Origin of the sequence: Chitinophaga sp. (assembly GCF_019236475.1) — a bacterium.
Lineage (GTDB): Bacteria > Bacteroidota > Bacteroidia > Chitinophagales > Chitinophagaceae > Chitinophaga.
In genome coordinates this window covers 749730-807400 of sequence record NZ_JAFAIX010000013.1, presented here as the reverse complement: position 1 = coordinate 807400, position 57671 = coordinate 749730, and the positions used below count along the sequence as shown (strand labels likewise).

Below are 57671 nucleotides of genomic sequence, written 5' to 3'. Positions count from 1 at the left end.
ACGCGTATGGTGGTTGTTATTTTTACCGTCGGATGATAAATCGCTCTATCTCCAGCAGATAGAAAATCTTTTCAATGCGGCGGAAATGAATGAACTGGCCGCACTATACAGCGCGCTGCCACTGCTGGCATACCCCGATGAATGGATTGCCCGCACCGCAGAAGGAATTCGCTCCAATATCGGCCCTGTACAAGAGGCCATCATGGTACAGAATCCTTACCCAGCCAAATGGCTGCCAGAACCTGCATGGAACCAATTAGTAATGAAAGCGATCTTCACGGATAAACCATTGCAAACTATTCAAGGTCTCCGCGAACGCGCCAATCAGGCCCTCGCCAATATCATCACCGATTTTGCGCACGAACGTCAAGCTGCCGGCAGAACAGTGAATCTCCTGCAATGGCAACTCCTAGAGAATTTCATCAACGATGCCAACTTCCAGGATATAACACGTCTCTGGCATTCAGCTTACAATGTGGAGAAAGAAGCAGCAGCACTCGTATGCTACCATAGCCAGTATCAGCCGGCAAAAGCCCTCCTGGCAACAGCCCCGGAACTCCTGTCGGATATAAACCAAGGCAACATCTCCTGGGATACCATCTCCACAAAAATCAATTTATTATAACAACGATATTCCTATTCAAAAAATATTAATCTATGTGTGGCATTCATGATTTAACAGAACAGGATCTGCAACCTTTAACCCATTCTCCTGCCTGGCTTGATAAAATTAAAGGCATGCGATTTTTTGATCCGCATATTCATATGACTTCCCGTACCACGGATGACTATCAAGCTTTGGCGGATGCCGGCGTAGTTGCTATTATCGAACCTGCATTCTGGCTCGGACAACCACGCACTGGTGTGGATTCTTTCCGCGACTATTACAGTAGCCTCGTTGGTTGGGAGCGTTTTAGGTCTTCCCAATTCGGTATCAAACACTACTGCACTATCGGGCTGAATTCCAAAGAAGCTAACAACGAAAAACTGGCGGAAGCGGTCATGGAAATACTCCCGCAGTTTATCTACAAAGAAGGTGTAGTAGGCGTAGGTGAAATCGGTTTCGACGACCAAACTCCTCTGGAAGAAAAATATTATCGCGCACAACTGGAACTCGCTAAGGAAGCAGGTTTACCGGTTCAAATCCATACGCCTCACCGCGATAAAAAACAAGGAACCCGCCGTAGCATGGATATCGCCATTGAACATGGCCTAGACCCTCATATGATTATCGTAGATCATAATAATGAGGAAACCGTAAAAGAAGTGCTAGACCGCGGTTTCTGGGCTGCTTTCACTATTTATCCTTTTACCAAAATGGGCAATGAAAGAATGGTGGAAATTGTCAAACAATATGGCAGTGAAAGAATTATGGTGAACTCTGCCGCGGATTGGGGCATTAGCGATCCCCTTGCTGTTCCTAAAACAGCGGCGTTGATGCACGAAAGTGGTATTGACTCGAATGACATTCATTTGGTAACTTACATGAATGCACTTAAGGCCTTCGCTCAAAGTGGACAAATTAACGAAGCCGATTTCGGAATTGTGGTTGATCAAAGCGAGAAGTTCAACGGCAGTACTGTATTGCGCGGCGGACAACAACCAAGACATAACAAAAATACAACCATCATCCGGTAGGCCCTATACACGAGTATTGGCCCAAAACCATGAAAACCTGTTAATGAGGTGAGTTATATTGCTAGTAAATTGATAGGATATCTACGCCTGATGCGCCCGGCCAATATTATCACTGCTATCGCTGATGTGCTGGCAGGGGTGGCCATCTCAGGCTATTTCCTGAACGAGACTACAGGTACTATTACGCTGGATTTTATTCTCCCCGTAATATGTCTGTGCCTCGCTGCCGCCGGTCTTTATGGCGGTGGGGTCGTTTTTAATGATGTTTTTGATGCGGAGCTGGATTATGTGGAACGGCCTGAACGCCCTATTCCCAGCGGCGTGATATCCGCTACCCAGGCCATTATCCTGGGGGCATACCTGCTCCTCGTAGGCGTGCTCGGCGCCTTTTCTGTAGGACACCTAACCGGTTCTACCGGTTGGCTCGCCATAGCAATTTCCCTTTCCGCACTCATCTACAACAAATGGGGGAAACACCGCTCCTGGGGCCCGCTGAATATGGGCCTCTGCAGAGGCTTAAACCTATTGCTGGGTATCAGCATAGTACCAGATGCCCTGGCACACTACTGGTGGATGGGAATTATTCCTGTTATCTACATCGCAGCTATCACCAATATCAGTAGGGGAGAAGTACATGGCGGAAACGTGAAAAGCCTGAAAGTAAGCGCAGCCGGCTATGCGTTAGTATATATCGCGATGATTATACTAGCCATCCTCCAAGAACGCTTATGGGTGGCACTGCCATTTATTTTGCTCTTCATCATCATGATCAACAGACCATTGATCCGAGCTATCAAAGATCCTTCCGGACCTAATATCGGAAAAGCTGTAAAAGGTGGCATCATTGCACTGATTGTAATGAATGCTGCATGGGTGGCTGCTTTTGGACAAATGCCATTCGCAGTGGCGGTACTGCTATTACTACCTGTATCTATTGGACTGGGCAAACTATTTGCCGTAACATAAAAGATGAGGAGTATCAAAAACGCTCCTGTCTGAATAAAATCAAAAAAATGGAATTGACGCAGTCAATTCCATTTTTTTGATTCCTACTCTGCAAGGCCCCTTCTCATGGCCTCTTTGACCAAACCTGCTGTATTCTTTACCGCTAATTTCTGCGCAATTTTCAACCGATGTGTTTCCACCGTCCGCAAACTGATGAATAGTTTATCTGCAATCTCCTGGTTGGAAAATTCATCTGCAATCAATGTCAAAATCTGTTCTTCCCTTTTCGTGAGCAGTCCATCATTGTATGCACGCTTTCTACCCATGAGCATTTCCTGCAACGCCAGTTGCTGTAATTGCTCATCGAAATACTGCCGACCAGCAGCTACCGTTTTAATAGCCGCCACCAATGCTTCCTGGTCGGCGCTTTTCAGCAGAAAACCGCTGGCGCCACTACGTATCATCTGCCTGACGTAATAGGATTCAGAAACATCACTCAGCACAATGATCTTAATAGCGGGATATAAACTTTTTATCTGACGACATACAACTACACTATCAGCCCCACTCAACCTAATATCCAATAACAATACATCGGCACAATCCATATGCAGCGCGTCCAAGAGCGTTGCTACAGATGTACAAGTATGCAGTATTTGTATGTGTTGTTCTGGAGCCAGCATGGCTTTGATCCCGTTCAGTATCATAGGATGGCCGTCTGCAATTGCTAGTTTAATTTGCATCTTCACAAATTTTTATTCAATTCTCTTTATGTCAGCGAATGCGCTTCACTGACGTTAAATGCAATACAGGCCATCGTTCCACGTCCCGTATTGATATCAATTTCCAGGTTTCCATTTAATGCCTTTATCCTGTGATGCAGGTGCTTCAAGGCAACATCATGTTGTAATGCCGGTTGATGCTGAAACCCAATACCATTATCTTCTAATGTAATGGTCACTTGCTTCGGATGCTCTGAAAGCTGTACCAGTGCAGCACTTGCGCGAGAATGCCGAACAATATTATTAATCAGCTCCTGCGCAATACGATAAACACTCAACTCAAAGCCAGCTTTATATCGCTTCATCTCACCCTGATGGCAATACGTAATCTGTAGCTTAGGGGCGTGACTTACATTTCGACAATAAAATCCAAGGGCTTCCGAAAGTCCCATCCTGGAAAGGATTTCAGGCTTCAACTGATCGGCTGTCTTCCCAACTTCCTCCACTGCGCTATCCAATAATTGCAGGACATGTTGAAAAGGCGCTGCTGTTTGCAATAAAGTATCTTCCTGTTGGAGTTTGTTGACATCTTTTTTTACTGCCGACAACAGTCCCCCGACCTTCTCTTGCAATTCTTTGGATAACCGTATCCGTTCTAATTCTTCGCCCTTTAGCATTGCTGCTTGCATATGTATGGTCCGTTCTGCATCCATGATTTGCAAGATCTTTCGTCGCTGCCATGTTCGCTCTCTGCGCCAACGCGCATATACATAAGTCATCAGCAACGCTAGTAGCAGCAATAAAACACCTAATCCAATTCTTTGCTGCAATTGCAAGGCATGTTGTAATTGCCCTATTTGCCGAGCCGCACGCGCTTTTTCCTCCTTTTGAGTCGCATCTTGCAATGCGATCAACTGTAACCTGCTGCGGGTGGTATTGCCAGCCAGGGAATCATGAAGCTCCTCCTGGATGGTCTGCAATCGCGCACTCCAAATAGCGGTCTGCATGCTATCTGCTTGAAATGGGGCCAACTGCAAGGCTTTGCCATAATATGTGGCTGCTGCTTCGTAATTGCCCACCTGGAGATATTCTTCACCCAAATTGGCATTACAATACATGCTACCACTGGTATCCCGCAGATATCCATAAAGCTTATCCGCCTGGTGTAAGAGGAATAAAGCGGCTACATAATCACCCCGAACATCAAGCCAGTAGCGATAGTACCCCGGAAAATCTGCGATGCCCTTATAGTACCCCAATTGGATACTAAGGTTAAGCCCTTCCCGCATGAACTTTCCGGCTGCGGTCATGTTGTCCGGTACTAATGCCGCCCCCAATTGGTAAAGCGTCTGTACCTTCTCCATGCAGGGAGGTAGCTGTCTTACACGTTGATATAGGCTGTCCTGCTGCACATTTATTTGTGCAGTGCCGGCAATACTCACCGCCAGCCCAGTTAGCAGCAGGAACAGTTTTCCGTACATAACGCGAATAATTGGTTATGATATCATGATAATTTGCGTGTGTTTCGCAGCTATCGCAATGCAACAAGAGTGCAGGAAGAACATCAATCGTTACAGGGTTAACTCCTTGGGGCACTTGTAGTCACGCACAAACAATATTAATACCAATGCCTGCAAGTAAAATTACAGGGACATAAAGATCGCCATTTTCTCCCGATTTTCATAAATAAATACCCATTTTTTTCATTCCTCTCTCCGGAGCGCAGACATTTACCGGCAGTCACTTTCCGATAGGAAGAAATACGGAATTTTTGTACATTTAATCGATTACTAACGGAAAGAATGCAAGCGATTAGCCATGGAATATTTACTGCAGAATTTTGATGTCAACTTTAACTACCAGGTTCACTTTACCACTCACCTCTTTGACCCGGCAAATGAATGTTTGCGTAATTACCTGCACCATCAGGCAGTTACCGCATACAAAAAGAAATTACTGGTCATTCTAGACCAGGGGATGGCGGATCAGCATCCCGGCCTCGCCGGTCAGATAGTAGCCTACCTCCGCACAGTGGATGGCTTTGAGCTCGCCCCGGAAATACTCACCATCGCAGGTGGAGAAGCGGTAAAGAATGACCTCGCCCTCTTTCTCAGTCTGGTAAATGCAATCGACAAATACAAGATAGACAGACACTCTTTCGTCGTTGGCATCGGAGGTGGCTCCCTGCTGGATCTAGTAGGATTCGTAGCCGCTATCTCCCATCGCGGCGTGAAACATATTCGTATCCCCAGTACCGTGCTCTCACAAAATGATTCCGGTATAGGGGTGAAAAATGGTATCAACTTCAACGGCAAAAAGAATTTCCTCGGCGCCTTCGCACCGCCACAAGCCGTTTTCAACGATAGCCATTTCCTCACTACACTTCATCCCCGCGATTGGAATTCAGGTATGGTAGAAGCGGTGAAAGTAGCCCTAATTAAAGACGTGGACTTCTTTAACTGGATAGATGAACACGCTACAGCCCTCAGCGAGCGCCAGATGGAACCTATGCAGGAACTCATCTATCGCTGCGCTGCCCTTCATATGCAACATATCGGCAACGGCGGAGACCCATTCGAAAGTGGCTCTTCCCGTCCGCTCGACTTCGGCCACTGGAGCGCACATAAATTGGAACAACTGACCAATTTCGCACTCCGCCATGGAGAAGCTGTATCCATCGGCGTGGCGGTAGATAGCGCCTACTCTTACCTGCTGGGCTGGATCTCAGAAAAAGATATGCACCGGGTTATCCAGGTGCTGAAAACATTGCAATTGCCCGTATGGCATCCGCTGATGGAACAACAGAACGGCGATCCTTCTCCAGTGATCGCAGGACTGGAAGAATTCCGCGAACACCTCGGCGGCCAACTCACCATTACCCTGCTCCGAGCCCTCGGACAAGGGGAAGAGGTGCACGAAATGCACACCGATAAACTCTATCAGGCTGTCGCCATCTGTAAAGCATTGCAATAAGCAAAACGAAAAATCATGCAAACACCATATGGACAGCTCAGTTATTGTTCCAATATCCATCCCGGCGAATCCTGGACAGATCATTTTCAACAATTACAACTGCATGTCCCTGTTATTAAACAGCAGGTAAGTCCGCACCAACCCTTTGGAATAGGGCTACGACTAGCCAATACCGCCAGCCTAGAACTGGCAAAGGAAGAACCATTGACAGCATTCCGACAATGGCTGCAAGAAAATGATTGCTACGTGTTTACCATGAACGGCTTTCCTTATGGCAGCTTTCATGATACGGTAGTGAAAGATCAGGTACACGCGCCCGATTGGACTTCTCCAGATAGAGTGGCTTATACTATTCGCTTATTCCGCATCCTGGCGGCGTTGCTGCCGGAAGGCATGGAAGGTAGTATCTCCACATCTCCACTCAGTTATAAATATTGGTGCAATCGATGTGAAGAAGAAAAAAACTCTGTTACCGAAAGTGCCACATTGAACATACTGCTGATAGTAGAACAACTGGTGAAAATTCATCGCGGAGGTGGCCCATTGATGCACCTGGATATAGAACCCGAACCAGATGGACTACTAGAAAATTCAGCGGAATATATCGACTGGTTCAGACATACCCTGATGCCTGCTGGTATTCCATTTCTCCAGGATAAATTCCGAGTAGATGAAGCCACCGCGGTCGCCTGGTTGAAAAACCATATCCGCCTGTGCTACGATGTCTGCCACTTCGCACTAGTGTATGAAAATCCAACAGACGTACTCCGCCAAATGGAAGCTTATGGACTGAAAACAGGAAAGATCCAAATCAGCGCTGCATTAAAATCAGCCATGCCAACAGATACGGATAAGCGAAAAATCGTCTTAGATGCTTTTCGTCAATTTGAGGAACCGGTATACTTGCATCAGGTCATCGCGCAAACAGCCAGTGGTAGCCTGATTCATTATCCCGATCTTCCGCAAGCACTGGCAGATGGCTATAACCAGGAGGTAAATCAGTGGAGATCCCATTTCCATGTACCAGTCTTTCTAGACAGATATGAAGTGCTGGAGTCCACCCAGTCCGATATCCTGGATGTGCTGCAATTACAGCGGCAACAACCGTTTGCTCCTCATCTGGAGGTGGAAACATACACCTGGGATGTACTGCCATCGGGCTTGAAACAGGAAATCGCAGCTTCTGTCTCCAGGGAGTTACAATGGGTAAAACAAGTGTTGGAATTCTGACACTGGAATTATAGTTTTATGGCATCACAAGCAAGGCCAAAGAATCTATGAGAAAGACAGTAGTTATTGATGTGGTAGGACTCTCTACCTCTTTGTTGGAGCACATGCCTTTTTTAAAGGCATACACTGAAAAACGGCATCTGGCAACCATTCAGCCGATGTTACCGGCTGTTACCACCGCCGTACAGAGCACTTATCTTACAGGTCAATGGCCCTGCGAACATGGCATCGTCGGAAATGGATGGTATGATCGCACCGACAGCGAAATCAAATTCTGGAAACAATCCAACAAACTAGTGGATGCACCTAAAATTTGGGATAAAGCTAAACAGTTGAATCCTGAATTTACCGTTTCCCAGATGTGCTGGTGGTATAATATGTATGCCAACGTAGATTACTCGCTGACTCCACGTCCTAACTATCTTTCGGACGGTAGGAAAATCCCGGATTGCTATACTACGCCCGCTGATTTGCGCGATTACCTCCGCGAAAAGTTAGGCACCTTTCCTCTTTTCAATTACTGGGGGCCAACAGCGAGCATCGTGTCTTCCAAATATATTGCTGATGCATCTATTCTTACAGATCAGCGCTATCATCCTACCATGACCTTCATCTATCTCCCGCATCTGGACTACTGTCTGCAAAAATTCGGACAGGACATGGAGAAGAACCGCAAGGAAATATTGGAAATAGATCAGGTGGTAAAACAACTGGTAGAATATTATGAAGCGCAGGATACTGCTATCATTATTCTTTCAGAATATGGTATTTCCAATGCCACCAATCCAGTAGATATCAATCGACTATTACGAAAAGAAGGATTGCTCGCCATCCGGGAAGAAAGAGGGCTGGAGATATTGGATCCTGGTGCTTCCAAAGCCTTTGCTGTAGCCGATCACCAGATTGCGCATATTTATATTAACGATCCTACTTGCTACAAAAAGGTACGCGCACTGCTGGAAGCGCATCCAGATATCGAACTAGTATTAGACCGGGAGGGGAAAAGACAGCATCATCTGCATCATGCCCGCAGTGGCGATTTGGTGGCTGTTGCAGCCCCAAACAGTTGGTTTACTTATTACTACTGGCTGGATGATAATAAAGCGCCGGATTTCGCACGATTAGTGGAAATCTTTAGGAAACCAGGATACGATCCGGTTGAAATGTTCATGGACCCAAAAGATCCCTTTGTTAAATTGAAAGCAGGCTTTAAACTGCTGAAGAAAAAATTGGGCTTCCGCTATCTCATGAATGTTATCCCGCTGGATGCTACGCTGATAAAGGGTTCTCACGGCCGATTGGAAACTACTCCTTCGCTTCAACCGGTAATTATTACCAATGATGCATTGCCTACAAGCAGTATCCAGGCTACAGATGTATACCAGGTCATGTGGAAAACTTTGAATCAATTACCACTCAGCCAATAATCATTCACCATCAATCAAAAAAATTTAGGTTCTCTCAATTATTTATCTATTTTCATGCAACCGATTGCTAAATAGAAAAAAACTAAACTACAACGCTCTGTTATGAAAAGAAGGGATTTTATCAAAACCAGCACAGCAGCGGGTCTGGGAGCTGGTCTGACCTATCTTAATTTTCCTGTATTTGGTAAGAACGCCCCCAGTAATAAGATTGTGCTGGGAGTAATGGGTGTGAATTCCCGTGGAAACTGGCTAGCACAAACCGCTGCCAAGTTGCCCAATACGGAGATTGGATATATATGTGACGTCGAGGATGGCGCCATTGCCAAAGGCATGAAAGCCGTAACAGCAGCGCAAAGTCGCACTCCCACTGTGATCAAGGATATCCGCAAACTGTTGGAGCGAAAAGATTTCGATGCACTGATTGTAGCTACGCCGGATCACTGGCATGCACCCGCTGCGATCATGGGTACAGCCGCAGGTAAACACGTGTATGTGGAAAAGCCTTGTGCACACAATCCTCGCGAAGGTGAATTGTTGGTAGCTGCTGCTGCTAAATATAACAGGCATGTGCAGATGGGAAACCAACGCCGTTCCTGGCCTAATATCCAACAGGCAGTGAAAGAAGTAAGAGATGGTATTATTGGTGATGTATATTATGCTAGAGGATGGTATGTCAACGACCGTAAACCAATAGGAATTGGTAAAAAAATCCCCGTTCCAGGTACGCTCGATTGGGACCTCTGGCAAGGCCCTGCGCCAAGAAGAGATTACCTAGACAATATCGTACACTACAACTGGCATTGGCGCTGGCATTGGGGTACTTCCGAAACCTGTAACAATGCAACCCATGAACTGGATTGTATGCGCTGGTTCCTCGATGTAAAATTCCCTACTAAAGTAACATCCGCTGGTGGTCGTTATGCTTATCCGCCAGATGATTGGGAGACACCAGACACTCAAACCCTCAATTTTGAATTTGAGAATGGTAAGAAAGCTATCAGTTGGGAAGGTCGTAGTTGTCATCCTTTTAACCTGGAAGGCGCTGGCCGTGGTTTCACCATTTTCGGTTCTAAAGGAGCGCTCTATAACAGCGGCGGCGATACTTACAAAATCATCGACAACTCCAATAAAGTCATTAAGGAGGTAAAACAGTTGGACAAAGATCAACGCAGCGTGACGAATACCGTGAGTCCTGCTGGCGAGTTCTATGATGCGATCCACATCCAGAATTTCTTGGATACTATCCGTGGCGAAGCAAAACTTAATTCTGAAATCAATGAAGCATACCGCAGTACGCTACTGTGTTTGCTGGGAAATATTGCGCAACGCACTGGCCGTGTGTTGCACACCGATCCATCCAATGGTCATATTCTCGCGGATGATGCCGCTATGAAACTGTGGGGTAGAGATTATGAGAAAGGATGGGCGCCTAAAATTTAAGTGAAGAAAAATCACGTGCATTTAACCTGTATTCAAGTGGAGAGGTTGTATCAAAAGTTCATCATTGGGCATTTATTAATCAAATTTGCCCAAAGGAAATGAAGGCAAAACTCTCCTGCCTGTCGTTCCTGCTCAGCGGGCAGGGACGACGAAAAAAAAGCGAAATTGACGTCCACAGATGTCAATTTCGCTTTTTTGATACAGCTTTTTTAAAATCTCAATTCCCTGAAAACCCTTATTCCTATTCTGTTTATAGACTAGAAATAAATATAATTATTAGTTATCTCCCATAACTTATAGTTATCGGTATTATTTCGTAGCGGAATGATGTTGTCCTACCTTCGTCAAACCTGTAATACTATTTTTTAGACCAACCACCATTTACATTGAACTTTTTGTTACAACAATCTCATTACCTGCCGGTATTGATAATCGGACTTATTGTAGGTTATCTTTCCGGACTACTGGGAAAAGGAGGCAGCGCCATTAGTACGCCGGCACTGCAAATTTTCGCCGGTGTGAATCCTTTTTTTGCGTTGGCATCGCCATTGCCTGCGTCTATTACCAGCACCCTTTCTGCTACGGCTGTTTACAGAAAAGAGAAATTGTTTAGTGCAAGAGTGATCCTGCTCTGTGCTGTTATTGCAGTGCCTTCTACTATAGCAGGCTCATGGATGAGTAGTTGGTTGCCAGGAAAAACACTGATGCTCCTGACAGCATTGTTTATCGTTACATTGGGCTTTATGTTGTTGTACTCATTTACCCGGAAGGAGCAAACAGTAAGAGCCGCAGAGGAAATCAATGCAGAAAATATTCCTGCTTCCAAACTGATGGGAGCGGCATTGGGTATCGGTTTACTGGCGGGCTTATTGGCGAATGCGGGTGGTGTATTGTTTAGCTCCTTTTTTATCAAGCAATTGAAAATGCCGATTAAACAGGCATTGGCTTGTGCAGTGGTATTGTCTGCCATCCTCTCTATTCCTGGAGCGATTACGCATTGGTACCTGGGACACATCGACTGGAAAATAGCTTTGGTCTTGTCATTGACAGCATTTCCTGCTTCTTATCTGGGGGCGAAAACGGCGGTTAAGATGAAAACGCCGTTGTTGGAGAAACTCTTCGCTTTTACACTCATCCTTTTTGGGCTATACGATATCTTCTTTACGTTGTTTGCGTAAGCAGTATGGGGTAAATAACATACGGACGCATTATGCATGCGCTTCATGATTACGGATATACTGCTGGTCTTTTTCAGGTAAACTTCCGAATACCAGTTCATAGGCGTTGTGCAAGTAATTTTCCAATTCAGGTTCTGGTATCGTATCATCCTGATTCAACTGTACCCAGTGATATCTGGCCAAATATGGCGCTGGTACAATTCCAGGCTTCCCAATCAGCTTGTGAAATTGTGCAGGGATACATTTAAAGGAAATACGATGTGGCTCATCCATGGAAAGCATGGCAAACAATTTTTCGCCTACGAAAAACCGCAGTTCATTATCCATCTTCATTTCCGTAGTTACGGAAGGTAATGCACGGCAAAATGCCAGGGTATTATCAAACATAACAGCAGGTTTTAAAAATCATACAATAGCAAATCAATCAGTCATAACGAGTATAAAGGCGAAACGAACACTGTATATTACAAAGCGTAATATGCAGACTGGAGGTTATAATTTCCGTAAATAGTGATGGAACTGCATTATAAAAATACAAAAATATTCATCCCAAAAACTGCACTCAAATAAACTTTACAATAAATTTTTATCAGCAATTGACATAAAAAAACAGGCAACAATGAATGCTGCCTGTTTTGCCGAGATAAGTCCGGCTACTTATGACTTATAATTTCATTTACCGTTGTTCATCATGACCATGTCCATGTCCGCGTCCATGATCCCCGTGATCGCCATGGTCTCCACGATTGCCATGATCTCCGTGTTCATTACCGTGACCACGCCCCCAACCATTTCCTCTCGCATATTTCGCATCATGACTATCGCGAATAATAGTTTGTTTGCCATACCAGCCTTTATAATGTCCGTACCTTTCACGGTACACATCCGCCCGTAACCATGGATCCGGATCATTCACCACTACCTTGTAACCACGGTAGAGATCATAATTATAGGATGGAGGAAGCGATGAGGCAAATACCCATCGGTTCCCATGGAAATAGACGAATTGTTGTCGTGGAATGGAATAGTAGGCGTCAATATCCGGCATATAATAATACTGTGCGTAATCATAGCCTACAGGTCCCCACACAGGCTGGCTTCCAATATTGATATTCACTCTCACCTGCGCATTCGCTCTATTTCCCAACATACCCAGCGATAAAAACATCGCTAGAAAAATCATTACCTTTTTCATACGAATATTTTAATAATACCAATGCCAAAACAATGCCAGCTAAATGCAGTGAAACCTATAAAAGGTACCGTTTTTACTAATCATAATGAATAGATTTATATATGTTTACAGTTTTAATTATTATTTAATTTAATTAAAAAAGAGCGGCATAGATCTTGATAAAATTGTGTTAAAATCACATATCATGAAAAACCGATTACTGGCTGTTGCCACAGCCGTTGCCTCAACTGCCTTGCTGTTATCCGCTTGTTCCAAAAACGACTATAACAACAACAACGGAGGAAATGCCAAATTCAGCGTTTATCTTACCGATGCGCCTGCCAACTACGATGCCGTAAATGTGGACATTCAAGATGTACAAGTAAATAGTACCACAGACACTAGCAGCGGTTGGCAATCACTGCATATTCTACGCCCAGGAGTTTATAATCTCCTGAATTTCAGAAATGGTATAGATACCTTGCTGGCTTCTTACAGTATTCCTGCGGGGAAAATTTCCCAAATCCGCCTGATTCTTGGTACCAATAATACCGTTGTGGTTGGTGGTACCTCCTATCCATTGCAAACCCCTTCTGCTCAACAGTCCGGATTGAAACTAAACATCCAGGCTACGTTGACAGCAGGTGTGGAATACCGGCTGTGGATCGACTTCGATGCTAACCGCTCTGTGGTTACTACTGGTAACGGCGGCTACATCCTGAAACCAGTTATCCGTTCTTATACACAGGCGATTGGCGGTTCTATTAAAGGTATCGTTCTACCGCCACTCATTACCAAAGGGGTATTCATCCTCCAAAATTCCGACACCATTGCTTCCGCTATTCCTGACGCTACCGGCGCCTTCCTCGTGGCTGGTCTGAATGCAGGCGCATACAATGTATCTGTTACTGGAAATGGCGTATTGAAAGATACCCTCGTGGCCAACGTAACTGTTACTAACGGACAAGTATCCACCATCGGTACCATCACGCTTCATCAATAATTCGCTGACTCAAAAACATATGCAAAAAGAAAGGCCGCTTCCATCGAAGCGGCCTTTCTTTTTGCTATATGCTGATTTTATCTGTGATCACGCCAGTGTCCATTATCGCCTCTGTTATCGTTTCCTCTCCAGTTGTTGTCTCTACCATTTCCACCATTCTGATTGTTCCAGTTATCTCGTCCATTTCCGTTGTTCCAATTGTTGTCTCTGCCATTCCCTCTGTTCTGATTCCAGTTATTGTCTCTACCATTGTCTCTCCAACCATTATCGCGATCGTGATTCACTCTCCAGCTAGTTCCTCCATTATTCCATCTGTTGTCATTGTCGCTATAATATCTTCTGTCATCCCTTCTATCATTCCATCTGTGTACTTGTACATACCTTACGTCGTTGGTGTTTCTGATGATACGTTGTCTGTCATAATAACCTCTGTACTGTACATATCTGTTTCTGTAGTAATCACCGCGCATCCATGGGTTCGGATCGTTCACCACTACTTTGTAGCATCTGTCCAGATCGCATTGATAATAGCCAGGTAAAGCGGAACCATACACCCACCTATCGCGATCCATATAAATAAATTGACGATTCGCTACGTTGTAGTAAGCATCTACATCTGGGAGATAATAATATTGCACGTAATCATATCCGGTTGGGCCCCAAAGTGGCTGACTGCCGATGTTGATATTCACGCTCACTTGTGCAAAACTACGTTGGATGCTAACTCCTGCTATTAATAAACCTATGAGTAAAATTGTCTTTTTCATATACTGTCCTTTTGCTTACTGTAATGCGAAAGCAATGCCAAATGTAGAGACCCTTTACCAGGTTAGTTAAACGTTTTTGCAGTTTTAACGATTTGTAAATCAATATTTTGACGAAATAAAAAAAGGGAGAGATTTTTTTAATCTCTCCCTAAAAAATCTGTTAAAATCTTTTTAGAATGTTTTGGCCCAACGTGCCATTTTCTGTTCCAATACGGAAAGCGGCACACAACCATCTTTCAGCAGTTCATCGTGGAACGAGGATAAAGAGAATTTATTTCCCAGTTCTGACGTGTATTTATTGCGCAACTCACGGATCTTTAATTCTCCGATTTTGTAAGATAACGCTTGACCCGGAATCGCCATGTAGCGCTCGATTTCAGCCGTTACTTCCTGTTCAGAAACGGGTTCATTATCCATCATATATTTAATGGCTTGTTCACGTGTCCAACCTTTGCTATGCAATCCAACGTCAACCACTAAACGAATAGCGCGATGAATTTCATCACTGAGTCGGCCGAAGTACATATAAGGATTCGTATACAGTCCCAGTTCTTTACCCAGACTTTCACAATAAAGCGCATAACCTTCGCCATAAGCGCCTATCCAAGTGAAACGACGGAATTTAGGCAGAGAGTCATTTTCCTGTTGCAAAGAGAACTGGAAGTGGTGACCAGGAATCGCTTCATGCAGGAACAGGCATTCCATCCCTGTATAGCTGAATTTGGTAGCATCGAGAATAGGTACGTAAAACACGCCTGGTCTGCTGCCATCAGGTGATCCTGCTTGATATTCCGCAGAGGCAGAAGCTGCACGGAAGGCTTCTGTTTGTCTGATTTCAAATTTTGTTTTAGGGAGACGACCATACATCTTGCGCACGCCTGGCATAATCTTATTTTCGATCGCCTTAAAGGAATCCAATACTTCCGCAGGCGTTTTGAAAATTCTGAATTGTTTATCAGTGCGTACAAATTCAAAGAATGCAGGCAGGTCCCCTTTAAAACCTACACTGGTTTTCACGGCTTCCATTTCCCCACGGATGCGTGCTACTTCCTTTTCGCCCAGCGCGAAAATTTCTTCTGGCGTCTTGTCTGTAGTCGTCCAGTTTTTAATTAAGAAGCTGTATAGCGCCTTCCCATCAGGGAGACTATCAATACCGCTGCTGGTACGGGCTTTAGGCAAATATTCCGTTTCCATGAACTGTTTCAGCTTAGCATAGGACGGAAGGATATATGTTTCCACAGCCGACCTATAATCCGCTGCCAGTTTGGATCTATCTGCCGCTGGGATGGAATCTGGAATGGATTTCAGTGGAGCGAAATAAATATTCGTCGTATCGTTTTTGGCAAGATCGGCCAATTGTGGAAGGGTTTTTACCACCAGGGCTTTAGGCAGCACATTGCCTGTAGCGATACCACGTTTCATGTTGGCGATAGCCGTGTCTGACCACTCGGCAAAACGTTGCATACGCTTCATGAAGTTGTGGTAGTCTTCCAATGTTTTGAAGGGTTGGGCGGAAGAGCCAGAACCAAGTTGCGCCATGGTAAGCGGCAGACAGGTAAACTGCTGCACTGGCATCAGGTTATCATGAAATTTGAAAGATTCCCTGGTCATACTCAGTTCACGAGAGAGCATATCAAAGGTGATACGGTCGTTGGGGCTGAGGAGGGAAGTATCAATGCTTTTCAGTTCGTCCTGGAATTTTACACAAACGGAGTCTGTGGAGGCTCTCCAGGAGTCGCTGATATCAATGGCCAATTCGCCATTGTATTTGTTTTCCCCATTAAAGGTGGCTTGCAGGGGATTGAGGGCCATATTGGCGTCATAATAACGGGCGGCAATATCCCGGAGTTTAGTGGCGGTTTCCTGTTGGTTGCCCCCGTTTTTACACGAGACGGCCAATAGGGTTGCCAGGGCAACGATGCCGGTTTTGTACTTGGATAACGTCATAAGAGAGGTTTAGAGACAATAAATCTAATAAAAAAGAAAGCATTCCGAAGAATCGGAATGCTTATTTAGAACAGTGAACAATGAAAAAAAAGATAAAATATTTTATTTGAGTACTTTAAGTCTTAAACTCCTGAAAGACACTTCATTACCGTGATCCTGGAGGAGAATGTGACCTTCTGGCCACAGACCAAAGTTAGTCCAGTTTTTATATTTGCTGATAGCCACGAGATCTTTGAAGGCTTGAGAACCTCTTTCGTATTCCAACACTTTAAAACCATTCAGCCAGTGTTCTACGTGGTTATTTGGATACACAATAATACGACCTTTGTTCCATTCTCCAATGGGTAATATGGCACGTTTTTCCTGTTTTCTTGCAATCAGGTCATAAAGTGAAGCCAGTGTGCGGTTTCCATCTCTTCCGAGTTTAGCATCCGGGTGAACTTCATCGTCCAGTACTTGGTACTCCAAACCGATTGCGGATTTACCTTTCGTGTCATATGACTCTTTTACGAAATATTTTACGCCGGAATTGGCACCCTTGGTAAGTTTGAACTCGAATTCCATTTCAAAAGCGCCGTATTCCTTATCCGTAACGATGTCTCCCCCACTACCTTCTTCATTACCATCGCTATGATGGATCGTCATGGTACCATCGTTATAAGTCCAACCTTTATCAGGGAAGGTTTTCATATTGTAACCTCTCCAGCCTTTGTTGGTTTTACCATCCCAAAGTAATTGAAAACCATTCTTTTTCTGTTGTCCAGAAACGGTATTCACCACATTATTCACCACGTAGATGTTATCGTAAGGAGAATATTGGGAAGCCTTAGGATTTTCTATGATGCGCAGATTACGCCAGTGGATACTCTTATTGGCATCTGCCTCATTTTTGCCAATGCCGTGCACCTGCAAGGCAATGAAACCCTTTGGTAAAGCCGTGTCTATTAGGTGAGCAGTAGGTACGCCATTCACCCAAGTACGCATCTCATTACCTCTACATTCAATACGATATTTATTCCAGCCATCTTTTTTGAAAGCGTTTTGTCCGGCAGTATTCAATTCCATTGGATATTGCCATCCTCTGCGACCTTCTTCATAAATACCACCGCTCCATTTACGGTCTGACGGATCTATTTCCATCTGGTAGCCGAATACGCGACCATTCTGGTAATCATCACGACTTTGGCTACGGAATTGAATACCGGAGTTAAAATCCTTTTCCAGTCTGAATTCCAGTTCAAGGATAAAATCACCATAGTCTTTATCTGTGGCGAGGAAAGAGTTAGGGGTATTGATCACTGTAGTACCAACGATTTCCCCGTTTTGCGCGGTATAGATAGCCTTACCGCCTAGCTGTTTCCAGCCTTTCAGGTCTTTCCCATTGAAAAGGTCCTGCCATCCTGATTTGTCGGCCTTCTGGGCCAGCAGTGCGCCGGACATGAGGAGCACACCGCCACATACAAGTAGTAATTTTTTCATAACTAAACCGGAAATAAGTGGTGTCCAAAATAGGAAATACATTTCACTTTTACAACCGATTGCATGGATGATTTTTATGAAGTTGTTAATTCTTTGGATAGAAGGAAAAGTGGCTAACTGAAATTCCTTATCTTCAGAAGCGTTTTTAATTACTCAATTTTAAACCATTAATCCATGGCACAAAAGAAAATACTGCTGCTCACCGGCGATTACGCAGAAGATTATGAAACAATGGTACCCTTCCAGATGCTCCAGATGATTGGGCATGAGGTGCATGCTGTTTGTCCGGATAAGAAAGCAGGGGATAAGATTAAGACAGCGATACATGATTTTGAAGGAGATCAGACTTACAGCGAGAAGCCAGGCCATGGATTTGTGTTGAATGCGGCCTTTAACGATGTCAAGGCGGCGGATTATGATGCCTTGGTGATTGCTGGCGGCCGTGCGCCCGAATATCTGCGCTTAAATAAGCAGGTATTGGAAGTGGTAAAGCATTTCTTTGCCAACGATAAGCCAGTGGCCGCGGTATGTCACGGTATTCAGATATTAACGGCCGCAGATGTGGTGCGAGGACGTAAACTGACGGCATATCCGGCAGTGGCACCAGAAGTGACCGCTGCGGGTGGAGAGTATGTCACCGTGAATGTTACAGAAGCCGTGGTAGACGGTAAATTAGTGACTTCTCCAGCTTGGCCTGCTCATCCTCAATGGATAGCGGAATTTTTAAAGGTACTGGGCACTACTATCACACTGTAATGTTTTGGTATTTGTAAATTACTGATACCCATAGGCATAAATTAATTAGAAATAATCTCATTACGGATTTTCAAATTAATCTGGCAATGCTTACCTTTGCAGCCAAATTCAAGGGTCAAACCTCGGGTTTTACATCTTTTGTAATTCGTAATCGATTTTAAATATATGTCCGGACAGCTTAAAGAAGTTCGTAACCGAATCAAATCTATTCAATCTGGTCAGCAGATCACGAAAGCCATGAAAATGGTGAGTGCTGCTAAGTTGAAACGTGCACAGGATGCCATTACGTTGATGCGTCCTTACGCGCTGAAACTGCAGGATATGTTGCAGAATATTGTTTCCAACAGCGAAGGCAATATCGATACACCACTGGCTGCTCAACGTGAGATTGAAAAAGTACTGATCGTGGTAATCACTTCTGACAGAGGGCTGTGCGGCGCTTTCAACTCTAACCTGATCAAAGCGGCAAAACGCGTTATCCGCGATAAATATGCTGAACAATTTGAGAAGGGAAATGTTGAAATCATGCCTGTCGGTAAGAAAGGTTATGAGCACTTTGTGAACAACGGTTATAAAGTAAATGACAAGTTCTGGAACATGTTCGGTAATCTTACCTTTGATCATGTGAAAGAAGCTGCTGGTGCTGCGATGGAAGGTTTTATTGATGGTACCTATGACGCAGTAGAAATCATCTACAGCCAGTTCAAAAACGCCGCGATGCAGGATTTTGTAGCAGAACAGTTCCTCCCAATCGCGAAAGTGGAAAACCAAGATGAAAAAAGCCTGAAAGCTGATTTCATCTATGAGCCTCAGAAAGATGTACTGATCGCTGAATTGATGCCTAAAATTCTGAATACTCAGTTCTTTAAAGCAATCCTGGATTCTCATGCATCCGAGCATGGTGCACGTATGACCGCGATGGATAAAGCAACAGAAAATGCTTCTGAATTGCTGCGTAACTTGAAAATCTCTTACAACCGCGCACGTCAGGCTGCCATCACCACCGAGCTCACTGAGATCGTTAGTGGCGCCGCTGCACTCGCTGGTTGATAACTATTTCAGGTTATTCACACCTAGTCAACAACTGAATAATAATATTTTCAGAATAGGGTCAAAGACTGTATTTTCGGTCTTTGACCTTTTTTGTAAATCCGCCATTACCACTATTATTTTATGGAGATATCTCAGATCATTCCACATGTGGAAGCACTTATTTTTGCTGCCGATAGGCCTCTGCCCATGTTGGAAATCCTGGATTTATTAAACAATGCCCTGGCTTTCCTCGAAGATCGAGCCACACTCGATCAGGTGGAAGCTGCCATTGAAGCCATTAAAGAAAAGTATAGCTCCGAATTCTATGCTTTTGAAGTGAGAAGTAGTGGAGGCGGATTCCAATTCCTTACCAAGAAAGACTATTACCAAACCGTTGCCCAGTTGAATGGCGACAAGTTTCTCAAACGCTTGTCCACTGCCGCACTGGAAACACTGGCTATCATTGCTTATCGTCAGCCTATTTCTAAAGGCGAAATTGAATACATACGCGGTGTAAGTACCGATTATTCCATTCAGAAACTCCTGGAAAAAGAATTAATCATCATCAGTGGCCGTAGTGAAGAACTGCCGGGCAAACCGCTGCTGTATTCTGTTTCCCGTTCCTTTATGGATTATTTCGGTATCAATTCTCCAGCAGATTTACCTAAACTGAAAGAACTCTTTGATGAGGAAATGGTACAGCCTACTCTCATTAATGACGAAACAGCCACCATCGGACGGGGAGAACATGCCAAAGGCGACCAAACTGGCCCTGAAGGCCATGCCATGATGGTTTCCGAAGATGGAGAACTCCTGGACCCAGACCATCAACTGGATCACCTTACCAGCCCCAATGCCACTGATTTTACTATGATGGAAGATGAATCAGATCCGAACGTTCCTGCCTCCGAAGACGAAGAAGCAGAACCAGACGATGAAATCATCCATTTCGAAACTTTCCTGCAAGATCAAGCCGAACAGGAAGATCGCAGCGGCGCCGCGGAAGATGAAGATGCAGAACCCGATGACGCCCGTAGCGGAGATGAACAAGATCATGAAGCGGAAGAAGAAGACGACGAAGATGAGGATGATGAAGATGATGAGGAAGATGAAGATGAAGAAGATGATGAGGAAGAAGACGAGGACGATGAAGATGACGAGTCGGAAAACGACGAAGACCATCCTGAAAAGAAATAAAACACATTGCCTATTAGGCCAAAAAATAAGCCCGACATCCTGAATGTCGGGCTTTTATATTTTTAAGCTGTTCCTACTGGATTACTGCGTGTCTCCCCCTAATCTTACAATCACTTCCTTCAGTGCCGCTGCTGCCAGATGAACGGCTATCTGCCAATCTTCTGCTGCTTTTCCATCGGCCCCATCAGAAATATATTTCAAGCTGAGGAAAGGAATATTTTCCTGTTGCGCGATCCAAGCCAGTGGATAAGCTTCCATATCAATGACATTGTAATCATCCGTCACATGGCCTATTTCAAAGCTGTCGCCAGTTCCGCAGGTACCCATCGGTAACCCTGGTGCTTGGATGCCATATTCCAACAGGGGGGCCTGTCCGGATAACGGCGTTTCATACTTCGCAAACCCCAGTGGACGCACATCCATATCCCGTTGGATAAAGCGGGTGCAGCATACTACTGTACCTCTCTCAAACTCATTGCTACCGGCAGAACCCAGGTTAATAATAAGTTTAGGACGTTTTTCTGCAATTTTTTTAGTGAGATGATAGGCGGCATTGACCTTTCCTATCCCTATAAACAGTTTGTCGGCGTGGTCAAATTCATGAGTACATTCAGATGCCAGCGCGAACACGAACAGGGGATCCTGTTGCAGCAATTGCTGCAGACTGGCAGTTTCAACGAGGGTATTAGTTGCTTGCATAATTCGAAAATCTGCTGCAAGTTAATTCCCTTTCCGGGCAATCACATAAAAGAGTGGGGGAAAATATCTTTTTATCCACAAGAGCACCTTTTCCATCCTGGCAATTTTCACCAGTTTTTTACGTCGGCGCATAGCGGAGAGGATCTTACGGGCGCATACTTCCACCGGAATGCCATGCTCCTGACCGGGGTCCATTTTCCCGAAAGGCTGGCCATCCGCCGTGATAGCAGAAAAAGTGATAGGCGTATGTATACGTCCTGGGCAAACGATGGTCGTATATAATTCCGGGATAGGCTGTTCCGTTTGCAGCGTTTCAAAATAGCCATTCAGGGCATGTTTGGCGGCATTGTAGCCAGAACGCCAAGGGTATCCAAACAATCCAGCCATACTACTCACCACTACGATCTGTCCTTGCCCACGCTCCTGGAAATGAGGCAGCAGGGCTTTTGTCAGCATAACGGGTCCGAAGAAATTAACCTCCATCAGTTGTCGAACTGCCGATACAGATGTATCAATTAGCTTGGATCGTTGGGTGACGCCGGCGTTATTGACTAATACATCTATATGGCCGAAAATGCGTAGGGCAGCAGCGGCACCAAAGTTTACTGCTTGTTCATCCGTAACGTCCATGATAAGGGTTTCGCAATGAGGCGTATGTTGGAGACATTGTTGGGAGACAGCCAGTAATCGGTCTGCATTGCGCGCTACGAGTATGAGTCGCGCTTTTTCCTTTGCAAGCAACAGCGCCAGCTCCCGACCAATTCCGGAGCTGGCGCCTGTAATGAGTATAACTTTATCTTGGTAAGTCATTATGATTTCAATGGTACCAATTTAACGCTTTTCCATCTTACCTTAATGCCTCCACCTGAGTGAATCTGTAATGCAATCTGGCCATTGGCGGCGCCGATTTTTTGATCTTTCAATTGGATCATTTCATGACCATTCAGCCAGGTAGTAACGCTGTCGCCCACCACACGGACTTTCATGGTATTCCATTCCCCCATTTTCAGGTATTGTTCTTTTTCCTGATCTGGCTTGATGAGCCATCCGCGGCCATAGGATTCATAAATACCGCCAGTATGTTGGTTAGGAGGCGCTACTTCTGCCTGCCAGCCCGTGATTTTGGTGCCTTCCAGGGAAGAGTGGAAGAACACGCCGCTGTTACCATTGGCTTCCTGTTTGAACACAACGGTCAGCTCGAAATTCTTGAAATCCTTATCCGTACCGAGATATCCGTATTCTTTGTCTGGGCCGCTTTCGCAAACCAGTTCACCGTTATCCACATACCATTTTTCGGTACCATACACTTTCCAGCCGTCAAGGTTTTTTCCATTGAACAAGGAGATGGCTTTTTTCTGTGCGAATGTTTGGCTGGCGCCTAGGAGGATGCAGGCTCCCAGGATGAGCTTAAACAAGGGTTTTGTCATAACGAAATTTACATTTTACGTTTCAGGAATAAAAAAAGTCCTTCGGTGATTAGCCGAAGGACCCAATATAAAATGTAAATTCTTTTTTTCTAAATTTCTTATATGAACTAACGGGCAACGTTTACCGCGCGTTTTTCGCGGATAACGGTTACTTTGATTTGGCCCGGATACTGCATCTCTGTCTGGATTTTGTTTGCAATTTCGAAAGAGAGGCGATCAGCGTCGTTATCGGAAACTTTATCACTTTCCACGATTACGCGCAGTTCACGACCTGCCTGGATAGCGTAGGCTTTTTCCACACCTTCATGGGAGAGGGCCAGGTTTTCCAGGTCTTTAATACGTTGCAGGTAGCTTTGCATGATTTCGCGGCGAGCGCCTGGGCGGGCACCGGAGATAGCATCACAGGCCTGAACGATAGGAGAGATCACATACTGCATTTCCATCTCGTCGTGGTGAGCGCCGATAGCATTTACTACCGCAGCGTGTTCACCATATTTCTCCGCCAGTTTGGCGCCGAGGAGGGCGTGGCTCAGTTCAGTTTCTTCGTCTGGTACTTTACCGATATCGTGGAGGAGACCGGCACGTTTAGCTAATTTAGGGTTGAGGCCCAGTTCTGCTGCCATTACAGCGCAGAGGTTAGCTGTTTCTTTAGAGTGCATGAGCAGGTTCTGACCGTAGGAAGAGCGGAAACGCATTTTACCTACCAGGCGAACGAGTTCTTTATGCAGACCATGGATACCCAGTTCGATAACGGTTCTTTCACCGATATCCATTACCTGTTCTTCCAGTTGTTTCTTAGTTTTTTCTACTACTTCTTCGATACGTGCAGGGTGGATACGACCGTCCTGAACGAGGCGTTGCAGGGACAGACGTGCGATTTCACGACGCAGTGGGTCGAAGGAAGAGAGTACGATAGCTTCAGGAGTATCATCTACGATCAGATCTACACCAGTAGCGGCTTCGATGGCACGGATATTACGGCCTTCACGACCGATGATTTGGCCTTTGATTTCGTCGCTTTCGAGGGTGAATACGGTGATGGTATTCTCGATAGTCTGTTCAGCAGCAGTACGCTGGATAGACTGGATGATGATTTTCTTAGCTTCTTTGTTCGCTTTTGTTTTAGCGTCTTCGATGATTTCCTGGATATGAGCCAGGGCTTGGGAGCGGGCTTCTTCTTTCAGGCTTTCCACCAGTTGGTGTTTAGCTTCTTCAGCAGTGAGGCCGGCCACTTTTTCAAGACGACGGATATGTTCTTCCTGGTGCTTTTCCAGTTCCGTACGTTTGATGGTTACCAGTTCCATTTGACGGTTCAGCGTCTCTTTAATCGCGTCATTTTCATTGATTTGTTTCTGAACCTGTTCATTTTTCTGGTTAAGACTCTGTTCCTTTTGTTTGATACGGTTTTCAGAGTCAACGAGTTTTTGATTGCGTTGGAGCACTTCCTTTTCGTGCTCGCTCTTCATTTGCAGGTATTTTTCTTTCGCTTCGAGCAGTCTGTCCTTTTTCATGTTCTCGCCGGTAGTCTGTGCATCGGCGATGATTTTTTTGGCCTGCTGTTCAGCGTCGTCTATTTTCTGTTGTGTATTTTTAGCAAATATCACTTTTCCTGCCGCAATCCCTATTATTAGCGCTACTATAGCAGTTATTATAAGCGTAACATCCATATGAATTCTTTAAAACTTGATTTATGTAGTATTCTCTAAACCCTGTACTTCATGCAGTTTCAGGGCGAGAACTGACCCGCGAAAATACAAAAAAATAGCAGTAAAGCGTGTTTAATACGTGATTATTAGCATTTTAGCTAATTCATTGTTTAACAACGCGTAACGTGTTAACCCAGTGCTTGGTTGATTAATTCTTCGAGTTTTTCGAGCTTTTCCTGTAAAAATGGGGCAGTAATTGCCTGGGCTTTGCCACCACTGGTTACGGGGTGGGTAGCATACATAATGAGGGCCATCGCGATGTAATCTTGAAGGTCTTTCCCTGCGTAAGAGGCCTTGAAATCAACTATTTTCTCATTCACTTCTTTCATAATGCGACGTACCTCTTCTTCCTCTTCCGGTTTTATCTTGATCCGGTAAGAGCGGTCCGCCACGACAATGTTTACTGGAATGAGCTGGTCCATTCGGATATTTGGTTTACTTCAAGTGACACTTATGCATTCAATAGGGCGATACATCTGTCAATTTCTTTGATATAATCATTGATTTTGCCGCGTATCTCCTTACGGAAGGCTTCATCTTCCTCCGCTACGGGATGAGTTCCCTGGGTACTGGCAGCGATTTTCATCAACTGCAGCCTTTCTTCCAGACCCTGTATAACTCCCTGCTGCTCATGCAACTCCTGTTGCCTGGTGTTTAGTTCTTCGCGCAATGACGCATTTTCGGACTGCACCTGCTGCATTTTTTTCAGCAGCAGGTGCAATTTTTCCTCCACACGTTGTATGTATTGCTCAAGAACCATATTACTGATTAATTATTTTCGGATCTCCGCCTGCAGTTGTGTCTGGAAGTTTTTTACCAGTTTATCCATTACACTGTCAATTTCCTTGTCAGTGAGGGTTTTCTGGCTATCCAAGAAAGTGAAGCTCACGGCGTACGATTTCTTATTCGCACCCAGTTTTTCGCTCTCGAACACATCGAACAGATTGATATCCTGCAATAAAGGCGATTTCACTGCCTTTGCTGCTGCTTCCACGGCGGCAAATTTCACTTGTCTGTCTAACACAAGGGCCAGATCACGACGAACTGCCGGGAAACGTGGTATTTCTTTGTAAAAGTTATCACTTTTTTGCAACAGTCCGATCATTTTATCCCAATTAAAGTCCGCAAACCAAACTGGTTGTTTAATATCAAACTGTTTCAGTTGTTGTGAAGATACACCACCAAGCGTTACCACTACCTGATTTTTTACTTTAATTTCCCAGGAAGGGGTCAGGCCAGTACCTTCACTTTCAGCCCATTGTAGGTTACGATAGCCCAGTTGTCCGAGAACGTTAATAACATACCCTTTCAGGAAGTAGAAATCCACCGGAGCGGCTTTGTGCATCCAAGTTTCTGCTGTTTTCTGACCGGTCAGATATAGGCTTAAGTGGTTGTTTTCGATGTACTTGCCTTCTTTAGCCAAGTATGTTTTCCCGAATTCAAAGAATAACAGATTTTCATTCTTACGGTTCAGGTTATGGGAAATTGCTTCCAGACCAGTTTCCAGCATGGATGGACGCATGATGTCCAGTTCCACGGTGAGACTGTTCATCATTTTCACCGCAGTAGCCAGTACCTCTTCCGGATAGTATTTGCTGTTCGTGATAGAGTTGGTAAAGATTTCATTGAAACCATTACCAGCCAGGTAATCAGCAATTTTTTCCTTCACTTTTTCAGGATCTGGTTGTGCCGACAGTGCTGGGGAAATAGATACTTGAGAAGGAATCGCGATGTTATCAAGTCCGTCAATGCGCATTACTTCCTCTACCAGATCTGCAGGGAGACTGATATCAGGTTTGCTGAATGGAACGGCTACGCGAATACCTTCGGCGGTTTCCGCGAGAACATCGAAGCCCAGGCTAACGAGGATATTCTTGATTTTATCCGCAGGGTAGTTGCTACCACTCAGTTTGCGTACATATGCGTAGGTAGTTTCCACTTCAGTTTTACGTTTAACGGAAGGGTAAACATCCTGTACTTTAGAGGCAATTTGTCCGCCTGCCAGTTCTACAATCAGATTGGCAGCGCGTTCCAGTGCGAACACCACATTGGAGATATCCACACCTTTTTCGAAACGGGTAGCTGCGTCTGTGCGGAGGCCGTGACGGAAGGAGGTGGTACGGATCATGCCTGCATTGAAGAAAGCACTTTCCAGGAAGATTTGGGTAGTCGTATCCGTTACACCGGAGTGTGCGCCGCCGAATACGCCGGCAATGCACATTCCTTCACCAGCACCGTTGCAGATCATCAGATCAGAGGCATCCAGTTTCCTTTCTTTGTCGTCCAGGGTAACGAAGATGGTATCTTGTGGCAGGTTTTTTACCACGATCGCATTTCCTTTTACCGCAGTGGCATCGAAAGCGTGTAAAGGTTGGCCGGTTTCATGGAGTACGAAGTTGGTGATATCCACAATATTGTTGATAGCACGTACGCCGATGGCTTCCAGTTTGTTTTTCAGCCATTCAGGAGAAGGACCCACTTTTACGCCGGTGATGCTTACACCGGAGTAACGAGGACACCCGTCCGTATTTTCGATGGTGATACTGATAGGCAGTTCAGGGCCGGAAGGAGTCAGACCGTTGAATACTGGCAGTTGCACCTGGTATTTGTGTGTATGTTCGAGGTTATTGAGGAATGCGCAAACGTCTTTGGCTACGCCGATATGGCTCATTGCATCCATACGGTTTGGCGTGAGACCAATTTCGTATATCCAGTCCTGTGCGGGATGGAAAATTTCGCTAGCAGGTGTTCCTGGAACGAGGGAAGGATCGAGTACGAGGATACCATCATGGCTGGTACCCATACCGATTTCGTCTTCGGCACAGATCATACCTTGACTTTCTTCGCCTCTGATTTTAGCTTTTTTCATGGTTACGGGTTCTCCGCCAACAGGGTAGATGGTAGCGCCGATAGGGGCTACGACTACTCTTTGTCCTGCTGCAACATTGGGAGCGCCGCAAACGATGTGCAGTGGTTCTGCAGCACCGATGTTCACTGTAGTCAGGCTTAGTTTATCCGCATTGGGGTGTTTGGCAGTTGTCAGCACTTCTCCGATCACTAAACCTTCCAGGCTTCCTTTAACAGCTTCAAATTTTTCGAGGCTTTCCACCTCGAGGCCGATGCGGGTTAAGATGGTGGATAATTCCTGTGGTGTAGGCTTCACCGGTAAATAATCACATAGCCAGTTGTATGAAATCGTCATTTTATTAATCTGATCAGTTAATATATAAGAGCCGTAAAGTTAAGCCTTGGCGCGCAAAGGCGCAAAGATTTTGGCTCGCAAAGTCGCAAAGGGTCAAAGGCGCAAATGATATCAGTAGAATTAAATAAATAACAATTATGTATATAATTGATTATTACAATGAAATGATATTGTTTCAGTAGACACGTGTCTCCCGGAACAACATCATTTATTCTACATTGCGATCTTAATTTCTTTGCGACTTTGCGATACAAAATCCTTGTTCTGAGAAAAAAAAGCAAATGTGAAAATCTTTTTTTCACAAATGTGTGTGAATAATCAGACCTTTGCTAGGGATTTTCCTGGCTTTTGGTGGAAAACTATGGTTGCGTCAGTGGATAACTGACATTTCGCCGGTGGATAACCTGTGACTGAGGCTTAATAAATTTAGTCCGTTTCGGGACAGTGATAAATGAAAAAATGCCATTACCTTAGTTTGTACGGCTCGAAAAAGTTTACAATTTCTTAAAGTAGCAATAAGCGTCAGAATGCGAGAATAATGCATACCAATCAATTGTAAAGCACCAGGAAAAGCCCATTGACAGTAACCTTTTATTAACTTTTTTTAACACACTAACCATAAATGGATCTCAATCTCAAGAAAGACCGCAATGTGCGCAGAAAATCGTCCATTGAGGTATCGTCCTTAGTGTACGGGAAAGTACCCCCTCAGGCTAAGGAACTGGAAGAAGCTGTTTTGGGAGCCATCATGCTGGAAAAAGGTGCCTTTGACGTTGTTGTAGAGATATTGAAGGGAGAGTGTTTTTACGTAGAGGCGCACCAGTTAATATTTTCCGCCATGACCCGGTTGGCCTCTAAGTCCATGCCGGTGGATATTCTGACTGTTACAGAAGAGCTGCGTTCTATGGGATCTTTGGAGGCTGTAGGCGGAGCGTTTACAGTAATGAAGTTGACCAACTCGGTTGTTTCTTCTGCCAACATCGAAGCCCATGCGCGTATTATCCTGCAGAAATTCATCCAGCGAGAGCTGATTCGCATTTCCGGAGAGATCCTTACAGAATCTTACGAAGATACGGCTGATGTATTCGACCTGCTTGACAGTGCCGAATCAAAGCTGTTTGAAATCACAAATAACCACTTACGTAAAAACTATGACTCCATCGACCGCGTGTTGGTTAATACCATGAAACGTATCGAGGATCTGCGTAATAAAGGAGATGATATTACCGGTGTTCCATCAGGATTTCCTTCTCTGGATAAGGTTACATATGGTTGGCAGTCGACGGATTTGATCATTATTGCGGCACGTCCGTCTGTGGGTAAGACCGCTTTTGCGTTGAACCTGGCTAGGAATGCGGCGTTGCACCCAAGATTTCCAAAAGGTGCGGCGGTATTCTCTTTGGAGATGTCGTCCGGACAGATTGTACAACGTATTCTTTCTGCGGAGTCAGAGATTAAATTGGAAAAAATTTCCCGTGGTAAACTGGAAGAATATGAAATGAAGAAGCTGATGACCCATGGTATTGAACGCCTGGCGAAAGCTCCGATTTTCATTGATGATACCCCGGCCCTCAATATTTTCGAATTACGTGCCAAGTGTAGACGTTTGGTGCATAATCATGGCGTAGGCGTTATCATTATCGACTACCTCCAGTTGATGAGTGGAAGTGGCGATGGTAGAGGAAGTAACCGTGAACAAGAGATCAGTAAGATTTCGAGGGATTTGAAAGGGCTTGCAAAAGAGTTGCAAGTACCGGTGATTGCGTTGTCGCAGTTGAGTCGTGATGTGGAAAAACGAAAAGACGGTAACAAAATGCCGCAGTTATCCGATTTACGTGAATCTGGAGCGATCGAGCAGGATGCGGACATGGTTATGTTCTTGTATCGTCCTGAGTATTATGAAATCAATACCAATGAAATGGGTGAATCCAATAAAGGTGAAACCCACGTTCGTATAGCCAAGCACCGTAATGGTCAGTTGGATACTATCAAATTGAGAGCTGTACTGGAATTCCAGCGTTTTGAAGATGATGGTAGTTTGGAAAACCCAGGTGGTGGTAATCCATTCGCAGGTATGCGTCAGCAACATGGCGGCGGTGGCGGCAATGATGAAGCAAAACTCTATATCCAGAAAGGGTCCAAGATGAATGATATGGACTTTGATGAAGGATTTGAAGATGCTCCCTTTTAGCAGGTAAAAACTTATTTGCAAAAGCCGGCATCGTATGATGCCGGCTTTTTTATTGATATGAAATAACAGAAGAACCGATGAAACAATTGTATTTAAAGTATAGATCATACTATCGGGATAATTTCAGTTTAGCTTATCCGGTGGTGATTAGCCAGTTGGGGCATACCTTGGTGGCGCTATCCGATAGCCTTATTATTGGACATACGGGGAAAGTACCGCTGGCAGCGGTTTCTCTGGGAAATAGTTTGTTTTCCATCTTTATGGTGACAGGTATTGGCATGTCCTATGGATTGACCCCATTGATTGCACAAGAGAATGGTCGAGGTAATAAAAACAGTATTGGACATCTGCTCAGTCATAGTTTGATTATCAATATGACGGTAGGGGTATTGTTATCCATGGTTATTTATTGGGGTAGTGGACATATGGATTTGTTGGATCAGGAAGCCGATGTAGTGGCCCAGGCGCGGCCTTTCTTGCGTTATCTTGGGTTTTCGTTTATACCCTTGATGTTGTTTTTGACCTTCAAACAATTTGCAGAGGGATTGGGCTTTACTAGGCAGGCGATGAATATTTCTATCATTGGGAATATCATCAACATTGTCATTGGGATATCGTTGGTATATGGACTGTTTGGCTTACCGCGCATGGGCGTAGTAGGTGTGGGGATTGCCACATTTACAGATAGGTTGTTGATGGGGATTACCATGATGATTTATGTATTGCGTTCGCCTAGGTTTAAGGATTACCTGCGATCTTTTGGCTTCAATAATATCCAATTTTCTAATTTGAAGAAAATCCTGGGGATTGGTACGCCAGTAGCGTTACAGTATATTTTTGAAGTGAGTGCATTTAGTGGCGCCGCTATCATGGTGGGTTGGATGGGTGCTGCAGAACTGGCGGCGCATCAGATTGCGTTGAGTCTTGCTGCGATGACCTATATGATGGCCAGTGGAATATCTGCTGCTGCGGGGATTAAAAGCGGGAATAACTATGGTAAGAAAGATTTCCGAGGACTGCGTATGTCCGCCATTGCCAGTTACCATATGGTGTTGGTATTGATGGGAACCACTGCGTTGTTGTTTATGTTTGGGAATCATTTGCTGCCGATGTTGTATATACAGGATCAGCAGGTGGTAAGTATTGCAGCCCGATTATTGATTATTGCTGCGTTTTTCCAGTTGTTTGACGGTACGCAAGTAGTAGGATTGGGGGTGCTTCGTGGATTGGGAGATGTGAAAGTGCCTACGATTATTACCTTATTGGCTTATTGGGTACTGGGTATCCCATTGGGTTATTTCCTGGGTATTACCATGGGTTTTGGCGTAGAAGGCATATGGTGGGCGTTATTGCTCGGATTATTGACCGCATCCGTTTTACTGTTTGTAAGATTTCATACGCGCACTAAAAAACTGGAATTAGAAGCAGATATTTAGGACTTTTGCAAAAAACTGACTGATTGTAATATGGAATTACCTGTATTTTATGCACCGGAAATCCGGGAGGATGCTGTTTCCTACACGATGAATGAGGATACTTCGAAGTATTGTATCCAGGTATTACGGCATGAAAAGGGGGATACGGTATTGTTGGCCGATGGTCGGGGGAATAAGTATACCACAGTAATTACGGACGACAACAGGAAGAAGTGTGTAGTGCAGGTGAGTGGGCGGGAGCAATTGCCAGCGCCATCGCCTGCACTGCGTATAGCCATTGCTTTCACCAAGAATGCGTCTAGGATAGAGTGGTTTTTAGAGAAGGCCACCGAGATTGGTATACAGACGATTATTCCACTGGTGAGTGCTCGTACAGAGAAAGAAAAAATAAAAGCAGAGCGATTGCAGAATATCCTGGTATCAGCGATGTTGCAGTCGAAGCAGTTTTATCTGCCGGTATTGGAAGACCCGCAGGCTTTTGACAAATTGGTGGCCTCAAATAAAGATGCGCAGCGGTTTATAGCACATTGTTTACCGGACCAGAAAACAGCTTTGGAAGATGTGATGCAAGCGGGTAAGGATACGATTATATTAATTGGCCCTGAGGGCGATTTTACGCCTGAAGAGGTGAATGCTGCGCTGGCGGCAGGTTTTCAGCCGGTATCATTGGGGGGTACACGGCTTCGTACAGAAACTGCAGGTATGGTAGCTGCTGTAATTATGAATATCAAATCTTAACTACTTTTCTCATACAGATCTGTTCATTATCATTTAGATCTGTTCATTCCATTCGCGGAAAAGATTCTTGCTAGGCGTGGGTTTTCGATGTTTTTTTGATCTAGTTTTGGGTGGTGAATGTTTGTTTCCAACTTCAAAACGAGATCAAAAATGATAACCATCGGAAGTTCACGCCTATATTTTTATTGTTTGGACCTTTTGTTGGTTGACCTGATTTTACGCTATCATTAGCGTGGTTACACTACGGGCGTATACTCTCTCTCCTGGCCTGGTAATGGATTTTTAAACCTTTAAATATTTTAAGAATGATGACATCAAAACAGTTTGAAGAATTAGGAGAAAGGATGAAACGAAGGATGGCTCATAACATCTCCTCTTACGAAAATTGGGAGCGATCTGTATTGGAATTAAATCTTCCGAGGATAAATACAGTATGGCTGCTAGAGTATTATAGAGTCGTTTTCTTAAAGGAGGATCCGAGTCTTGGTTTCTTCGCAGCACCGCTTGATGATAATGATTAGAGGAGGATATTATACATAAGTATTTTGGTGATTCTTCAAATAAGCAACTGACGAAACTAATTTATAACCCAAAAATTGATTTCAAAATGATTACATCAAGAGAACTTATTGACTTAGGAGAAAGGCTTGAAAAAAGAATTGAGCATAACATTTCCTCCTATGAAAATTGGGAGCATTCTGTATTGGAATTAAATCTTCCGAAAGTAAATACAATATGGTTGCTGGAGTTTTACAGAGTTGCTTTCTTAAATGAGGAACCAAGTCCGGAATTTTTTGAGATAATGGACGATGATGATTGATTAGAGAAAGGGCCACAGAAGACTTCTAAGTGATGTTATTAATAAGAAACTTACTTACAGACCATTTTATAACGCATAAAATTGATATGAAAATGATTACATCAAGAGAACTTAAAGAATTAGGAGAAAGTATGAAAATAAGGATGGCTCATAACATCTCCTCTTATGAAAATTGGGAACGCTCTGTTTTAAAATTAAATCTTCCAAAGGAGAATACAGTCTGGTTGTTGGAGTTTTATAAGGTTGCTTATCTTAAACAGGAACCGAGTCCTGAATTTATACAAGCAATGATTGATAATGATTAATGAGGTATCTAATTATTTAACTGTTAACCCACAATAATGAAGAAAATACCACTTTTATATGGATCTGACCCTGGTTTACTATTGGGCTTCCATGGTTGTGATAAATCAGTTGCAGAAGGTGTAATAGCGGGAAGGATAATGCTTCACCCGAGTGTAAATAAATATGACTGGCTGGGCCCAGGTATTTATTTTTGGCAGAATAATTATGAACGGGCAATGGAATTTGCCTGGGAACAAGCAAGGCGAGGTAAGGTATCTGAACCAGCGGTTATAGGAGCTGTTATAAGTTTAGATAATTGTTTGGACTTACTAGATAAACAATGCATCGATGTGTTAAAAGATTTTGCTTTGAACTCGATCTATGAAGTGAAAACAATTTTTGATTTTGTATTAAAAAAGCAGCATCCCATTCCAGAGACAGGAAAAAACAATACACTTTTGCGGGTTTTGGATAATTATTACATTGAATCATTACATGATGAAAGGGAGATGAAAAGAAAACCACCCTTCGATACCGTCCGCTGTGCATTCATAGAAGGTGCTCCCATCTACCCTGGTGCAGGGTTTTACGAGAAAAGTCATATTCAAATATGTATACGTAATCCTAACTGTATAAAGGGCTTCTTTAATCCTAGAGAAGAGATGGAATGGCCGGTTGCCAACAAGGCGCATTCCGAAGAAATGCCAAGTATTTTGAGTTAATCCTCCTGTAGCTATGTTCCTTCCCTTTGTAAGCTGAAGAATCGTTCCATTCAATTGTACCGCCCTAAATCTTCTCCCATGGCTGGTTTGCAGCCAATGCCCCTCTTTTTCTCCCGTTCTGTTCATTTTGTTCAATTTATCATGATCCTGTTCATTCTCATTCGGGGATTTGAAAGTTGAAAAACGCGGTTTTGGCTTTTCGCTTTTGAATAGTTTTGAGCTATCAATTAAAAACGACGTTATCAAAATGAGCAGCACAATTAAATACACCTACTATAAAAGTAACAGCATCACTAGGATTTCAACAGATCATCGTTTGTTAACCCAATGTTTGTTAACCCAATTTTTCTGTCATGAGTCAAAAACCAACCCATTTAATTCACAATGACGATGACCTACAAGAACGGCTGACCATTTCCTGGTCAGCCCCTTGTTTCGAGAAAATTTTTTGATGAAGGACCATTGCAGGGATAGCTTCAAGTGTGGGGCAGAGAAAGGGGAGGTTCATCGGTAATCTGCCTCACCGCCGGACGGGCCGGCTTTATTCCAGCCGGCCCAAATCCCGGTATCATATGCCTGTAGTGATTCATCGCATACTAACCCTTGCGTTTTCCAGGTAGTGAGGGATGCAGCTATAGGCATCCCGTTAGTGTAACCAATAACGGCTGGCCATTTCCTGGCCAGCCCACTATTGAAAAATAAACACATTTAACTATAGGTAGCGATATGATAGAAATGGAGATTGGCTAAAGATAGCCAATAGGGGAGGTGTTTGCCTATAGGTCTGTATAGACTTATTAAAGGGTGCTGGATTCATTGGCTGTAAAAGGTGGTGTATAATGAATTTACTGTCTGTAGAGAGAGGGGTATCTGTAAAGGATTTGTAAAGAATTGGTTTGTAATGGATTGCTTTGTAATGGATTCACTGTCTGTAAAGGGGCTGTAAAGAATGCTTTGTAATGGATTCACTGTTTGAAAAGGAATACATATAATGTATTCATTGTTGGTAGCCTATTCTTAAAATATCTTATAGCATTAGTTAATTTTTTTTATTTGGGGTAACGAGTTAGAAAATGAGTAGCAGATACGATTCGTTCGTATGCTGTGTGTTACTAAAGTATTTATTAATGGAGAATTCAAAGAGGAATCCATATCGGATTATCCATATCAATAATCCATATCGATTATCCAATTAAGGTTATCCACAGCGGATGTTATTTGACGATTTTTATTTTTCATAGTTTTTTTAGAGTTAAACAAATACCAAAAGTTAGGAGAAGGCGGATACGATTTTTCGTGTACTGCGATTACTCAAAGTGGCTGGCCATCTGATAGGGGATGGTCGGCCCTTTGTTCCCAAAAGGATTAGAAGATTAAACTCATATGGAGAGAGCAGTGAATATCTGTTTCTGAAGAGCATTAGGTGTTAGCGACGGAACGATTCTTCGCTGAGATACTATATGCCTGCGCTGGATGAGGAAGCTGGCAAAAGGGAGAGGTGTCATGAAGATTTCGTGACCCTCGTATGCACAAGGTGGCTGACTAACCTAAGTCGGCCCCTTGTTTCCATAACTGAGGATTTTATGATTGGAAAAAAACGTAGGATGGCGAAAAAGGCAGCACATGTGGTGATGTTTTTTACTGCACTTTTAACACTGCATGCTGCTGCTGCTTTCGTCAGATTACTCATATTGAGGTAACTCAGTATTGGTAAACCTTCCTTGTTTGTTAACCCAACTTTTTTTCATGGTTAATTTGTTAGTACAATTGTTTTGGTTAATGAAACGGTACGATTCCTCGACTGTTGTTCTGTTTTAAGAGACTGGCCTTAAAAAAGTCAGTCTCTTTTTATTCCAGGTTGCCAGAAACCAGATATGCTAGTATGCATAAGCTAACATCTGCCAGTATGCAATAAGCTAGATATACCAGTATATCATAAGCCAGTTATTCCAGTTATTCCAGTATACAATACTACCAACTAAAAACGGCTGATCCTTTTGGAATCAGCCGCCTAGTATTATGTTGTATTAAATAATCTATTCCTTGATAGTCGGTTCCTTTAATTCTACGGGCTTACCGTTCTTACGAACACGCATATTCAGCAGTTCCACCGCGAAAGAGAAAGCCATGGCGAAGTACACATAGTTCTTCAGGTGTAAAGCGTGTGCCTGCTCTGCATTCCAGCCCTCTACAATGAGGATAGCTCCTACCATCACCAGGAAGGACAAAGCCAGCATTTTCAGCGTTGGATGTTTGTGGATAAAGTCACTGATGCGTGGTGCAAAAAAGAACATGACTATCATCGCGATAACTACCGCAATGATCATCACTGGAATTTGACGGGCCAAGCCCACCGCAGTAATGATACTGTCGAATGAGAATACAGTGTCGATCAGGATAATCTGGCCAACAATATTGGCAAAGGATGCGCCACCTTTTTTGGGACCAGCAGCCGCTGTTTCCTCCTCTCCTTCCAGTTTATGGTGTATTTCCAATGTGGTTTTCACCAACAGGAATAAACCACCACCGAGCATGATAAGATCACGCAGACTGATTCCGTGATCGCCAATAGAGAAGAGTGGATGTACAGCACGAACAATGAAGCCGATGCAAAGCAATAATACAATGCGTATTGCCATACCTGCAAACATCCAGATACGCCTTGCCGCTGGTCGTTTGTCAGCGGGCAATCGGTTCAGTACAATAGATACAAAGATGACGTTGTCTATACCCAGGACGATTTCCATGAGTATAAGCGTGAGCAGACTGATGAGGGACTCAACAGTGAGAAATTGTTCCATATAGGTTTTAGTTCAGAATAAACATGCTACTATCGGCGGAGCCCAGCACAGATCTTCTTCACAATAGTTGGTCCTTCGTAAATGAATCCGGTATATACCTGCACCAGGGATGCGCCTGCATCTAATTTTTCCTGTGCATCCTTTGCAGAAAATATGCCACCTACTGCAATAATGGGAAAATTCCCATTACTTTTTTTGTGAATGTACCGTATTACTTCAGTGGATTTATCTTTTACGGGCAGTCCACTTAAGCCTCCAGCGCCAATAGCAGCGACTTCCGAAGCAGGTGTTAGCAGATCTTCCCTGCTGATAGTGGTATTAGTGGCAACAATACCCGCCAGTTTCGTTTCCTGTACGATTTCTACGATGTCGTCCAGTTGTTCTGTGGTCAGATCTGGCGCTATCTTGAGAAGTATAGGCTTAGGTTTGGGTTGTTGATTATTGAGCATTTGCAGGTGATGCAGTAATTGTTTCAATGGTTCTTTTTCCTGCAATGCACGCAGATTAGGCGTATTGGGAGAGCTGACATTCACTACAAAATAATCCACCACTGGGAAGAGTGCATGGAAACATTTTTCATAGTCACTGATGGCCTCTTCGTTTGGCGTCACTTTATTCTTACCGATATTACCACCAATAATGATATTGGATTTTTTATGCTGTAACCTTTTTGCAGCGGCCACCGCGCCTTCATTATTGAAGCCCATGCGATTAATCAAGGCCTTGTCTGCCGGCAGGCGAAATAATCTCGGTAAATCATTTCCTGGTTGCGCCACTGGCGTAACAGTACCAATCTCCACAAATCCAAAACCCAGACTGGCCAGTTCATCAATGAATTTGGCATCCTTGTCGAAACCGGCTGCCAATCCTACCGGATTGGGAAATTTCAGTCCAAATACTTCGCGTTCAAGGCTTTTGTCTTTTACGCCACAAAAAGCTTCCAGGATTTGTTTGCCCAATGGCAAAGAATAGATTGTTTTCATACCACGCATCACGCTGTGGTGAATGTTTTCCGGCGGATAGCGGAAAAGTATTTTCTTAACTAGATTGTACATGTTGGAGGCAAAGGTAGAAATTTTTATTCCTTTATTGTTGAAGGGAGATCACCTATATTTGCACCTCATCATGTTGGCGCTCCAAACTTTTGAGGAATTGTTCAGGGAAAACCATGCCCACTGTCTTGCTTTTGCGACTCACTATACCGGTGATTCCCATGAAGCGGAGGAAATCGTGCAGCAGGTATTCCTGAAACTATGGGAAAAAAGGGATACTATCGTAATCACCGGTCCCGTAAAGGCATACCTGTTCTCAGCCATCAGGAATGCTGCCATTAGCCAATGGCGAAAAACCGTTGTTAGCAACGAAAAAGAAACCGCCTACGGCCTTTCCCGCGAAGCCGCTACCCAAGCCACCGATGTAAGGGAACTGGAAAAACTATACCACCAGGCCCTGGAAAGACTCCCGGAAAGATGCCGGGAAGTATTTATTCTCAGCAGACATCAGCAAATGAAATATGCCGAAATCGCCGAAACCATGAATATTTCGGTGAAAACAGTGGAAAATCAAATGGGTAAAGCCCTGAAAATTTTGCACCAAGAACTCAAAGAATACCTCCCTTTGCTGGCAATATTCTTGTTCTGAAAAAATATTTCCGGCTACATAGGGGAAAGCCAATAGCAGATGCGTCTATTATAATGCATATGACTGTCATGCTATCATTAAATAGACTTTAAAAACCATAAACTGTATAATGATACCATCGTTTTCTGATGAAGCACTGTATACCTTGCTCTGCAAATATCTGCTGGATGAAGCAGATCAGGAAGAGCGTGCCTGGGTAAACAGTTGGCTCGCAGACCACGAGGATAATGTCCAGTTACTGGAAGCACTCCGGAAAGTACTGGATACGGCCGCTGCTCAACAGTACTCCATGCCAGTCAGCACCGACTCCTCCTGGGACCAGTTGTATAGCCGTATGAACGTGGATGAGAAACTGGCGGATGAGCCAATTTTGACCCCTGTCAGCAATTTCTCCTGGTCTACCTTCCTGAAAGTAGCCGCAGTACTGCTGCTACTAGTAGGCGTTGGCGGATGGTTTCTAGCCACCAGACCTGCCGCCCGCTATAATGGGCCTGTAGCCACCACACTTGCAGACGGTAGTAAAATCGAGCTGAAAGGAGATGCCTCCAGCCTTAGTGTAGCCAAAGGATTTAACGATAAGAACAGAAAAGTGGAGCTGAAAGGTAGCGCCGTTTTTGATATCACTGCTAATCCCGCTCAACCATTTATCGTTTCCCTCGGACATACCGAAGTGAAAGTGCTCGGTACCCGCTTTACCGTAAATTATGAACCCAATAAGTCTGTCCTACAAGTACATGTTAGCAGCGGAAAAGTAATGGTGATAGACCATTCCCGCTCCGATAGCGTTATACTAACGGAAGGTATGCTCCTGCAACAGGATGCTAATAAACCTGATTTTCGTATAGCCGCCCATGTACTGGACCCTGCAAATAAATCCCTGACATTCCGTAACGTGCCGCTGGAAGAAGTATTACAGACAGTAACTGCTGTATATGATGTGAAAGTAGTGGTAGATAATACTTCCCTCCTTAAACTGACTATTAATGCTGACCTGACTGGATCGCCAATTGATAGTGTCATGGAAACCCTCGCCGTAAGTACTTTGGCGCATTGGGAAAAAACAGGCGACAGACAATATCGCATTTATAAGGAGCGATAGTATCACTATAATCTGTACATCATACTTTTAATTTAACCATAATATGTCGTTAGCCGGAAAACTGTTAACGGGCCTGCTGTTATTGTGCATGCCGTTACAGGTTTTGGGTTGGGATTGGCAGACAAGGGTATCGGTAAGTGTAAAGGATCAGCCTATCCAGGCTGTTTGTGAGTTGTTGGAAAAAAATTATGGTATCCGTTTCTCCTATAGTCGGGATCTTGTCAATTTATCCAGGAAAATAACATTAACTGTCCGTCAGCAACGCCTCAAAACGCTGCTGGAAGACCTCTTTACCCCTGATCGTATCCGATTTACCCGGGTAGGAGATCTCATTGTATTACAACCACAAATCCTTTCTACCCGTACTATCAGCGGATATGTACAAGATGCTGTAACTGGGGAAAAACTGCCTGGAGCAACCGTTTGGTCGCCCTCCTTGAAGCAAGGCACTGTTACCAATCAATTTGGTTTTTTTAGTTTTACGACCACCGCAGATACTAGCGCGGTGATTATTTCATATATAGGGTATCAATCCAAATGGCAACAACTACCTTCCCATAATACGCTCCTAAATGTTGCACTGGAATCCACCACCAATCTCCAAGAGGTAGTCGTGAGCGCTGCAGAAGGCCATAAACTGCAAAACCAGACTCAGATGAGTAAGGTGAATATCAACAGTGCAGATGTTAGGGCCCAACCGAAATTACTCGGAGAAGCGGATCTGCTACGAACTTTACAGGCCATTCCTGGTGTCAGTGGCGGTATGGATGGGATTTCAGGAATACATGTGAGAGGTGGAAGTCCGGATCAAAACCTTATCCTGCTGGATGGTTCACCTATATTCAACTTCTCTCATTTCTTCGGGGTATTCTCGTTGCTGAATGCGGATTTAGTGAAATCTACGGATCTGTATAAAGGCGCGTTCCCGGCTCGTTTTGGAGGGCGACTCTCCTCTGTATTAGATATCACCTTGAAGGATGGTGATATGAAGCAGTTGCATGGCGATGTTGCCATCGGTTTGATCGCTGCTAAATTTGATCTGGAAGGGCCCCTCATCAAGGATAAAACATCTTTTATTGTCAGTGCAAGAAGGTCGTACCCAGACCTGTTGTATAATACGGTGGTCAGCCTGAAGGATGGAAATACAAATTCCTCCCTGCTGGCTTATTTCTATGATGTGAATTTGAAAGTCAATCATATCTTTTCTCCGAAAGACAGGATCTTTCTCAGCTACTATAAAGGAGAGGATAAGTTGAGTGTTAAAGAGGCCGAAGATGGTTCCCCCATCGATACCACCCGCATCAATACACAGTTTAACCATTTCCAGATGGGATGGGGGAATATCGTTGCAGCATTGCGTTGGAACCATATTTTCGGACCAAAGCTATTCTCCAATGTTAGTGTGAACTACTCCCAGTATGCCTTTAACACGGAAGTGGGCTATAAATATTCCATTCCAGCTATCAATGAAGTAGGTGATCAGTATGGTCGATATTATTCGCGGATGGAAATTGGTGGTTTGAAGGTGGATTTTGATTACAGGCCAGAACCCAAGCACAGCATGCGTTTTGGGACTGCTATTAATACACATTATTTCCGACCTTCCGTTTCTTCCTTTGTGGATAAAGGTAGTAATGTTACTCCGCTGGACACCGCTACCAACGGTCCCAGAAATACGGCTGTAGAGATGCTGTTGTATGCGGAAGATGATTGGCAGTTGCTGCCTTCCTTATATGTTAATATAGGGCTGCATGCTTCCGCATTTATGGTGTCTGGACGGTTGTATCATAGTTTGCAACCCCGTATGGGCCTGCGTTACATGTTGCCGAACAACTGGGCGCTCAAAGCAGCTTACACACAGATGAATCAATATATTCACCTGCTCTCCAATAATGGGACTGCATTACCTACTGATATCTGGGTGCCATCTACGGATAAAGTAGGCCCTATGAGCTCTCAACAAGTGGCCCTGGGGATTGGTAAAACCACTCGTGAACAAGCATGGGAATTCTCCATGGAAGGGTATTACAAAACGATGTCTAACATGATCGAATATACGGAGCCGACAGGTTTGCTGACGACAGACGTATTGCGCTGGGATCGGAATGTTAGCATTGGGAAAGGATGGAGCTACGGCGGAGAACTGATGATTACCAGAAAGAAAGGTAAACTGACAGGCTGGTTGGGATATACGCTGGCCTGGAGCAACAGACAGTTCCCAGATATCAACAATGGCCGCATCTTTCCTTATAAGTACGACCACCGGCACGATATTGAATTACTGTTGAATTATGAGATTAACAAAAACTGGGAATTCTCCGCGGCGTGGAGGTTTACCTCCGGCGCACCGCTTACCTTGCCTGTAGCGAGCTATGAAGGCATTGAAACCGGGTCTCCCTGGGACCCTGCTCCCAGCAACACTTCCCCGGTGGATAAGTATACATCCCGGTATAATTACAGAATGGAAAACTCGCACCGACTAGATATTGGCGTCACCTGGGTGAAACAGAAAAAACGATGGAGTCGCAGTTGGAACTTCAGCATCTTTAATGTCTATAACCAGCAAAATCCCTTCTACTATTTCGTGAAGAAAGATGATGGCGCAAAACAACGTTATCTCTCTAAACTGGTTATACTACCACTACTCCCTAGTATTACCTACAGTGTAAAATTCTAATGCAAATGAAGAACCGAATCATTTTCATATATGCGTTGACGTTACTATTGCTCGCAGGTTGCGAGCGAAAAGTGGATGTTGCATTTTCCTATGAAGGGAATAAACTGGTGGTCAATAGCCTGATCCAGGCTGATAGTACTATTTATGTCAGGGTAACAAAGAGTGTTCCGGTAAATGTTTATAATGATGCCGACTTTCGCGAGGTAGAGCATGCGAATGTCAATATACAGGACGATAAAGGGAACACCATCCCTGTTACCTACAAGAATATTCTCGGTAACAATTATTTCGTGTCTTCCCAAACTGCTACCACTGGCATAAAATATACCATATCAGCGTCTGCTCCTGGTCTTACGCCTGTATCCGGCACGGATACCCTGCCTGCCCCACCGCAAGTATACGGAGCTGCCGCACAACGAACTTTTAGTCGTGTCACTTTCGGGCTAAAAGACTATCCGATGGCGGAGAACTACTATCGGATTCGTTTATTCCATGCCGATAGTAATGGCGCTATCCTGTCTGGTATGTTGTTCCGGCTGGACCCTGCTTTTAATAATAATGTGGTAGACATCATCTCCTCGGCCCCAGCCGCCAATCTCATTATGAGCGATAAACGCTTTGATGGCAGAGAACTCACCTTCGTTTTACAGACACAAGATGCCCTGACTCCCACCAGTTATCTAGTGGTGGAAGTCACAACACTGACCTACAACGCCTATCAATACCTGAAAAGTGTTGCTGCTCAACAACAAAATGTAGGAGGTATCGTATCTGAGCCAGTGAGAGTTTTCTCAAATGTATTGGACGGTTATGGTATCGTAGCTGGCATAAACGCTAGAAGATTGCTGTTTAAAGTTGACTAAATAGGTAGCAAATTTTTATTCCTCTTCTGTTCCATTGTTCATCGCTTCATGAATGGCATTGGCCATCTGTACGGACTGACTGATGATTACCCGCTGCAATTGTTTACTGTCTTCCGGCGATAATTCCCGCGATGCCGGATAATGCCTAGCTATTAGCTCATTTGCCGCAGCAACAAGACCATCCTGCATATTGACGATTCTTAAGTGTTCCTCCATAGCATCCTGAAAATCTGGTGAAAAAGGATCTAATATCTCATCCCAATCCATGTGAATAGCAAATTACTTTTGCGCGTATAACACATAAAAGAAAAATTAGTTGAACAACGAACTATATTTTTTCAATCGATTTATCTAGTGCCGGTATTGGGGCTATTTGTTTGTGTATGAACCTTTTCTGGGAACGTGTGTTGTCTTATCGGCGCCCCAAATGCATAAATTTTAGTGTTCGCTCTTTGGATCTCGTCCTATTCCCCAATGGGTGCTACTATGAAACCCCAAACAGAAAATCCGCAACACTAAACAAGGACAACATGCGCAAACAATTGTGCTATATCAACTATAAGGTTGCTCTAATCGTACTGCTTTCCCTGCTGCCACGTATGGTATCCGCCCAGGCGAAACTGGACAGCCTTATCAGGAGAATAGACAGTCTCGAAGCTAAAATGAACCAGGTGCAAGGACGTATTATACGTCAGATGCCTGCCAGTAGAACGGAAACAAGAAGCGCCCTCGAAGCTGGAAAGCTCGGCGGCTTTGTGGTGGCGGATTTTAGGAATACGAAACTAACTATTGGCGGTTTTATTCAGGCGGATTTTATCTATGATTTTAAAGAACCGGGAAATATACATGCATTTGTCCCGTCTTCTATACCCATCAATAATTCACCAAAGGGCGTACTTAATTTTTCACCAAGACAGACCCGCCTGGGCATTGGTTCAGAGTCTGATACCAAATTAGGAAAACTGAAAACGATCCTGGAATTTGACCTGTTTAATCCTGATGGCACCTCTGTGCCGAGGCTTCGTCATGCATGGGGACAAGTGGGCAGATGGGGGGCAGGTCAATACTGGTCCACATTCATGGACATTGATGCTTTTCCCAACATATTAGATTACCAGGGCCCAAATGCGATGGCAATTTCCAGGCAGATACAAGTCCGTTATACACAACCGCTTACCTGGAAATCGAGTTTGGCTTTCAGTTTTGAAAATCCCGGCAGTGATGTGAAATACCCCGCTGATTCAGGACTTTCCGTCCGTACCATATTTCCGGATTTCGTTGCACAGTATCGCTACAATTTCACAGATATCACACATTTCCAATTGGCAGGCTTGCTACATCCAATCAGCTACGATGATGTATTGAAGCGGGACCATTCTAGTATTGGCTGGGGCTTCAACCTGTCCGGTTCAGTGGAGGTGAATGAGCGCATCAAAGATAATTTCGATTACCAGGTAGCCTATGGGCAGGGAATCGCCCGATATTTCAATGACCTGGCCGGTAGTGGACATGATGCCGTAGCGAAAAGCAAAGCTAGTATTGAGGTGCTCCCGCTATTTGCTGCGATGCTATTTTATGAACATTGGTGGAGCGACGAACTCAGTTCTGAGCTAGGTTATAGTTATCTGAAACTGGAACAACAACGTTTTCTGCCAACCACGGATTTTAGTTCCTCACAATATGGCGTACTGAATTTGCTCTATTATCCATCTGCTTTTGTGAAATTTGGGCTCGAATTTTTATACGGCAAACATACTACGATCGATAAGCAACATAGCGATAATAGTAGGCTGCAGGTATCTATGATGTACAAATTTTAAAATACCTTTTATGAAAAAAATGAACGCTCTCTTTTGTGTACTAATATGTACACTGTTGTTTGTCAACAGCACGCTGGCACAAAAGAGTAAAGCGCCTCTTACGGAAGCGGCTATACGTAGTGCAGTGAATGAGGCTTATGAAAAGTTTAAGTCGGCCCCTGGAGGAGAGAATGCTAGTTATATTCCCTACCTGGCAGGTGTGGACCCTAAGTTATATGGTATTGCCGTATGCACGGCAGACGGAAAAGTATATGAAGTTGGCGATACAAAATATGAGTTTGGTATTGAGTCTATTTCCAAAGTTTTCGTACTGGCGTTGGCGATGGAAGACCGAGGCGCTCAGGCCATACAAGATAGCATCGGCGTCAATGCTACTGGGATGCCTTTCAATTCCGTACTGGCGATAGAGTTAGAACCGGCCAGAGCGGTAAATCCATTGGTGAATGCTGGCGCGATGGCCACCAATAGTTTCGTCAAAGCCCCTAACAGCGCAGCGAAATGGACTAAAATTGATGACATTTTCGCCAAATTCGCCGGCCGTCGCTTGCCGGTGATAGATAAGCTTTATGCCTCTGAAACTGCCACCAATCAGCATAATCGCGCTATTGCATGGTTGCTGTATTCTTATGGTAGATTTTATGATAATGTAGATGAATCGGTGGATTTATATACGAAAGCCTGTTCTTATGGTTCCAATGCGCGAGATCTGGCGGTAATGGCGGGTACATTGGCCAATAACGGTGTTAACCCTATTACAAAACAACACGTTATTAAAGCGGAGTATTGTCCTAAAATATTAGCCACTATGATAACAGAAGGCTTGTATGATTCTACCGGCGATTGGGTATATCATACTGGCGTACCAGGTAAAAGTGGTGTTGGTGGAGGTATTATTGCGGTGGTACCCGGTAAATTGGCCATCGCTGTGTTTGCTCCCCCCTTGGATAAAGCCGGAAACAGTGTGAAAGGGCAACTGGCTGCAAAATATATTGTGGATAAACTGGGCCTTAACCTGTTGGACGGCAGATAATAATTTTTAATACCGCCAACTGTCCGCAATGGTAGTCGACTGACAAAAAAATGTCAGCTATTCCGTAATTTCATAGAACAAGTTCTCACCATAACAAGTTTTATAATTATGGATGTAAAGGATTATTACAAAATATTAGGCGTAGAGAAGAGTTCGACCGCAGAACAGATAAAGAAGGCTTATAGAAAATTGGCCGTGAAATACCATCCTGACAAGAATCCAGGAGATAAAGCAGCGGAAGATAAATTCAAGGAAATCAACGAAGCATATGAAGTACTGAGTGATGCCGAAAAACGTAAAAAATACGATCAGTTCGGAGAAAACTACAAGTACTATGAACAGCATGGTGGCCGTCCGGAAGATTTTGACTGGTCGCAGTATGGTGGCGGCGGCGGAGGAGGACATACCTATTCCTATTCGGGAAATATGGAAGATATGTTTGGGGGAGAAGGCCATTTCTCGGATTTCTTTGAACAACTTTTTGGCAGGAGCTTTTCGGGAGGTGGTCGCCGCCAACAGCAGTCGTCCCGTGGAAGAGATGTACAAGCCACCATGGAAGTGAGCTTGGAGGATGCGTACAATGGAGGCACCCGACAAGTAGAAGTAAGTGGTAGCCGACTCAATATTAAGTTAAAACCGGGCCTGTATGAAGGGCAAGTGATCCGTTTGAAGGGAAAAGGTACTCCCGGCCGTAAAGCAGGCGAAAATGGGGATCTGCTGATCACTATTCAACTGGCGCCACATCCGGGATATGAGCTGAAAGGGAAAGACCTGTATGCAGATGTGGCGGTACCGCTCTATACAGCCGTATTGGGAGGGAAAATTACCGTGCCTACGCCTGGAAGTGCCCTGCATATGAATATTCCGGCTGGCACCGATAGCGGAAAAGTATTCCGACTGAAAGGAAAAGGTATGCCAGCATATGATAACAATGGCACTGCCGGGGACTTGTACATAAAATCAGTGGTACATATCCCTACCAAACTGACGGAAAAAGAAAAAGAACTGTTTCAGCAACTTTCACAACTAAATGGTAACAGCCATGCTTAAACTATTTGATTACTTGGAAGATTTTGTCGCAACAGAGCGCATCTCGCACTTGCATCATCCACCCTTGCCCTATACGGCCAGTGAAATCCTGAAAGAGCTGGGCTATGAAGAACTGGGGATGCTACAGGAGCCGCTGGACCGTGCCATGCATGCCTGTGCGGCGCTGAACATACCGGTGGACTACAACTTCAAAAAAGTTTACTGCTTTAAAGACGGCGAAATGATGACCGATTGGCAACTCTCCGAGTTGGCCTCTTATCTCTTTATGATCAACTGCAATCCATTAAACCCAGTGGTTGCCAAAGCACAACTGATATTCATGATGAAAGACAGCGTATGAGAGATGTAAACAGGACCGGAGTACTTATAGTGATCATTATGGGAACTATCATGGCAGGGATAGATTCCAGTATTGTAAATATTTCTCTTCCTGTAATGAGTCGGCAGTTCAACTGTACCCTCGATGAAATAGAATGGGTCATCACTGTGTACATGTTGAGTTTCTCCGTGCTCATGCCTTTGACCAACTGGTTGAAAAACCGTATTGGATTCTTTAACCTGTATCTAGGCGCTATTATCATTTTTACTATCGGGTCCTTACTTTGCGCACTCTCCGATAATTTACCTTCCCTTCTGGCTGCCCGCATTTTACAAGCATTAGGAGGAGGCGCCATGGCGCCTACCTCCATGGCTATTATCTCTTATATTTTCCCCTCGCGGGTACGAGGCACTATTCTCGGATGGTGGGGACTGGGCAACCTCGTAGGACCCGCCATAGGCCCTACGCTGGGTGGGATATTGACGGAAAAATTCGGCTGGCCGTCTATCTTTTATATTAATTTACCAATCGGTATACTGACTGTTTACATGGCCTTTAAATACCTGGGCATACTGCGTAAGCAGCCACGGGTAAAGCTACCTTTTGATTTGGCTGGATTTAGTATGCTGACCATCTTTTTGGTATGTCTCCAATATGGGATTGCAAAAGCTGAGCGGGTGGGCATCACGTCTCCCCAAATCCTCTTTACACTCGCTATCGCCTTCATCGCATTAATCGCTTTTATCATTGTTGATCGCAGGGTGAAGACCCCGATTATGGATTTGGAGTTATTCAGCAATTATTCATTTGTCAGTTGTATACTGGTGACGATCTCGCGGGCGGCAGCCCTGTTTGGCGGACTATTCCTGATGCCTTTCCTACTACAGGAACAGATGGGTTATTCAGAAGGTATGTCTGGGTTGTTGATTCTTCCCAACTCCGTATTTATGGCCGTTTTGATGCCTTTTGCAGGGAAGTGGTCCGATAAACATGGTAGTAGGGAAATATCCCTTGCCGGGATTTTATTGCTAGCACTATCCATGTTTCTCTTTGCCGGATTGGATAAAGGGAGCGGCATCAACTCCGTCATCATCACCATGACGATACGCGGATTGGGAATGGGATTATTACTGGCGCCCCTGAACGCTGCCACACTCAGTGCGGTAAGGCCTGCAGAGGTGACCATGGCATCCAGTATTAGTACCTTGATGCAACAGGTAGGCGGCGCGCTGGGCATCGCCATGCTGGCGATTATCACGCAAGACACTTACAACAAGCATATCCTCGAAGGACTTCCAAATATGCAAGCGCATCATTTCGCATTGAAGCAAGGGTTTCATATATCCATGGTGATACTATTGATAACCCTGATACCAGCCTGGTTTATGCCTCGTAGAAATGTTGTGCGTACTACAGGAGGAGATGAAGCCCATATCGATACTTAAGAATATAATTTATCTTGCCTTATCTTTTCAGTGATGCCCATTAGCACTAAAAAACGCATTTTGATGATCGATGATGACGAGGATGATTTCTTTCTCGTCAATGCCCTGTTGCAGGACATTTCGCCGGATCAGTATTTGCTGGAATGGGCATCGTCCTATCAGAAAGGAATGGACGCTATTGCCCGGCAGCAGCATGATTTGTACCTGGTGGATTATCGCTTGGGTAGTCATACGGGCATCGATATACTGAAGTATTTTCATGTACTGCGATATGAAGCACCGGTGATACTATTTACTGGTAAAGGTGATTACCAGATTGATAATGAAGCCATGGCGGCCGGTGCGTCTGAATATCTGGTGAAGAGCGAAATTACGGCTACCTTACTGGAACGGGCTATCCGTTATACCTTGGATAAATATGCGCATCTCCACGAGATCGCGAAAAGTGAAAAGCGATATTTCAGCATTTTTGAAAAATCGAATGACCTGATTTTGCTGGTAGACAGACATCAGCGAATTATGGCTGCAAACCCCGCAGCTATTCGACTATTTGGCTATGACGAAAACGTATTATACAGTTTCCATTTAAGTAGATTATTTGCAGTTACGGAAGACGCGGTTGCCTTTGACAGCAAAAACCTCTCGCAGCACGGAATTATTCAGCAAGAATACGTGCTCCGCAATCGGGTAGGTCAATTATTGGATGTGATGATGAGTATTTCCATGCTGGATGAAAAGAACGATCAATATCTATGCATCATCCAGGATATCACTGCACGTAAACAAAAAGCCAGGGAAAAACAGCAACAAGAAAAATTCGCGATCACCGGAAGGATCGCGCGCGTAGTAGCGCATGAAGTGAGGAACCCGTTGACAAACATTTTGCTGGCCACTTCTCAATTAAAAATGGAGCCCTTGGCAGAAACAGATGAGGCACAGTTGTACCTGGATATTATGGAGAGAAACTGCCAACGCATTAATCAGTTAGTGAGTGCCTTGCTGGAATCCACAAAAATGGTGGAGTTAACTATGAAACCCGTGCTCTTGAATAGTTTACTAGAGAAAGCATTACAACTAGCTGCGGATAGATTGCAGTTAAGTAATACGAGGGTAGTAAAAGAATTGACAGACAAACCGTTGGAAATACTTGCAGATGAGGATAAGTTGGTGATAGCATTTTTGAATATCATTATCAATGGAATAGAAGCAATGACGCCGGGAGAGGGCGTGCTGGAAATCAGTTCTGTCGTGGAAAACAAGACGGTTATTATTCGTATATCCGATAACGGTAGTGGTATACCGGAAGAGAACCTCAATAAATTATTCGAGCCCTTTTTTACTAGTAAAACAAAGGGTACTGGATTGGGATTAACGGCTACCCAAAATATCATACTGAATCACAAGGGATTAATAAGTGTTAAGAGTAAACCTGGTAAAGGAACTAGCTTCTTTATCACGATTCCTTTGTTGCCCTGATTTGAAAAAAAAATATAAATTGCCAAAATATACACTATCTTTCCAGCCGATTTTATACCTACTTCGTTTTAGCCACCCTAAAGAAAAGCTCCGCGTTACTCATGCTTGCAGCATTTGAGATTCGCTTACAAGATCAAAATCAATAATTTAAGTACCAACCAATAGCATGCAGGTCATGCCTGTGTCCTTATTGGCTATTCATCCGACTATGCACCAACTTTACGTACATTGTCTGAGAAAGCGATCTATCCTTTCTCTAGTGTTGCTCCTGTTATCGTTTCTTTCTGTAGTTAGCACTGCTAATGCTGCACGTAGAACAGTTCCTGCAATTGTGCAGGTACAGGGCCCCAACAGCGGAAATTATAAGAAAGGAGATAAACTCCGATTCGCTGTCACCTTTAATACGCCAGTGAAAATTACTGGTGTTGCCAAAATCCCCATAACATTGACGAGCGGCACCCGTTACGCGCAAAATGAAATAGACCTGGTAGGCGGTACTGTACAGTATTTCAGCTATGTTATTGCGCCCGGCGATGATATGAGTGGAACTGTTTCTTGGGGTAATTACATAGATCTATCGTCAGGGTTAATCAAAGATTTAAATAGTACGGATGCGCTGGATGTAGGCAAATATTATTTCCCGGCAGCAACGCCATTGCAGGTAAGTAATGTAGTCATTGATGGTACGCCACCGACAGCTAGTACATTTACTACTAATGGTGCTATCAATGTGCCTAATACCAATGCTGCCTTAACTTTCAATGTCGTTTTCAGCGAACCGGTGATGAATGTGACCAATGCTGGATGGATCGCTTCTGGTAGTAATAAAGTGACTACTGGCGGTTTTACCATTGCGATGAATGCAGATAAGAAAACGGGTCTTGCTACATTTACCAACGTAGTCAATACAGATCCCAGTGCCGTGTCCACTTTTGGTCTGGTGCTAAAAGCGGCGCTCTGTGGTATTACAGACCTTGCAGGAAACCCATTGGGATTCGATGTTCCCAGTAACTCTTATTACCTCGATAAAGCGCCGGAAATTGGGCCGATGCCTACTATTACTGTTGTTGGAGGGAAAACGAATGTCAATGGCCCCTTTAGTATTAATATCACTTTCGACAAGTCTGTTACAGGCGCTTTTGATCCCACTAAATTATTAGCTTCTAACGCCAGCGCTACCTTTACTGGTACGGCAGTTGGCGGTCCCTACACCTATACTATCACCCCCAATGCTTCGCCAGTTGCAGGGACTATTACCCTGCAACTGCAGGCGAATGCCGTCAGCGGACAAACAGGAACACCTAGTAGCGCTTCCGCACCTGTCACTGTTAATTATGATTTACAGCGACCTACTGTTACCATTACGCCCAATGTAGATTTTATAGCAAAGCTATTTAAGCCTGTAATTACTTTCAGCAAACCTGTAACAGGTTTGACTTTGAGCGGATTGACAGGCACTAACGGCACACCCACATTAACGGAAATTTCTCCGTTCGATCATACTACTTACCAAGTAAGTTTTTCACCAGTAGCAGATGAAACAGATATCACTTTTGGTGTAATAGATAATGCCGCTACTGATAATTTTGGAAATGGGAATATCGCTAATTCCATTACCTATCACTATGATGTGAAGCCGCCAGTAGTGTCTAAAATTGTGGCATTGATTACCGGTCCTACTAATGGTACTACCGGTTCCTTCCAGGTTACTTTCAGCGAAAATGTGCAACCACCTGCTGCTACTGACTTTGCGGCCGTAATGTCTGCTGGATTAACTGGTGCAACCGTAACTGCTGTTACGCAGATTAGTCCTACTACTTACCAGGTAGACTTCGGCAATATTGCTGGAGATGGTAACCTACAGTTACAAATACCTGTGGGTAATAATATCAAGGATCTGAGCGGAAATTTGTTGGTGGGGCCGATTGTTAGCAGTGCTTATATTACGTATGATCATACTGCACCAATACTCACCTTACCAACCGCCACCACTTTTAACGCACCTTTTACTTTCGTATATACGTTCAATGAACCTGTAGTCATTGGGAATACATCTTCTGTCACCTGGACGAATGCAACTGTTTCCGCCATTACACAGGTGGATGCTACGCATTATCAGCAAACAGTAACGCCTACGGCTATAGGGAATTTTTCTGTAAATGTGCTGGCAGACGCATTTCATGATATTGCCGGAAATCCTTTAGCACAGGCGTATTCATTTACAGCTACCTATAATAATACGATACCTACTGTCACGCTTTCCGGACCAGGTTCCTATAATAGTCCGTTTACCATTAATGTACACTTATCCGCAGCATTGACACCAACGCTAGATGTATCTTTTTTTTCCATCACTAATGGTACGATAAGCAATATAGCACCTACTTCTGCTGTGGATTATACATTCGTGGTAACGCCAAATATGGCCGGGCCTATAACTGTTTTTATGAAGGCGGGTATGGCTACCAATGGATTTGGCGTATCCAATGCCCAATCCAATATGCTCACTTGGACTTACGACCCATTACCATTCAATATAAATCTGACAGCCCCAGTAAATGCCATCAACACGTTTGATGTTACGGTGAATCTCACGAAACCAGTATCGCAATTAACTACATCTAACCTAAGCATTACAAATGGTACTGTAACAAATATTATCAAAGTTTCGGATCAGGAATATACCGTGACTGTAGGTATAACATCAACTGGCGCTGTAACTGTAACTGTTCCTGCGAACCAGTTTACGGATGCTGTAGGTAGGCCCAATGCACAAGGAGGGCCCATTACTGTTAATGGTGTGTTGAATCATGCTCCAACGGATATTGCGCTAGATAATAGCACCATAGCGGAAAACAAAGCAATCGGTACGCTCATAGGGAATTTCAGTACTACAGATGTTGATCCTGGGAATACATTCACTTATACTTTGAGCGGCGCAGATGCAGCCAGCTTTGCAGTGAATGGTAGTCAGTTGATATCCAATGTGGTATTTGATTACGAAGTAAAATCTTCCTATCAGGTTACTGTTACTGCAACAGATAATTATGGCGCTTCCTTTACTAAGACCTTTACCATTACTGTTCTGGATGCCAATGAGCCCCCAACGGATATTACGCTGAGCAATAGTAGCATTGATGAATTCAAGCCACAAGGTACGTTGGTTGGTACGCTCAGCACCACTGATCCTGATGCTGGCGATACATTTACTTATACATTTGCCGGTGGTGCAGATGATGCTTCGTTTAGCATTGTAGGCAATCAGTTGAAATCTAATGCAGTATTTAATTACGCCCTCAAGAATACATATCAGATTAAGATTAAAGTAACTGATGTTGGTGGATTGAGCTTCATGAAGGATTTCGTAATAACTGTTATCGCTACTGTGCCAACAAGTATCAGTTTGGATAATACCACTGTTATTAATGGTTCTCCTGTCGGTACATTGGTAGGTAATCTTTCCGCTACCAGTCCAATTCCTGGAGATAATTTAACTTATGGATTCGCTGGTGGCCCGGATGATGCCTCCTTTACCATTGTGGGCAATCAGTTGAAAGTAAATACTGTAGTTGATTACGCCACGAAAAATACCTATAATATCGCGATTTACGTATCCGGTTCCGGCGGCACTTTCTCCAAACCTTTCGTCATAAAGGTGATTAACCATGCGCCAACGGATATCAACCTTGATAATACTGCTGTTCCAGAAGGATCTGCAGTGGGCACTACCGTAGGAAATTTAACAGCAACAGATGTAGATGCGGGAGACACGTTTACTTACACCTTCGCAGGCGGCACAGATGACGGTGCATTTACCATTTCTAATAATCAGCTAAAAACGGCTGCCGTATTCAATTACGCGACGAAGAACACTTATAATATCAAAATTAAAGTGACCGATGCCGGTGGATTGAGCTACACCAAAGATTTCGTGATAACCGTTACGAAAGTGAACCATGCGCCAACGGATATCAGTCTGGATAATACGGCTGTTCCAGAAGGTTCCGCCGTTGGAACTACTGTAGGAAATTTAACAGCAACAGATGTAGATGCGGGAGACACGTTCACTTATTCCTTCGCAGGCGGCACAGATGACGGTGCATTTACCATTGTTAATAATCAGCTAAAAACGGCAGCCGTATTCAATTACGCGACAAAGAGCACTTATAATATCAAAATTAAAGTAACGGATGCCGGTGGATTGAGCTACACCAAAGATTTCGTGATAACCGTTACGAAAGTGAACCATGCACCAACGGATATCAGTCTGGATAATAACAAAGTGCCAGAGGGCTCCGCTATCGGTACTGTAGTAGGTAATTTTACTGCAACCGATCCAGATGCCGGAGATACATTTACATATTCCTTTGCAGGTGGTACAGATGATGCGCAGTTTACTATCAGCGGCAACCAGTTGAAAACGGCTGCTGTGTTCAATTACGCGACGAAGAATACTTATAGTATCAAGATTAAAGTGACCGATGCCGGTGGATTGAGCTTTACGAAAGATTTCACGATCAATGTTACAAGTACGAACAGTGCACCTACCAATATTACCCTTGATAAAAACACGATCCTGGATAAAGCGGCTGTAGGAACATTAATCGGTAGCTTCTCTGCTACTGATCCGGATGCGGGTGAAACCTTCACCTGGGCATTTGCCGGCGGACCAGATGATGCACAGTTTAAACTGACAGGTAATCAGTTGTTCTCTAATGCTGCAATTAACTATCTGCAGAAGAGCAGTTATACCGTTCGTATACGCGTTACCGATCACGGTGGACTGACCTTTGAAAAAGATTTCGTTATCAACGTACTGTTTATAAACCAGCCGCCAACTATCGATCCGGTGACAAATCAGGTGGCGTGTGATGGCCATCAAGCGCAGGAAATCAAGCTAACAGGACTGAGCGCAGGACCTGAAACAAATCAAAATATCACCATTGTGGCTACTAGTAGCAATGATTTCTTCGAAAGCCTGACTACCCGTGATAATAAAGATGGTACTGGTGCTATCCGCTATACTTTAAAACAGAATATCAGCGGTACTACTACTATTACTGTGCTGGTACGTGATGATGGCGGCACTGCCAATGGCGGTGTAGATCAAAAAATCATCACCTTCCAGTTATTGGTAAATGAATTACCTGATGCGAAGATTGTGAGCGATATAGCCAATCCGGTGCCTGCCGGAAGTATCGTACACCTGACCGCCAGCGGCGGAGTGAGCTACCAGTGGGGAGAAGCGCCTGGCATTGTGGATGGTAAAAACACCGCTACCCTCACCATTAAACCAGAAGCTTCCAGTACTTACCTGGTAACAGTTACTAACAGTAACGGCTGTACGGTAACAACAGATTTCAAACTGGAAGTATCAGGGGAAGTAAAGGTAGAAGCTACCAACCTGGTTACTCCAAACGGCGATGGTATCAATGATCGTTGGATGGTGAAAAATATCTCCAGGTATCCGAATAATGAAGTGAGAATTTTTGACAGGGCAGGAAGACTGGTATACAACCGTAAAGGCTATGCCAATGAATGGGATGGTACACTGAACGGCCATCGCCTGGCAGAAGGTACTTATTACTATCTACTGGACCTTGGTAACGGTCAGGTGGTGAAAGGATTTATCACTTTAATTCTTCAACAGTAAACCTATTAAACCGATGCTGAATAGTAAGTTTATTCGATTTGTGGCCATCAGTATAGTATTTACTGTCTGCCAAATGTATACTGCCTTCGGGCAGGATTGGTCTAAGGGAACAGCGCCGCTGCAGCCTTTGGGTAGCCAGTATTTTCAGAACCAGTACCTGGCGAATCCGGCTTTTGCTGGGATTGACACGGGGCTACATATCAATTTATCCTATCGCGGGCAATGGAGCGATGTGCCAGGATCCCCAGTAACCAAGGCTGGTACGGCAGATTACTACGTAGGAAATAGGGTAGGCGCAGGTTTGAATGTTTTTAATGATAAGGCTGGGTTGATTAACCGGACAAAAGTGAGTGCCACTTATGCCTACCATCTCCCACTGAATGCATCCGGAAAAGATATGCTGCACTTTGGTTTGTCTTTGGGAATTAATTCAGAACGCTTAGATAGATCTGCTATTGTTGGGGAGACGAATGACCCTACTATCGGAGGGTTCAATCGTAGAGACAATTATTTCGAGGTTGACTACGGTATGGCCTATACGAATCACAACCTGACATTACAAGCGGCGGTGCCGAATATCATGAATTACTTGCGCAAGGATGATAATAAGACCGTAGATGCCACTACGTTATACGCAGCGGCTTCTTATAAAATTGAATTAAGTGATGCGGTGCCATATATAGAACCGAAGGTATGTTTTAGAGGGGTTCGCGGTTACGATAACCTGGTGGATATCGGAGCGAATGTCGTCTTCCTACAAAAATACTTAAACGTATTTGGTATGTATCATACCAGTAAGAACTTTACGGTAGGGGCTGGTTTAAATTACAAGTCGCTCGCCGGTTTCCAGGTGATGTATACCACTCAGACAGCAGGATTGAAGAATTACACCAGTGGTGCCCTGGAAATAGGCCTGGTAGTACATCTTTTCAGATAATCAGTCAAGATATATCTATTTAGAAAACCCAGGATAAGCAGTCGCCACCGTGCGACTGCTTTTTTATTGGTATCTTTGTGATCAATTTGGTAACCCATTGAAAAAAGTGATAATCTTTTTTGCATTCTGATTCCTCTTCTAGCTTACTGAATTATAGCGACTTATATATCTAGCATTTGGATACTAGTACTGTATTACTCGTGTTGCCGTGCGCGCACTGGGTATTTTCGGGCATGGCGGAAAAAAATGAAAATATAGCAAAGCAGTTCGGTGCCAACCTTAGGAAAATAAGGAAGGGGCAGAATCTGACTCAAGTAGACGTCGCTTTTGACGCGGAACTGGAGCCAAGCTATATGACGCGCCTCGAAAATGGCCGAAGTGAGCCAAGTTTGAGTACTATCCTGGTACTTGCCAAAGCATTGAAAGTAAAAGTGACGGAGCTTCTGGAAGGAATTGAGATTTGAGTCAATCGCCAATAGAAATCTTAAAAATCACTATAGCAGCGGCTAACAAGTAAAACTAGGGTTGGTTATTTTGAATCTTTAAGGGTCATATATTTATTTTTCATAACAGGTCACATAATAGGGAAATGGTTTGGTTCCCTGCTGTTCGTTAATCCGCCTCATCTGCTCATCCACGATTAATTGCTCCGTATACCCCGCTTTTGGAAAGTACTTCGCATCAACTGTCAGTGTAATTGTGATCATTGAAACTGCATTTTGCTCC

At 44.1% G+C, this 57671-nt stretch carries 50 protein-coding genes (2 of these 50 cut by a window edge); 31 read left to right on the top strand and 19 right to left on the bottom strand.

Annotated features, from left to right (window positions below; translation table 11 throughout):
• The 3 genes from JO154_RS25290 to eboC form a co-directional block, all read left to right on the top strand.
• On the top strand, nucleotides 1-625 hold the 3' portion of the coding sequence (locus tag JO154_RS25290) for an EboA domain-containing protein (RefSeq protein ID WP_291951602.1). It extends 272 nt beyond the left edge of the window; 625 of the gene's 897 nt are visible here — the last part of the coding sequence; its start codon lies beyond the left edge, outside the window; the stop codon is at nucleotides 623-625.
• A 113-nt stretch (nucleotides 626-738) separates the two neighbouring features.
• Entirely contained in the window at nucleotides 739-1638 is a 900-nt protein-coding gene (locus tag JO154_RS25285) for a TatD family hydrolase (RefSeq protein WP_291951599.1), read from the top strand.
• A 48-nt stretch (nucleotides 1639-1686) separates the two neighbouring features.
• Entirely contained in the window at nucleotides 1687-2604 is a 918-nt protein-coding gene (gene eboC / locus JO154_RS25280; RefSeq protein ID WP_291951595.1) for a UbiA-like protein EboC, read from the top strand.
• Between the two features lie 83 nt (nucleotides 2605-2687).
• Here the strand turns inward: eboC and JO154_RS25275 are convergent, their stop codons facing one another.
• A complete protein-coding gene (locus JO154_RS25275) occupies nucleotides 2688-3326 on the bottom strand; it encodes a response regulator transcription factor (protein WP_291951592.1) in 639 nt (212 codons plus the stop codon).
• Between the two features lie 26 nt (nucleotides 3327-3352).
• Complete coding sequence (locus JO154_RS25270; RefSeq protein WP_291951589.1) at nucleotides 3353-4786, bottom strand: ATP-binding protein; 1434 nt, start codon at nucleotides 4784-4786, stop codon at nucleotides 3353-3355.
• Nucleotides 4787-5123: 337 nt separating this feature from the next.
• Between JO154_RS25270 and JO154_RS25265 the strand changes: the two genes are divergently transcribed.
• From JO154_RS25265 to JO154_RS25245, 5 genes are all read left to right on the top strand, one after another.
• Nucleotides 5124-6278, top strand: coding sequence for a 3-dehydroquinate synthase (locus tag JO154_RS25265; RefSeq protein ID WP_291951584.1), 1155 nt, complete (start codon nucleotides 5124-5126; stop codon nucleotides 6276-6278).
• A 15-nt stretch (nucleotides 6279-6293) separates the two neighbouring features.
• Nucleotides 6294-7508, top strand: coding sequence for a metabolite traffic protein EboE (gene eboE, locus JO154_RS25260; protein WP_291951581.1), 1215 nt, complete (start codon nucleotides 6294-6296; stop codon nucleotides 7506-7508).
• A 47-nt stretch (nucleotides 7509-7555) separates the two neighbouring features.
• On the top strand, nucleotides 7556-8935 hold the full coding sequence (locus tag JO154_RS25255; protein ID WP_291951578.1) for an alkaline phosphatase family protein: 1380 nt from the start codon (nucleotides 7556-7558) through the stop codon (nucleotides 8933-8935).
• Nucleotides 8936-9037: 102 nt separating this feature from the next.
• Nucleotides 9038-10375 carry a Gfo/Idh/MocA family oxidoreductase gene (locus JO154_RS25250; protein WP_291951575.1) on the top strand — a complete coding sequence of 446 codons (1338 nt, stop codon included), beginning with the start codon at nucleotides 9038-9040 and terminating at the stop codon, nucleotides 10373-10375.
• A gap of 386 nt (nucleotides 10376-10761) precedes the next feature.
• The gene (locus JO154_RS25245) at nucleotides 10762-11553 is read left to right on the top strand and encodes a sulfite exporter TauE/SafE family protein (protein ID WP_291951572.1); all 792 of its coding nucleotides are present in this window, start codon (nucleotides 10762-10764) and stop codon (nucleotides 11551-11553) included.
• A 30-nt stretch (nucleotides 11554-11583) separates the two neighbouring features.
• On the opposite strand, the gene JO154_RS25240 is transcribed toward JO154_RS25245, so the two are convergent.
• Both JO154_RS25240 and JO154_RS25235 read right to left on the bottom strand, forming a co-directional pair.
• Nucleotides 11584-11940, bottom strand: a complete 357-nt coding sequence (locus JO154_RS25240) for an MmcQ/YjbR family DNA-binding protein (RefSeq protein WP_291951569.1) — start codon at nucleotides 11938-11940, stop codon at nucleotides 11584-11586.
• A gap of 289 nt (nucleotides 11941-12229) precedes the next feature.
• A complete protein-coding gene (locus tag JO154_RS25235) occupies nucleotides 12230-12748 on the bottom strand; it encodes a hypothetical protein (protein WP_291951566.1) in 519 nt (172 codons plus the stop codon).
• 184 nt (nucleotides 12749-12932) lie between these two features.
• Between JO154_RS25235 and JO154_RS25230 the strand changes: the two genes are divergently transcribed.
• The gene (locus tag JO154_RS25230) at nucleotides 12933-13730 is read left to right on the top strand and encodes a DUF4382 domain-containing protein (RefSeq protein WP_291951562.1); all 798 of its coding nucleotides are present in this window, start codon (nucleotides 12933-12935) and stop codon (nucleotides 13728-13730) included.
• Between the two features lie 77 nt (nucleotides 13731-13807).
• Here JO154_RS25230 and JO154_RS25225 read toward each other — a convergent pair whose 3' ends face one another.
• The 3 genes from JO154_RS25225 to JO154_RS25215 form a co-directional block, all read right to left on the bottom strand.
• On the bottom strand, nucleotides 13808-14497 hold the full coding sequence (locus JO154_RS25225) for a hypothetical protein (protein ID WP_291951560.1): 690 nt from the start codon (nucleotides 14495-14497) through the stop codon (nucleotides 13808-13810).
• 171 nt (nucleotides 14498-14668) lie between these two features.
• A complete protein-coding gene (locus JO154_RS25220; RefSeq protein ID WP_291951557.1) occupies nucleotides 14669-16444 on the bottom strand; it encodes a DUF885 family protein in 1776 nt (591 codons plus the stop codon).
• A 102-nt stretch (nucleotides 16445-16546) separates the two neighbouring features.
• Nucleotides 16547-17923 carry a DUF1080 domain-containing protein gene (locus tag JO154_RS25215; RefSeq protein WP_291951551.1) on the bottom strand — a complete coding sequence of 459 codons (1377 nt, stop codon included), beginning with the start codon at nucleotides 17921-17923 and terminating at the stop codon, nucleotides 16547-16549.
• Nucleotides 17924-18097: 174 nt separating this feature from the next.
• Between JO154_RS25215 and JO154_RS25210 the strand changes: the two genes are divergently transcribed.
• The 3 genes from JO154_RS25210 to scpB all read left to right on the top strand — a co-directional run bounded on the left by JO154_RS25210 (nucleotide 18098) and on the right by scpB (nucleotide 20908).
• A complete protein-coding gene (locus JO154_RS25210) occupies nucleotides 18098-18679 on the top strand; it encodes a DJ-1/PfpI family protein (protein ID WP_291951547.1) in 582 nt (193 codons plus the stop codon).
• Nucleotides 18680-18844: 165 nt separating this feature from the next.
• Nucleotides 18845-19729: an ATP synthase F1 subunit gamma gene (atpG, locus tag JO154_RS25205; RefSeq protein ID WP_291951543.1), complete on the top strand. Its 885-nt coding sequence runs from the start codon at nucleotides 18845-18847 to the stop codon at nucleotides 19727-19729.
• A gap of 123 nt (nucleotides 19730-19852) precedes the next feature.
• Nucleotides 19853-20908: an SMC-Scp complex subunit ScpB gene (scpB, locus tag JO154_RS25200; RefSeq protein WP_291951540.1), complete on the top strand. Its 1056-nt coding sequence runs from the start codon at nucleotides 19853-19855 to the stop codon at nucleotides 20906-20908.
• A gap of 81 nt (nucleotides 20909-20989) precedes the next feature.
• Here scpB and JO154_RS25195 read toward each other — a convergent pair whose 3' ends face one another.
• The 7 genes from JO154_RS25195 to pheT form a co-directional block, all read right to left on the bottom strand.
• Nucleotides 20990-21607: a 5'-methylthioadenosine/S-adenosylhomocysteine nucleosidase gene (locus JO154_RS25195; protein ID WP_291951537.1), complete on the bottom strand. Its 618-nt coding sequence runs from the start codon at nucleotides 21605-21607 to the stop codon at nucleotides 20990-20992.
• A gap of 21 nt (nucleotides 21608-21628) precedes the next feature.
• The gene (locus JO154_RS25190) at nucleotides 21629-22417 is read right to left on the bottom strand and encodes an SDR family oxidoreductase (RefSeq protein ID WP_291951535.1); all 789 of its coding nucleotides are present in this window, start codon (nucleotides 22415-22417) and stop codon (nucleotides 21629-21631) included.
• Nucleotides 22417-23034: a DUF1080 domain-containing protein gene (locus JO154_RS25185; protein ID WP_291951533.1), complete on the bottom strand. Its 618-nt coding sequence runs from the start codon at nucleotides 23032-23034 to the stop codon at nucleotides 22417-22419. Before JO154_RS25185 ends, JO154_RS25190 begins: the two co-directional genes overlap by 1 nt.
• Nucleotides 23035-23141: 107 nt before the next feature.
• A complete protein-coding gene (gene rny, locus JO154_RS25180) occupies nucleotides 23142-24701 on the bottom strand; it encodes a ribonuclease Y (protein ID WP_291951531.1) in 1560 nt (519 codons plus the stop codon).
• A 167-nt stretch (nucleotides 24702-24868) separates the two neighbouring features.
• Complete coding sequence (locus JO154_RS25175) at nucleotides 24869-25162, bottom strand: cell division protein ZapA (RefSeq protein ID WP_291951530.1); 294 nt, start codon at nucleotides 25160-25162, stop codon at nucleotides 24869-24871.
• Nucleotides 25163-25191: 29 nt separating this feature from the next.
• On the bottom strand, nucleotides 25192-25500 hold the full coding sequence (locus tag JO154_RS25170; protein WP_291951524.1) for a hypothetical protein: 309 nt from the start codon (nucleotides 25498-25500) through the stop codon (nucleotides 25192-25194).
• A gap of 12 nt (nucleotides 25501-25512) precedes the next feature.
• Nucleotides 25513-27942 (bottom strand): phenylalanine--tRNA ligase subunit beta, encoded by a 2430-nt coding sequence (pheT, locus tag JO154_RS25165; RefSeq protein ID WP_291951521.1) that lies wholly within the window; start codon nucleotides 27940-27942, stop codon nucleotides 25513-25515.
• Nucleotides 27943-28564: 622 nt separating this feature from the next.
• Here pheT and dnaB point away from each other — a divergent pair.
• The 6 genes from dnaB (at nucleotide 28565) to JO154_RS25135 (ending at nucleotide 34134) form a co-directional block, all read left to right on the top strand.
• Nucleotides 28565-30133, top strand: coding sequence for a replicative DNA helicase (dnaB, locus tag JO154_RS25160; RefSeq protein ID WP_291951518.1), 1569 nt, complete (start codon nucleotides 28565-28567; stop codon nucleotides 30131-30133).
• Nucleotides 30134-30210: 77 nt separating this feature from the next.
• The gene (locus JO154_RS25155) at nucleotides 30211-31569 is read left to right on the top strand and encodes an MATE family efflux transporter (protein ID WP_291951515.1); all 1359 of its coding nucleotides are present in this window, start codon (nucleotides 30211-30213) and stop codon (nucleotides 31567-31569) included.
• Nucleotides 31570-31599: 30 nt separating this feature from the next.
• Nucleotides 31600-32307, top strand: coding sequence for a 16S rRNA (uracil(1498)-N(3))-methyltransferase (locus JO154_RS25150; protein ID WP_291951512.1), 708 nt, complete (start codon nucleotides 31600-31602; stop codon nucleotides 32305-32307).
• Between the two features lie 607 nt (nucleotides 32308-32914).
• Nucleotides 32915-33127: a hypothetical protein gene (locus JO154_RS25145; protein WP_291951509.1), complete on the top strand. Its 213-nt coding sequence runs from the start codon at nucleotides 32915-32917 to the stop codon at nucleotides 33125-33127.
• 92 nt (nucleotides 33128-33219) lie between these two features.
• Entirely contained in the window at nucleotides 33220-33432 is a 213-nt protein-coding gene (locus tag JO154_RS25140; protein WP_291951506.1) for a hypothetical protein, read from the top strand.
• 36 nt (nucleotides 33433-33468) lie between these two features.
• Nucleotides 33469-34134: a hypothetical protein gene (locus JO154_RS25135; protein WP_291951502.1), complete on the top strand. Its 666-nt coding sequence runs from the start codon at nucleotides 33469-33471 to the stop codon at nucleotides 34132-34134.
• A gap of 504 nt (nucleotides 34135-34638) precedes the next feature.
• Here JO154_RS25135 and JO154_RS25130 read toward each other — a convergent pair.
• From JO154_RS25130 to JO154_RS25120, 3 genes are all read right to left on the bottom strand, one after another.
• Nucleotides 34639-34842, bottom strand: a complete 204-nt coding sequence (locus JO154_RS25130; RefSeq protein ID WP_291951500.1) for a hypothetical protein — start codon at nucleotides 34840-34842, stop codon at nucleotides 34639-34641.
• A 1328-nt stretch (nucleotides 34843-36170) separates the two neighbouring features.
• Nucleotides 36171-36935, bottom strand: a complete 765-nt coding sequence (locus tag JO154_RS25125; protein ID WP_291951497.1) for a TerC family protein — start codon at nucleotides 36933-36935, stop codon at nucleotides 36171-36173.
• Between the two features lie 29 nt (nucleotides 36936-36964).
• On the bottom strand, nucleotides 36965-37990 hold the full coding sequence (locus tag JO154_RS25120) for a quinone-dependent dihydroorotate dehydrogenase (RefSeq protein WP_291951494.1): 1026 nt from the start codon (nucleotides 37988-37990) through the stop codon (nucleotides 36965-36967).
• Here JO154_RS25120 and JO154_RS25115 point away from each other — a divergent pair.
• From JO154_RS25115 to JO154_RS25100, 4 genes are all read left to right on the top strand, one after another.
• Nucleotides 37989-38576: an RNA polymerase sigma-70 factor gene (locus JO154_RS25115; RefSeq protein WP_291951491.1), complete on the top strand. Its 588-nt coding sequence runs from the start codon at nucleotides 37989-37991 to the stop codon at nucleotides 38574-38576. The genes JO154_RS25120 and JO154_RS25115 overlap by 2 nt on opposite strands.
• A gap of 109 nt (nucleotides 38577-38685) precedes the next feature.
• Nucleotides 38686-39675, top strand: a complete 990-nt coding sequence (locus tag JO154_RS25110) for a FecR domain-containing protein (RefSeq protein ID WP_291951489.1) — start codon at nucleotides 38686-38688, stop codon at nucleotides 39673-39675.
• Nucleotides 39676-39718: 43 nt separating this feature from the next.
• Complete coding sequence (locus JO154_RS25105) at nucleotides 39719-42352, top strand: TonB-dependent receptor (RefSeq protein WP_291951486.1); 2634 nt, start codon at nucleotides 39719-39721, stop codon at nucleotides 42350-42352.
• 5 nt (nucleotides 42353-42357) lie between these two features.
• Nucleotides 42358-43215, top strand: a complete 858-nt coding sequence (locus JO154_RS25100; protein WP_291951484.1) for a DUF4249 domain-containing protein — start codon at nucleotides 42358-42360, stop codon at nucleotides 43213-43215.
• 15 nt (nucleotides 43216-43230) lie between these two features.
• Here the strand turns inward: JO154_RS25100 and JO154_RS25095 are convergent, their stop codons facing one another.
• Complete coding sequence (locus JO154_RS25095; protein WP_291951481.1) at nucleotides 43231-43482, bottom strand: hypothetical protein; 252 nt, start codon at nucleotides 43480-43482, stop codon at nucleotides 43231-43233.
• A gap of 263 nt (nucleotides 43483-43745) precedes the next feature.
• Between JO154_RS25095 and JO154_RS25090 the strand changes: the two genes are divergently transcribed.
• From JO154_RS25090 to JO154_RS25050, 9 genes are all read left to right on the top strand, one after another.
• The gene (locus JO154_RS25090; RefSeq protein ID WP_291951477.1) at nucleotides 43746-45035 is read left to right on the top strand and encodes a DcaP family trimeric outer membrane transporter; all 1290 of its coding nucleotides are present in this window, start codon (nucleotides 43746-43748) and stop codon (nucleotides 45033-45035) included.
• Nucleotides 45036-45045: 10 nt separating this feature from the next.
• Nucleotides 45046-46065, top strand: a complete 1020-nt coding sequence (glsA, locus tag JO154_RS25085) for a glutaminase A (RefSeq protein ID WP_291951474.1) — start codon at nucleotides 45046-45048, stop codon at nucleotides 46063-46065.
• A 108-nt stretch (nucleotides 46066-46173) separates the two neighbouring features.
• Complete coding sequence (locus JO154_RS25080; protein ID WP_291951470.1) at nucleotides 46174-47115, top strand: DnaJ C-terminal domain-containing protein; 942 nt, start codon at nucleotides 46174-46176, stop codon at nucleotides 47113-47115.
• Nucleotides 47108-47455: a hypothetical protein gene (locus JO154_RS25075; protein ID WP_291951467.1), complete on the top strand. Its 348-nt coding sequence runs from the start codon at nucleotides 47108-47110 to the stop codon at nucleotides 47453-47455. Before JO154_RS25080 ends, JO154_RS25075 begins: the two co-directional genes overlap by 8 nt.
• On the top strand, nucleotides 47452-48879 hold the full coding sequence (locus tag JO154_RS25070) for a DHA2 family efflux MFS transporter permease subunit (RefSeq protein ID WP_291951464.1): 1428 nt from the start codon (nucleotides 47452-47454) through the stop codon (nucleotides 48877-48879). Before JO154_RS25075 ends, JO154_RS25070 begins: the two co-directional genes overlap by 4 nt.
• A 63-nt stretch (nucleotides 48880-48942) precedes the next feature.
• Nucleotides 48943-50355, top strand: a complete 1413-nt coding sequence (locus JO154_RS25065) for a hybrid sensor histidine kinase/response regulator (RefSeq protein ID WP_291951461.1) — start codon at nucleotides 48943-48945, stop codon at nucleotides 50353-50355.
• Between the two features lie 208 nt (nucleotides 50356-50563).
• Nucleotides 50564-56008: a cadherin domain-containing protein gene (locus JO154_RS25060; protein WP_291951458.1), complete on the top strand. Its 5445-nt coding sequence runs from the start codon at nucleotides 50564-50566 to the stop codon at nucleotides 56006-56008.
• Nucleotides 56009-56021: 13 nt separating this feature from the next.
• Nucleotides 56022-56945 (top strand): PorP/SprF family type IX secretion system membrane protein, encoded by a 924-nt coding sequence (locus tag JO154_RS25055; RefSeq protein ID WP_291951456.1) that lies wholly within the window; start codon nucleotides 56022-56024, stop codon nucleotides 56943-56945.
• Between the two features lie 176 nt (nucleotides 56946-57121).
• The gene (locus JO154_RS25050) at nucleotides 57122-57409 is read left to right on the top strand and encodes a helix-turn-helix transcriptional regulator (RefSeq protein ID WP_291951453.1); all 288 of its coding nucleotides are present in this window, start codon (nucleotides 57122-57124) and stop codon (nucleotides 57407-57409) included.
• Nucleotides 57410-57502: 93 nt separating this feature from the next.
• Here the strand turns inward: JO154_RS25050 and JO154_RS25045 are convergent, their stop codons facing one another.
• Nucleotides 57503-57671 carry the 3' portion of a hypothetical protein gene (locus JO154_RS25045; protein ID WP_291951450.1) on the bottom strand. It continues 74 nt past the right edge of the window, so only the last 169 of its 243 coding nucleotides appear in the window; the start codon falls outside the window, past its right edge — the gene reads right to left on this strand; its stop codon occupies nucleotides 57503-57505.

Excerpts from the sequence above, each read along its gene's own strand:
- JO154_RS25265 (WP_291951584.1), top strand. The coding sequence starts at position 5,124 with ATGGAATATTTACTGCAGAATTTTGATGTCAACTTTAACTACCAGGTT.
- JO154_RS25120 (WP_291951494.1), bottom strand. The coding sequence starts at position 37,990 with ATGTACAATCTAGTTAAGAAAATACTTTTCCGCTATCCGCCGGAAAAC.
- JO154_RS25210 (WP_291951547.1), top strand. The coding sequence starts at position 18,098 with ATGGCACAAAAGAAAATACTGCTGCTCACCGGCGATTACGCAGAAGAT.
- JO154_RS25075 (WP_291951467.1), top strand. The coding sequence starts at position 47,108 with ATGCTTAAACTATTTGATTACTTGGAAGATTTTGTCGCAACAGAGCGC.
- JO154_RS25175 (WP_291951530.1), bottom strand. The coding sequence starts at position 25,162 with ATGGACCAGCTCATTCCAGTAAACATTGTCGTGGCGGACCGCTCTTAC.
- JO154_RS25135 (WP_291951502.1), top strand. The coding sequence starts at position 33,469 with ATGAAGAAAATACCACTTTTATATGGATCTGACCCTGGTTTACTATTG.
- JO154_RS25130 (WP_291951500.1), bottom strand. The coding sequence starts at position 34,842 with ATGTGTTTATTTTTCAATAGTGGGCTGGCCAGGAAATGGCCAGCCGTT.
- JO154_RS25140 (WP_291951506.1), top strand. The coding sequence starts at position 33,220 with ATGATTACATCAAGAGAACTTAAAGAATTAGGAGAAAGTATGAAAATA.
- rny (WP_291951531.1), bottom strand. The coding sequence starts at position 24,701 with ATGGATGTTACGCTTATAATAACTGCTATAGTAGCGCTAATAATAGGG.
- JO154_RS25100 (WP_291951484.1), top strand. The coding sequence starts at position 42,358 with ATGAAGAACCGAATCATTTTCATATATGCGTTGACGTTACTATTGCTC.
- JO154_RS25230 (WP_291951562.1), top strand. The coding sequence starts at position 12,933 with ATGAAAAACCGATTACTGGCTGTTGCCACAGCCGTTGCCTCAACTGCC.
- JO154_RS25060 (WP_291951458.1), top strand. The coding sequence starts at position 50,564 with ATGCACCAACTTTACGTACATTGTCTGAGAAAGCGATCTATCCTTTCT.
- scpB (WP_291951540.1), top strand. The coding sequence starts at position 19,853 with ATGGAGATATCTCAGATCATTCCACATGTGGAAGCACTTATTTTTGCT.
- JO154_RS25235 (WP_291951566.1), bottom strand. The coding sequence starts at position 12,748 with ATGAAAAAGGTAATGATTTTTCTAGCGATGTTTTTATCGCTGGGTATG.
- JO154_RS25090 (WP_291951477.1), top strand. The coding sequence starts at position 43,746 with ATGCGCAAACAATTGTGCTATATCAACTATAAGGTTGCTCTAATCGTA.
- JO154_RS25055 (WP_291951456.1), top strand. The coding sequence starts at position 56,022 with ATGCTGAATAGTAAGTTTATTCGATTTGTGGCCATCAGTATAGTATTT.
- JO154_RS25195 (WP_291951537.1), bottom strand. The coding sequence starts at position 21,607 with ATGCAAGCAACTAATACCCTCGTTGAAACTGCCAGTCTGCAGCAATTG.
- JO154_RS25275 (WP_291951592.1), bottom strand. The coding sequence starts at position 3,326 with ATGCAAATTAAACTAGCAATTGCAGACGGCCATCCTATGATACTGAAC.
- JO154_RS25240 (WP_291951569.1), bottom strand. The coding sequence starts at position 11,940 with ATGTTTGATAATACCCTGGCATTTTGCCGTGCATTACCTTCCGTAACT.
- JO154_RS25105 (WP_291951486.1), top strand. The coding sequence starts at position 39,719 with ATGTCGTTAGCCGGAAAACTGTTAACGGGCCTGCTGTTATTGTGCATG.
- JO154_RS25070 (WP_291951464.1), top strand. The coding sequence starts at position 47,452 with ATGAGAGATGTAAACAGGACCGGAGTACTTATAGTGATCATTATGGGA.
- eboE (WP_291951581.1), top strand. The coding sequence starts at position 6,294 with ATGCAAACACCATATGGACAGCTCAGTTATTGTTCCAATATCCATCCC.
- JO154_RS25155 (WP_291951515.1), top strand. The coding sequence starts at position 30,211 with ATGAAACAATTGTATTTAAAGTATAGATCATACTATCGGGATAATTTC.
- JO154_RS25145 (WP_291951509.1), top strand. The coding sequence starts at position 32,915 with ATGATTACATCAAGAGAACTTATTGACTTAGGAGAAAGGCTTGAAAAA.
- JO154_RS25250 (WP_291951575.1), top strand. The coding sequence starts at position 9,038 with ATGAAAAGAAGGGATTTTATCAAAACCAGCACAGCAGCGGGTCTGGGA.
- JO154_RS25185 (WP_291951533.1), bottom strand. The coding sequence starts at position 23,034 with ATGACAAAACCCTTGTTTAAGCTCATCCTGGGAGCCTGCATCCTCCTA.
- JO154_RS25080 (WP_291951470.1), top strand. The coding sequence starts at position 46,174 with ATGGATGTAAAGGATTATTACAAAATATTAGGCGTAGAGAAGAGTTCG.
- pheT (WP_291951521.1), bottom strand. The coding sequence starts at position 27,942 with ATGACGATTTCATACAACTGGCTATGTGATTATTTACCGGTGAAGCCT.
- JO154_RS25220 (WP_291951557.1), bottom strand. The coding sequence starts at position 16,444 with ATGACGTTATCCAAGTACAAAACCGGCATCGTTGCCCTGGCAACCCTA.
- JO154_RS25255 (WP_291951578.1), top strand. The coding sequence starts at position 7,556 with ATGAGAAAGACAGTAGTTATTGATGTGGTAGGACTCTCTACCTCTTTG.
- JO154_RS25270 (WP_291951589.1), bottom strand. The coding sequence starts at position 4,786 with ATGTACGGAAAACTGTTCCTGCTGCTAACTGGGCTGGCGGTGAGTATT.
- glsA (WP_291951474.1), top strand. The coding sequence starts at position 45,046 with ATGAAAAAAATGAACGCTCTCTTTTGTGTACTAATATGTACACTGTTG.
- JO154_RS25065 (WP_291951461.1), top strand. The coding sequence starts at position 48,943 with ATGATCGATGATGACGAGGATGATTTCTTTCTCGTCAATGCCCTGTTG.
- JO154_RS25170 (WP_291951524.1), bottom strand. The coding sequence starts at position 25,500 with ATGGTTCTTGAGCAATACATACAACGTGTGGAGGAAAAATTGCACCTG.
- JO154_RS25095 (WP_291951481.1), bottom strand. The coding sequence starts at position 43,482 with ATGGATTGGGATGAGATATTAGATCCTTTTTCACCAGATTTTCAGGAT.
- JO154_RS25125 (WP_291951497.1), bottom strand. The coding sequence starts at position 36,935 with ATGGAACAATTTCTCACTGTTGAGTCCCTCATCAGTCTGCTCACGCTT.
- JO154_RS25215 (WP_291951551.1), bottom strand. The coding sequence starts at position 17,923 with ATGAAAAAATTACTACTTGTATGTGGCGGTGTGCTCCTCATGTCCGGC.
- dnaB (WP_291951518.1), top strand. The coding sequence starts at position 28,565 with ATGGATCTCAATCTCAAGAAAGACCGCAATGTGCGCAGAAAATCGTCC.
- JO154_RS25190 (WP_291951535.1), bottom strand. The coding sequence starts at position 22,417 with ATGACTTACCAAGATAAAGTTATACTCATTACAGGCGCCAGCTCCGGA.
- JO154_RS25225 (WP_291951560.1), bottom strand. The coding sequence starts at position 14,497 with ATGAAAAAGACAATTTTACTCATAGGTTTATTAATAGCAGGAGTTAGC.
- JO154_RS25150 (WP_291951512.1), top strand. The coding sequence starts at position 31,600 with ATGGAATTACCTGTATTTTATGCACCGGAAATCCGGGAGGATGCTGTT.
- JO154_RS25110 (WP_291951489.1), top strand. The coding sequence starts at position 38,686 with ATGATACCATCGTTTTCTGATGAAGCACTGTATACCTTGCTCTGCAAA.
- JO154_RS25285 (WP_291951599.1), top strand. The coding sequence starts at position 739 with ATGCGATTTTTTGATCCGCATATTCATATGACTTCCCGTACCACGGAT.
- atpG (WP_291951543.1), top strand. The coding sequence starts at position 18,845 with ATGTCCGGACAGCTTAAAGAAGTTCGTAACCGAATCAAATCTATTCAA.
- JO154_RS25115 (WP_291951491.1), top strand. The coding sequence starts at position 37,989 with ATGTTGGAGGCAAAGGTAGAAATTTTTATTCCTTTATTGTTGAAGGGA.